The organism is Saccharopolyspora sp. NPDC002376 (assembly GCF_053593195.1).
In genome coordinates this window covers 1-57,671 of sequence record NZ_JBSFBZ010000032.1, presented here as the reverse complement: position 1 = coordinate 57,671, position 57,671 = coordinate 1, and the positions used below count along the sequence as shown (strand labels likewise).

General features: G+C 68.6%; 49 protein-coding genes, 2 tRNA genes, 1 other RNA gene and 3 pseudogenes (1 of these 55 running past the window's edge). 16 read left to right on the top strand and 39 right to left on the bottom strand.

Features of this window, described 5'->3' with window-relative positions:
- Positions 1–85, bottom strand: partial view of a hypothetical protein gene (locus ACWCO2_RS21590; protein ID WP_450129575.1) — the 5' portion only. It extends 158 nt beyond the left edge of the window; 85 of the gene's 243 nt are visible here — the first part of the coding sequence; its start codon is at positions 83–85; its stop codon lies beyond the left edge, outside the window.
- 332 nt (positions 86–417) lie between these two features.
- On the opposite strand from ACWCO2_RS21590, the gene ACWCO2_RS21585 reads away from it, so the two are divergent.
- Positions 418–993, top strand: a complete 576-nt coding sequence (locus ACWCO2_RS21585) for a GNAT family N-acetyltransferase (RefSeq protein WP_450129543.1) — start codon at positions 418–420, stop codon at positions 991–993.
- A gap of 82 nt (positions 994–1,075) precedes the next feature.
- Here the strand turns inward: ACWCO2_RS21585 and ACWCO2_RS21580 are convergent, their stop codons facing one another.
- From ACWCO2_RS21580 to ACWCO2_RS21570, 3 genes are all read right to left on the bottom strand, one after another.
- A complete protein-coding gene (locus ACWCO2_RS21580) occupies positions 1,076–2,047 on the bottom strand; it encodes a PAS domain-containing sensor histidine kinase (RefSeq protein WP_450129542.1) in 972 nt (323 codons plus the stop codon).
- Positions 2,048–2,159: 112 nt separating this feature from the next.
- Positions 2,160–3,662, bottom strand: a complete 1,503-nt coding sequence (kaiC, locus tag ACWCO2_RS21575; protein ID WP_450129541.1) for a circadian clock protein KaiC — start codon at positions 3,660–3,662, stop codon at positions 2,160–2,162.
- Entirely contained in the window at positions 3,659–3,931 is a 273-nt protein-coding gene (locus tag ACWCO2_RS21570) for a circadian clock KaiB family protein (RefSeq protein ID WP_450129540.1), read from the bottom strand. The genes kaiC and ACWCO2_RS21570 overlap by 4 nt, the downstream gene beginning before the upstream one ends.
- Positions 3,932–4,212: 281 nt before the next feature.
- Here ACWCO2_RS21570 and ACWCO2_RS21565 point away from each other — a divergent pair, with 281 nt between their 5' ends.
- From ACWCO2_RS21565 to ACWCO2_RS21550, 4 genes and pseudogenes are all read left to right on the top strand, one after another.
- Positions 4,213–5,334, top strand: a complete 1,122-nt coding sequence (locus ACWCO2_RS21565) for a ferredoxin reductase (RefSeq protein WP_450129539.1) — start codon at positions 4,213–4,215, stop codon at positions 5,332–5,334.
- A gap of 81 nt (positions 5,335–5,415) precedes the next feature.
- Positions 5,416–6,471: a fatty acid desaturase family protein gene (locus tag ACWCO2_RS21560; RefSeq protein WP_450129573.1), complete on the top strand. Its 1,056-nt coding sequence runs from the start codon at positions 5,416–5,418 to the stop codon at positions 6,469–6,471.
- A 274-nt stretch (positions 6,472–6,745) separates the two neighbouring features.
- Positions 6,746–7,088, top strand: a pseudogene (locus ACWCO2_RS21555) (alpha/beta fold hydrolase); the annotation flags it as partial.
- A gap of 38 nt (positions 7,089–7,126) precedes the next feature.
- Positions 7,127–7,750: pseudogene (locus ACWCO2_RS21550) on the top strand (recombinase family protein); the annotation flags it as partial.
- Between the two features lie 153 nt (positions 7,751–7,903).
- On the opposite strand, the gene ACWCO2_RS21545 reads toward ACWCO2_RS21550, so the two are convergent.
- The 9 genes from ACWCO2_RS21545 to ACWCO2_RS21505 form a co-directional block, all read right to left on the bottom strand.
- Positions 7,904–8,032: a hypothetical protein gene (locus ACWCO2_RS21545; RefSeq protein ID WP_450129538.1), complete on the bottom strand. Its 129-nt coding sequence runs from the start codon at positions 8,030–8,032 to the stop codon at positions 7,904–7,906.
- 135 nt (positions 8,033–8,167) lie between these two features.
- Positions 8,168–8,296, bottom strand: coding sequence for a hypothetical protein (locus ACWCO2_RS21540; RefSeq protein ID WP_450129537.1), 129 nt, complete (start codon positions 8,294–8,296; stop codon positions 8,168–8,170).
- 133 nt (positions 8,297–8,429) lie between these two features.
- Positions 8,430–8,800: a transfer-messenger RNA gene (gene ssrA / locus ACWCO2_RS21535) on the bottom strand.
- 82 nt (positions 8,801–8,882) lie between these two features.
- A complete protein-coding gene (locus ACWCO2_RS21530) occupies positions 8,883–9,776 on the bottom strand; it encodes an amidohydrolase family protein (RefSeq protein WP_450129536.1) in 894 nt (297 codons plus the stop codon).
- On the bottom strand, positions 9,776–10,252 hold the full coding sequence (gene smpB, locus ACWCO2_RS21525) for an SsrA-binding protein SmpB (protein ID WP_450129535.1): 477 nt from the start codon (positions 10,250–10,252) through the stop codon (positions 9,776–9,778). Before smpB ends, ACWCO2_RS21530 begins: the two co-directional genes overlap by 1 nt.
- A gap of 123 nt (positions 10,253–10,375) precedes the next feature.
- Positions 10,376–11,272, bottom strand: a complete 897-nt coding sequence (gene ftsX, locus ACWCO2_RS21520; RefSeq protein WP_450129534.1) for a permease-like cell division protein FtsX — start codon at positions 11,270–11,272, stop codon at positions 10,376–10,378.
- 58 nt (positions 11,273–11,330) lie between these two features.
- On the bottom strand, positions 11,331–12,020 hold the full coding sequence (gene ftsE / locus ACWCO2_RS21515) for a cell division ATP-binding protein FtsE (protein ID WP_450129533.1): 690 nt from the start codon (positions 12,018–12,020) through the stop codon (positions 11,331–11,333).
- 104 nt (positions 12,021–12,124) lie between these two features.
- A complete protein-coding gene (gene prfB, locus ACWCO2_RS21510; RefSeq protein WP_450129532.1) occupies positions 12,125–13,231 on the bottom strand; it encodes a peptide chain release factor 2 in 1,107 nt (368 codons plus the stop codon).
- Between the two features lie 106 nt (positions 13,232–13,337).
- Complete coding sequence (locus ACWCO2_RS21505; RefSeq protein WP_450129531.1) at positions 13,338–13,835, bottom strand: PadR family transcriptional regulator; 498 nt, start codon at positions 13,833–13,835, stop codon at positions 13,338–13,340.
- 341 nt (positions 13,836–14,176) lie between these two features.
- Between ACWCO2_RS21505 and ACWCO2_RS21500 the strand changes: the two genes are divergently transcribed.
- Entirely contained in the window at positions 14,177–14,395 is a 219-nt protein-coding gene (locus ACWCO2_RS21500) for a hypothetical protein (protein ID WP_450129530.1), read from the top strand.
- A gap of 196 nt (positions 14,396–14,591) precedes the next feature.
- On the opposite strand, the gene ACWCO2_RS21495 is transcribed toward ACWCO2_RS21500, so the two are convergent.
- The 3 genes from ACWCO2_RS21495 to ACWCO2_RS21485 form a co-directional block, all read right to left on the bottom strand.
- Positions 14,592–14,665 (bottom strand) — tRNA-Met (locus tag ACWCO2_RS21495).
- 362 nt (positions 14,666–15,027) lie between these two features.
- A tRNA-Met gene (locus tag ACWCO2_RS21490) sits at positions 15,028–15,104 on the bottom strand.
- A gap of 153 nt (positions 15,105–15,257) precedes the next feature.
- On the bottom strand, positions 15,258–18,155 hold the full coding sequence (locus tag ACWCO2_RS21485) for a UPF0182 family protein (protein WP_450129572.1): 2,898 nt from the start codon (positions 18,153–18,155) through the stop codon (positions 15,258–15,260).
- Positions 18,156–18,361: 206 nt separating this feature from the next.
- On the opposite strand from ACWCO2_RS21485, the gene ACWCO2_RS21480 reads away from it, so the two are divergent.
- Complete coding sequence (locus tag ACWCO2_RS21480; protein ID WP_450129529.1) at positions 18,362–18,889, top strand: PPA1309 family protein; 528 nt, start codon at positions 18,362–18,364, stop codon at positions 18,887–18,889.
- Between the two features lie 321 nt (positions 18,890–19,210).
- Here the strand turns inward: ACWCO2_RS21480 and ACWCO2_RS21475 are convergent, their stop codons facing one another.
- Complete coding sequence (locus ACWCO2_RS21475; protein ID WP_450129528.1) at positions 19,211–20,236, bottom strand: YlbL family protein; 1,026 nt, start codon at positions 20,234–20,236, stop codon at positions 19,211–19,213.
- Between the two features lie 105 nt (positions 20,237–20,341).
- Between ACWCO2_RS21475 and ACWCO2_RS21470 the strand changes: the two genes are divergently transcribed.
- Positions 20,342–21,784, top strand: coding sequence for a zinc-dependent metalloprotease (locus ACWCO2_RS21470; RefSeq protein WP_450129527.1), 1,443 nt, complete (start codon positions 20,342–20,344; stop codon positions 21,782–21,784).
- Between the two features lie 45 nt (positions 21,785–21,829).
- Here ACWCO2_RS21470 and ACWCO2_RS21465 read toward each other — a convergent pair whose 3' ends face one another.
- Positions 21,830–22,387, bottom strand: a complete 558-nt coding sequence (locus ACWCO2_RS21465) for a M48 metallopeptidase family protein (RefSeq protein ID WP_450129526.1) — start codon at positions 22,385–22,387, stop codon at positions 21,830–21,832.
- A 225-nt stretch (positions 22,388–22,612) separates the two neighbouring features.
- Between ACWCO2_RS21465 and ACWCO2_RS21460 the strand changes: the two genes are divergently transcribed.
- Positions 22,613–22,762 (top strand): DUF5679 domain-containing protein, encoded by a 150-nt coding sequence (locus ACWCO2_RS21460; protein WP_010693945.1) that lies wholly within the window; start codon positions 22,613–22,615, stop codon positions 22,760–22,762.
- A gap of 404 nt (positions 22,763–23,166) precedes the next feature.
- Complete coding sequence (locus tag ACWCO2_RS21455; protein WP_450129525.1) at positions 23,167–24,477, top strand: ABC1 kinase family protein; 1,311 nt, start codon at positions 23,167–23,169, stop codon at positions 24,475–24,477.
- A 9-nt stretch (positions 24,478–24,486) separates the two neighbouring features.
- Here ACWCO2_RS21455 and ACWCO2_RS21450 read toward each other — a convergent pair whose 3' ends face one another.
- From ACWCO2_RS21450 to ACWCO2_RS21440, 3 genes are all read right to left on the bottom strand, one after another.
- Entirely contained in the window at positions 24,487–25,356 is an 870-nt protein-coding gene (locus ACWCO2_RS21450) for a class I SAM-dependent methyltransferase (RefSeq protein WP_450129571.1), read from the bottom strand.
- Positions 25,357–25,742: 386 nt separating this feature from the next.
- A complete protein-coding gene (locus tag ACWCO2_RS21445; protein WP_450129524.1) occupies positions 25,743–26,120 on the bottom strand; it encodes a WhiB family transcriptional regulator in 378 nt (125 codons plus the stop codon).
- 477 nt (positions 26,121–26,597) lie between these two features.
- A complete protein-coding gene (locus ACWCO2_RS21440; RefSeq protein ID WP_450129523.1) occupies positions 26,598–28,685 on the bottom strand; it encodes an ATP-dependent DNA helicase UvrD2 in 2,088 nt (695 codons plus the stop codon).
- Positions 28,686–29,109: 424 nt separating this feature from the next.
- Between ACWCO2_RS21440 and ACWCO2_RS21435 the strand changes: the two are divergent.
- Positions 29,110–29,391, top strand: a pseudogene (locus ACWCO2_RS21435) (helix-turn-helix domain-containing protein); the annotation flags it as partial.
- Between the two features lie 106 nt (positions 29,392–29,497).
- Here ACWCO2_RS21435 and nudC read toward each other — a convergent pair.
- From nudC to ACWCO2_RS21395, 8 genes are all read right to left on the bottom strand, one after another.
- Entirely contained in the window at positions 29,498–30,424 is a 927-nt protein-coding gene (gene nudC / locus ACWCO2_RS21430; RefSeq protein WP_450129522.1) for an NAD(+) diphosphatase, read from the bottom strand.
- A gap of 25 nt (positions 30,425–30,449) precedes the next feature.
- Entirely contained in the window at positions 30,450–31,817 is a 1,368-nt protein-coding gene (locus ACWCO2_RS21425) for a M16 family metallopeptidase (protein WP_450129521.1), read from the bottom strand.
- Entirely contained in the window at positions 31,814–33,139 is a 1,326-nt protein-coding gene (locus ACWCO2_RS21420; RefSeq protein ID WP_450129520.1) for a M16 family metallopeptidase, read from the bottom strand. Before ACWCO2_RS21420 ends, ACWCO2_RS21425 begins: the two co-directional genes overlap by 4 nt.
- 80 nt (positions 33,140–33,219) lie before the next feature.
- A complete protein-coding gene (locus ACWCO2_RS21415; RefSeq protein WP_450129519.1) occupies positions 33,220–34,038 on the bottom strand; it encodes an ESX secretion-associated protein EspG in 819 nt (272 codons plus the stop codon).
- 77 nt (positions 34,039–34,115) lie between these two features.
- Positions 34,116–35,600, bottom strand: a complete 1,485-nt coding sequence (locus ACWCO2_RS21410; protein ID WP_450129518.1) for a PPE domain-containing protein — start codon at positions 35,598–35,600, stop codon at positions 34,116–34,118.
- Between the two features lie 18 nt (positions 35,601–35,618).
- Positions 35,619–36,110, bottom strand: coding sequence for a DUF3558 family protein (locus tag ACWCO2_RS21405; protein ID WP_450129517.1), 492 nt, complete (start codon positions 36,108–36,110; stop codon positions 35,619–35,621).
- A gap of 41 nt (positions 36,111–36,151) precedes the next feature.
- Positions 36,152–36,562 (bottom strand): hypothetical protein, encoded by a 411-nt coding sequence (locus ACWCO2_RS21400; protein ID WP_450129516.1) that lies wholly within the window; start codon positions 36,560–36,562, stop codon positions 36,152–36,154.
- 287 nt (positions 36,563–36,849) lie between these two features.
- Complete coding sequence (locus tag ACWCO2_RS21395; RefSeq protein ID WP_450129515.1) at positions 36,850–38,469, bottom strand: DUF2207 domain-containing protein; 1,620 nt, start codon at positions 38,467–38,469, stop codon at positions 36,850–36,852.
- Positions 38,470–38,612: 143 nt separating this feature from the next.
- On the opposite strand from ACWCO2_RS21395, the gene ACWCO2_RS21390 reads away from it, so the two are divergent.
- Complete coding sequence (locus tag ACWCO2_RS21390) at positions 38,613–39,842, top strand: neutral zinc metallopeptidase (RefSeq protein ID WP_450129514.1); 1,230 nt, start codon at positions 38,613–38,615, stop codon at positions 39,840–39,842.
- A gap of 42 nt (positions 39,843–39,884) precedes the next feature.
- Here ACWCO2_RS21390 and ACWCO2_RS21385 read toward each other — a convergent pair whose 3' ends face one another.
- Entirely contained in the window at positions 39,885–40,313 is a 429-nt protein-coding gene (locus ACWCO2_RS21385) for a hypothetical protein (protein ID WP_450129513.1), read from the bottom strand.
- A gap of 50 nt (positions 40,314–40,363) precedes the next feature.
- Positions 40,364–41,359, bottom strand: a complete 996-nt coding sequence (locus ACWCO2_RS21380) for a potassium channel family protein (protein ID WP_450129570.1) — start codon at positions 41,357–41,359, stop codon at positions 40,364–40,366.
- Between the two features lie 265 nt (positions 41,360–41,624).
- On the opposite strand from ACWCO2_RS21380, the gene ACWCO2_RS21375 reads away from it, so the two are divergent.
- Positions 41,625–42,152, top strand: coding sequence for a hypothetical protein (locus ACWCO2_RS21375; RefSeq protein WP_450129512.1), 528 nt, complete (start codon positions 41,625–41,627; stop codon positions 42,150–42,152).
- 162 nt (positions 42,153–42,314) lie between these two features.
- Here ACWCO2_RS21375 and ACWCO2_RS21370 read toward each other — a convergent pair whose 3' ends face one another.
- The 3 genes from ACWCO2_RS21370 to ACWCO2_RS21360 all read right to left on the bottom strand — a co-directional run bounded on the left by ACWCO2_RS21370 (position 42,315) and on the right by ACWCO2_RS21360 (position 49,548).
- Positions 42,315–42,923 carry a hypothetical protein gene (locus ACWCO2_RS21370; RefSeq protein WP_450129511.1) on the bottom strand — a complete coding sequence of 203 codons (609 nt, stop codon included), beginning with the start codon at positions 42,921–42,923 and terminating at the stop codon, positions 42,315–42,317.
- 119 nt (positions 42,924–43,042) lie between these two features.
- Positions 43,043–46,309, bottom strand: a complete 3,267-nt coding sequence (locus ACWCO2_RS21365; RefSeq protein WP_450129510.1) for an ATP-dependent helicase — start codon at positions 46,307–46,309, stop codon at positions 43,043–43,045.
- A 68-nt stretch (positions 46,310–46,377) separates the two neighbouring features.
- The gene (locus ACWCO2_RS21360) at positions 46,378–49,548 is read right to left on the bottom strand and encodes an ATP-dependent helicase (protein WP_450129509.1); all 3,171 of its coding nucleotides are present in this window, start codon (positions 49,546–49,548) and stop codon (positions 46,378–46,380) included.
- A gap of 355 nt (positions 49,549–49,903) precedes the next feature.
- Between ACWCO2_RS21360 and ACWCO2_RS21355 the strand changes: the two genes are divergently transcribed.
- Positions 49,904–50,890, top strand: a complete 987-nt coding sequence (locus ACWCO2_RS21355; protein ID WP_450129508.1) for a chitinase — start codon at positions 49,904–49,906, stop codon at positions 50,888–50,890.
- A gap of 127 nt (positions 50,891–51,017) precedes the next feature.
- Complete coding sequence (locus tag ACWCO2_RS21350; RefSeq protein WP_450129507.1) at positions 51,018–51,305, top strand: MGMT family protein; 288 nt, start codon at positions 51,018–51,020, stop codon at positions 51,303–51,305.
- 116 nt (positions 51,306–51,421) lie between these two features.
- On the opposite strand, the gene ACWCO2_RS21345 is transcribed toward ACWCO2_RS21350, so the two are convergent.
- The 5 genes from ACWCO2_RS21345 to ACWCO2_RS21325 all read right to left on the bottom strand — a co-directional run bounded on the left by ACWCO2_RS21345 (position 51,422) and on the right by ACWCO2_RS21325 (position 56,847).
- Complete coding sequence (locus ACWCO2_RS21345) at positions 51,422–52,243, bottom strand: uroporphyrinogen-III synthase (RefSeq protein ID WP_450129506.1); 822 nt, start codon at positions 52,241–52,243, stop codon at positions 51,422–51,424.
- A gap of 42 nt (positions 52,244–52,285) precedes the next feature.
- Positions 52,286–53,083 (bottom strand): TIGR02569 family protein, encoded by a 798-nt coding sequence (locus ACWCO2_RS21340; RefSeq protein ID WP_450129505.1) that lies wholly within the window; start codon positions 53,081–53,083, stop codon positions 52,286–52,288.
- A gap of 221 nt (positions 53,084–53,304) precedes the next feature.
- Complete coding sequence (gene moeZ / locus ACWCO2_RS21335) at positions 53,305–54,477, bottom strand: adenylyltransferase/sulfurtransferase MoeZ (protein WP_450129504.1); 1,173 nt, start codon at positions 54,475–54,477, stop codon at positions 53,305–53,307.
- A gap of 185 nt (positions 54,478–54,662) precedes the next feature.
- Positions 54,663–55,658, bottom strand: a complete 996-nt coding sequence (locus ACWCO2_RS21330; protein WP_450129503.1) for a DUF3152 domain-containing protein — start codon at positions 55,656–55,658, stop codon at positions 54,663–54,665.
- A gap of 172 nt (positions 55,659–55,830) precedes the next feature.
- Complete coding sequence (locus ACWCO2_RS21325) at positions 55,831–56,847, bottom strand: alpha/beta fold hydrolase (protein WP_450129502.1); 1,017 nt, start codon at positions 56,845–56,847, stop codon at positions 55,831–55,833.
- A gap of 129 nt (positions 56,848–56,976) precedes the next feature.
- On the opposite strand from ACWCO2_RS21325, the gene ACWCO2_RS21320 reads away from it, so the two are divergent.
- Entirely contained in the window at positions 56,977–57,597 is a 621-nt protein-coding gene (locus ACWCO2_RS21320) for a TetR/AcrR family transcriptional regulator (RefSeq protein ID WP_450129501.1), read from the top strand.
- Positions 57,598–57,671 lie beyond the last annotated feature (74 nt).

Genomic DNA, 57,671 nt, shown 5'->3' with positions numbered 1-57,671 from the left:
CAGCGTGCTCCAAAACGATCTCGAAGCAGCCGTCCTCATGCCAGTGACCGCGCCCTGCGCACCATCGGCCAACGACCTTGCTCATTGACTGCTCATCTCCCCATGCGGCCACGTTGCCAGCAGCGCCGAACCCTGGGGAGCGCTACAACCGCACTCAACCACAAGCATGCCTCTGTTCGAACCTCCGAACAGAGGCTTCTGGCTCAGAGCTTGCGGTGTCGGCCCGTGGCTGGCTCTGGGTCCGTGACGTCCCCGTCGAGCCAGGTTCGTCCGATAGCCGACAGGTAGACGCCTCACCCATGTCCCTGTTCAAGGTGGCGCGGAAGTACGGCATGTCGGCGCTCGGGTTGGGTCCCTTCACCGGGATGCCAGCACTCCTCCTATCTCACCAGGGCTGCTCTTGGCTAGGCTGGGTGAATGGCCGAGCAGCTGGTCACGGAACGACTCGTGCTGCGGTCGTGGCACATCGGCGACGCCCGAGCGGCACTGGATGTCTTCGGGCACACCGACGTGGCAAGGTGGCTCAGCCCGATCATGGAGCAGGTTCCCGACCTACCGGCTATGCGTCTGCTGCTGCGGCAGTGGATCGCTGAGGACGCCAGGTCGATCCCACCCGCCGGACGATGGGCCATCCAACAGCGCAAGGACGAGCGCGTGATCGGCGGCGCGACGCTGCTGCCCCTGCCACCCGGCAACCAGGACCTCGAGATCGGTTGGCAACTGCATCCGGACGTGTGGGGACAGGGCTATTCCGTCGAGACGACGTACGCGCTGGCGCAATGGGCATTTCAGCACGAGGTCGACGAGATCTTCGCGGTCGTTCGGCCCGACAACACACGCGCCGCGGCTGCGGTACGTCGCAACGGCATGGAATGGGTGGGGGAAACGAGCAAGTACTTCGGACTGACCATGGAGGTGTTCCGACTCCGCGTAGCCGACCTCGACCTGGCGGCCAAACAGCAGCGGCTGCCCCCCGGCTTCGAAGCGGAATGACTCAGTCCGCCAGCCTTCGCCAGGCCCGTACACGCGATGCATTGCCAGCCGGGGAACTCCTGTGTGGATTGGCGAGTCGCCGTCACGTGTCTGGCGTTCCTTGCAAGCGGAGGCAGAAGCAGGCGCCTTCGTCGTCGTTGGGCTCGTACCAGACCTCGCCGCCGGTGGCACGGGCGAGGCTGCGGACGATCCACAGCCCGAGGCCGGTTCCCTCCATCTGTCGCCGCGCGCGAAGCTCGCGGCTGAAACGTTCGAACAAGTGAGGCACGAATGAGTCCGGCACGCCCGGCCCCCGGTCGCACACCCGGATCTCGACCCACCCCGACTGCTCGGTGGCCCGCACCTCGACGGGTGGGCGTCCATAGGTGAAGGCGTTCTCCAGGTAGTTGGTGAGCATCTCAGAGAGCTCGTAGCGGTCGACGACGGCCACCAGGTCAGGGCTGCACGACAAGCTCACGTCCTGAGCTTTCTCCTCGAAATCGGCCAGCCGTTCCAGGAGGGCCTCGAGCACGCGCACGGGTTCCGGGCTGGCACGGGTGTCCTCCGCGTCGATTCTGGAAGCAGTGAGGAGTTTGTGCATGAGTGCCTGAAGACGGTCTATGCCAGCGGCGATCTCATCGATGAGCTCGACCGTCTGTTCCTCGCTGAGCGTGGCACGCCCTTCCCGCAGCAGATGTACAAGCAGTTTGATCGCGGCGACCGGGGTGCGGAGCTCGTGGGCGGCCACGGCGACCACGGTCGTCTGCCGTTCCAGGGCGACTTCCAGGTCTTGTTCGGCTTGCTTTCGCCGCGTGACATCGCGGAGCGCGGCGACGTAGACGTGCTCGCCGTGCAAAGTCGTGGCAGTGACCCGCATTTCGACCACCCGGGCGGATCCGTCCGGCTGTATCAGGTCGATCTCGCTGGTTTGGTGGACGACCGTCGGGGCACCGAACACGCTGCCGACGAGATCTCCCGTCGAGCGGGCGAAGAGCATCTCGGCGGCCGGATTGGCAAGGCGGATGATCCCCCGCTCGTCGACGGCGACGATCCCGTCCGCCGACGCCTCCACCATGGCCTGGTTCGCACCGTCGCGGAACCGCGAGCCGACGGTCCGCTCCGGTTCGGCGCCTGCCGCAGCACGTTGGTCGGGGTGAGGGTTACTCATCGGTTCTGGGCCCCTGTGTTCAACCGGGCCTGGTCGGCCGCTGCGGATCCTCGACGAGGGAATTCGCGGCGAGGATGTGGGCGACGCCGCGCAAGGGTTCGCCGATGTGCAGGCCGGTTCCGTCGATCGTGACCTGGCGGATGCTGTGGTCGTGCGCGGTGCCCCGAGCCTGCACGACGGCGATGGCCCGCTGGATCTCGCCGGCGTGTTCAAAGTCGCGGAGCAGGATCGTGACGTCGGCGAGACTGGCGATCTCCACTGCGACCGAGGGCTCCAATGCAGGAGCAAGATGGACACCGGCCGCCGACGTGAGCAGTGCTGTGATCTCGCGGGGCCGCAGCACCGCACCCAGCGAGACGAGAAAGTCCAGCAACGCTCGCGGTGTGGCGACACGCTCGAGTGCGGACAGCGTGTCGATGACCATCCGGTCCGGGGCGAACTCCGCCACGCTGCGCCTGAGCCGGATGAAGTGGTCCTCCAACGACGCCACCTCCGGGTACTCCGCCACGATCCGGAGCCTTCCGGTCGCTTCCATGGCGTCGAGATCGAGTCCCCAGCCGGCGGCGTTGCGGCCAAGCTGCTCGCGGGTCTCGTCGAAGGTGTAGAACAGGCAGCGCTCCCCCGCGACGTACGCGGCGGCGGCGAAACGCAGGCTCGTCAACGTCTTGCCCGCGCCGGTAGACCCGCTGAGCAGAACGATTGCGTCCCGGTAGAGACCACCACCGCACATCTCGTCCAGCTCGGCGATGCCGGTGGAGACGCGGCCCTGAGATGCGCGCTCGCGCGAGGCGAGGAAGGCGAGGGGCATGACGACGATCCCCTCGAACGGGGCGATGGCGAACAGCCATTCCCCGGTGCGGTGCGAGGCACCTCGGAACTTGACGATCTCGATGGTCCGGCGTCGCCGCTCCTGCTGGAGGACGTTGCGCAGGATGATCACGTTGTTGAGCACGAATTCCTCGATGCCGTACCAGGACACGCCGTCGTGCTCGGCGGCCCGCTCCGCGGTGAGCACCGACGTGACTCCGAGCGCTTCGAGCGAGGAGGCGATCCGGAACAGCTCGCTGCGCACGTTGCCGATGTCGCTGAAGCGGGTGAAGAGCGCGCCGAGGGAGTCCAGCGAGACGCGCCTGGCGCCGACCTGGCCGACCGCGTGCTCGATGCGGGCCACCAGCGCGCTGAAGTCGTAGCTTCCGACGGTCGAAGTTTCCTCGAACTCGGCCGACGCGTCGACGAATGCCCACCGCCCCTCGGCCTCCCACCGTTCGATGGGAAACCCCAGCGAAGCGGCGTTGCGGCGAATGTCGGTCGGCGTCTCCTCGAAGGTGACGAACACCCCGGCCTCGTCGAAACCGCGGATGCCGCGGGCGAGGAACTCAACGGCGAACAGCGTCTTGCCGCTGCCGGTCGTGCCGGTCACGAGCGTGGACCGCCCAGCGGGAAGCCCGCCCAGCGCGACCTGGTCGAAGCCGCTGATACCGGTGGGGATCCGCTCGATCTCGTTGCGACCGGCCACGGTCACCGCCTCTCCGAAGGCAATGCGTCCGGGGCCGGGAGGCCGAGGGCCGCGGCGGCACGGCCGTGATCGGACAGATCCCCGATGACCCGCCGTTGCGGCAGCGGCGCGAGCCTGACCACCGTGGGCGTGGCCAGGATTCGTTCCTCTGCCGCCACGTCCGGGCGTTCGGCGGCGTCGATTACCTCGAGTTCGTAGCGACCGGGAACCATGGACTCACACAGCAACCGCAGGTTCGTCACCGCAGCCTGGGACCGCTCCGTCTGCCCCGCCACGTACAACCTGAATGAGTACATAGTCACCCGAACAAGCACGTCCGCCCCATACCGAACCCCCAACCGGGCTGCACACCCGTTTGTACCCCCGGGCTGTCCACCCTGCCCGTCCACAATGCGGCCCGGTTACAGGTCTGCAGGCCTTCGCCCGCGTCCTCGCACAGACCAGGTAACACCGCAGCGAACGGATGCAAATGCCTGGCGCGCTGAGCTGCGCGGGAACCTCAACGTCCCTAGCCTGAATCCCTTGGGATACGCCAAGCCCCAGGAGAAGATCAGTGATGGGAGCGTCTGTGACCGCACTCGGCCGAGCATCGTTGCACCGGGTCGCGGTCCCACTGCTTGAGGCGGTCACGGCGCCGCACGGCCCGGACCGCTATCTCGAGATGCTCAACCCGATGTGGTCGCTGCGCGAGGTGCGGGCCAAGATCATCGATGTGCGGCGTCCCGCTGTCGGCAGCGCCACGCTGTTGTTGCGGCCCAACGGAAACTGGCGGGGCTTCCGCGCCGGACAGCATGTCGCATTCACCATCGAGATCGACGGGGTGCGTCGAACTCGCTGTTACTCACTGGCCTGTTCCGCGCACTGCCCGGACGGCCTGCTGGAACTCACCGTCGCCGCGGAGCCAGAAGGCATGGTTTCCGGCCATCTGCACTCCGACGCCGGTCCGGGCACCGTGGTTCGACTGTCGCAGGCGCAGGGCCGTTTCACGCTGCCTGACTACCGCCCTGAGCACATTCTGCTGATCAGCGGTGGCAGTGGGATCACACCGGTGATGTCGATGCTGCGCACGCTGTGCGAGGACGGTTTCTGCGCGGTGGACCGTGCCGGACAAGTCACCTTCCTGCATTACGCCCGCAGCGCGGCCCACGTCGCCTACCTCGACGAACTGGCGGTACTGGCCACCGCGAACCCCGGGCTGCGCCTGCTGCGCGCCTACACGCGCGGCAGCGGCGGCGAGCTCGCCGGCCGGTTCGATGCAAAGCACCTGCCCAGCCTCGGCTCCGACGCCGCGGCGTGGGTGTGCGGGCCCGCCGGACTGGTCGACGCGGTCCGCGCACACTGGCAGCGCACCGGGATCAGCGTGCCGCTACAGACCGAGCAGTTCACCGCACCCACGCCGGCGCTGCCCGCCGACGACGGCAAGCCGTACGGCGAGGTGTGCTTCACCCGGAGCCGCCACCGGGTGGCCAACACCGGCGAGACCCTGCTCGAGCAGGCCGAGGCCACTGGCTTGAACCCCGAGTTCGGCTGCCGGATGGGCATCTGCCTCACCTGCACCAGCCGCAAGACCACCGGCAGCGTCCGTCACCTACACACCGGTGAGTTGTGCACCGAGCCGGACTCCGAGATTCAGATCTGTTCCACCGTGCCCGTGGGTGACGTTGCCGTCGACCTGTAGCCGCCTGCCCTGAAAGGAGTCGTCGTGCCGCACAACACGCCTACCCTCACACCCGAGCAATGCGACGCCTTCGGCGCCGAGATGGACGCACTGCGCCAGCGCATCGTCTCCGATCTCGGCACCAAGGACGCCGCGTATATCCGCAAGGTCCTCCGCGCGCAGCGCGCGCTGGAGGTCACCGGCCGCAGCCTGCTCTTCGCCGGTTTCCTACCACCCGCATGGCTCGGCGGCGTCACGGCACTGTCCTTGTCCAAGATCCTCGACAACATGGAGATCGGCCACAACGTCCTGCACGGCCAATACGACTGGCTGCGCGACGAAGCACTCAACTCCCGAAACTTCGAATGGGACATCGTCGCACCTGCCGAGCTGTGGAAACGCTCGCACAACTTCGGTCACCACGCCTACACCAACATCGTCGGCAAGGACCGCGACATCGGCTACTGGATCCTGCGGATCACCCCCGAGCAGCGCTGGACCCCCTACTACCTGGGCAACCCGATCTACGCGGCGCTGCTGTCGGTGATCTTCCAGTGGGGCGTGATGCTGCACGACCTCGAAGCCGAACGGGTCATCTCCGGGGAGAAGGGCTGGGACGAGGTCTCGGCCGACGCCAAGAAAATGGCCGCCAAGGCGCTGCGCCAAGTGGCCAAGGACTACCTGCTGTTCCCCGCACTGACCGGCCCGCTGGCCCCACTCACCTTCGCCGGCAACGCCACGGCGAACCTGGTCCGCAACCTGTGGGGCTTCTCGATCATCTTCTGCGGGCACTTCCCGGACGACGTCGCCACCTTCACCGAGGAAGAGGCCGCGAACGAAACCCGCGGGCAGTGGTACGTACGCCAGGTGCTCGGCTCGGCGAACATCACCGGCAGCAGACTGTTCCACCTGCTCTCCGGCAACCTCAGCCACCAGATCGAGCACCACCTGTTCCCCGACATCCCCGCCCGGCGCTACCCGCAGATCGCCGAAGACGTGCGCGACGCGTGCCGCCGCTACGGACTGCCGTACAACACCGGACCACTGCACCGACAGCTCGGCTCCGTCGCCCGCAAACTCATCAGACTCGCACTACCCGGAGGCAGACCGGACGAGAAGCACCCGGAAGAGCCAGCCACGAAAACCCCGGCGGCCTAACGATCTCCGGTCGCAGCGGCGTCGATCAGTCGCATGCGGTTGGTGTTGGCCTGCCCGTCCGTCCTATTGCGACAGAAGTACGCCACTGGCCCCGGCGATGACCGCTTTCGCGGACGCACCATTGTGCTGGAGTGCCGCTGGCCGTCCCGGTCATCTCAACGTGCTGCAACGCGGGTTGAACCAACGCTGAAACGTCCAACTCGCGCAACGGGTTCATGGCCGACGACGTGCGAGCCGTTGCGTTCCACCGTCGGGACCTCACGAGGCGGACGACATTGGCGTGCAGTACCTGACGGTCCACGGGTATCGCCGGGCTTTCCGGCGTGCGGGGTCCGGGCCGACGCTGCTGTTCATCCACGGCATCGGGGACAGCTCGCGGACCTGGCGCAAGGTCCTCGCGTCGCTCGCGGCGCACTTCACCGTGCTCGCACCCGATCTGCTCGGGCACGGTGATTCAGACAAACAGCCCGCCGACTACTCCGCAGCCGCCTACGCCTGCGGGGTGCCTCGAACTTCTCGACATCGATCGCGCGACCATCGTCGGCCACTCGTTGGGCGGCGGCGCGGCGATGCAGTTCGCATACCAGTTTCCGGAACGCTGTGAACGGCTCGTGCTGGCCCGACGCCACCCGGTGGTCACCCCGTCGGGCAACTCATGCACGGCATCCTGGCCACATTCAACGAGTACCAATCACTCCAGTCCGGTGCCGACATCGCCAAGAAGATGAGGCATAAGGCCCGCAACGGAGGCACCATCGGACGCGCATTCCTCGGCTACCTCAACCACATCGATCATTCCGAAGGTCGTGTCATCCGCACCATCGTCGTTGACGAGGAACGCGCACCGCTGGTGCAACTCGGCTTCGAGCTGTATGACACCGGGGACTACACGCTCGACGAGCTGGCAGACGAACTCTTCGACCGCGGCCTGCGCACACGCCCCACCGCCAAGCACCCGGCAAAGAAGGTCTCGATCAACAAACTCTCGCAGATGCTGCGCGACCGCTACTACCTCGGCTACGTGACTTACAAGGGCGAAGAGATCCGGGGCCGACACAAACGGCTGATCGACGAAGACCTCTTCGACCGCGTTCAAGACCGGCTCAACTCTCGAACTGCGGCCAAGGAGCGGCGCCGGGTGCACCACCACTACCTCAAAGGCTCGGTGTTCTGCACACGTTGCCGTCGTGCCGGCATCACCCAGCGAATGATCATCCAACTCACTGTGAACCGGCACGGGACCGAGTACCGGTACTTTTTCTGCCGCAACAAGCGCAACGGCACCTGTCAAGCGCCCCACGTCCCCGTTGACTTGGTCAAAGACGCAGTCGAACGCCACTACGAGAGCATCCGCTTCACTCCGGCGTTCATCGCAGACGTCCGAGTTCAGATCGACACCGTCATCAGCGAACAGGAGAAATCCGCACGGCTCCTACACCAGCAGCTCAAGAACCAGCTCCAAGAACTCGATGCCCAGGAGGAGAACCTGATCGACTTGGCAGCCGACGGCACCCTGCCGCAAACCAAGGTCAAAGCGAAGCTGCGCGACATCGAACGCCAACGCAAACACCTGGCGGGACGCCTAGACAGCGCCAGCGCCGACCTCACCGACAGCGCCCGCCTCATCGAGGCCAGCCTCCAGCTCCTCGAAGACCCCGCGAGCTGTATCGGCGCTGCAACGACCATTCAGCGGCGCCTACTCAACCAGGCGATCTTCCACGGGCTCTACAGCGACGACGAGGAGATCACCCACGGCGATCTTCGTGAGCCCTTCGGGAAACTCCACGCCCTCAAGCACGCGCAAGCGAGCAGCCGAGACGGCCACGACTCCTCCTCCATCTCGGAGCCCCGAAACAGCAAAGGGGCCACCCGCCAAGCGGGTGGCCCCTCATCGCTGTCCAACGTTGAGATCCTGCTTCAGGACCTAAACTCAGGCCCGGGCTGTAATAACAACCCCAAGGTGGAGGTGCCGGGAATCGAACCCGGGTCCTCCGCCGCTTCACCAAGTCTTCTCCGTGCGCAGTCCGCTATGTCTCTGCTTGGCTCCACCGGTCACGCGAACTAGCCGATGTGACGAGCCCAGTCGCTGTTTGGTGTCCCACCAGGTTCCGCGACCGAACCTGGCGGTGAGAGCCTCCTAGCTGATGCCGGATTCCGGGACGGAGGCGCTCCCGGTCCGACAGAGTCGCTCCTCGCTCAGGCGGCGAGGGCGAACTCGCGCTGACTCTTGTCGGCGCTTATTAGGTTGCAGCGACGCTCACGGTGGTCTCCTGCCTGCACCGGCACGCTTCCCTTGGATCAACGTACGGAGTCGAAACCGTTCACCCCCTCGTCTCCGGCTCGGCTTTCGAACCGGTGTACCCCAGCATAACGCGTGGCGTCCCAGCGATCATTCCCATATCCGGAAACGATCAGATGGCCAGCAGTCGGGCCGGGGTGTCGTGCAGCACTGCGCGCAGGAACTCCGCGCCGAGCCGCCCGTCTTCCTCCGCCCATCCCGCGATCGTCGCCAGCTGTTCGGCGTACGGGTACGGGATGTTCGGGAAGTCAGTGCCGAGCACCACGCGGTCGGCGTGCTCGGCCAGTCGCGCCGACCAGTCCACTGGCAGCGACGCGAACTGCTCGCTGAAGGCGACGCCGACCATGGTGGTGTCGATGTGCACCTTCGAGTACTTGCCCACCAGGTCCAGCGCGGTGCCGTGCTCGGGCATTCCGGCGTGCGCCAGGACCGCTACCAGCTCGGGGTGGCTGCGCAGCACCTGCTCGAACACGTCGAGCCCGGTGTGGACGCCGGGACGCGGGCCGTTGCCGCAGTGCACGACGACCGGGATCCCGGCCTCCGCGAGCAGCCCCCACGCCGGCTGGAGCAGGTCGTCACGCGGGTCAAAAGCACCGACCTCGACGTGCACCTTCACGCACTTCGCACCGGCATCCAGCGCCTTGGCGAGGTAGGTGCCGACCTCGGGCTCCGGGAAGATCGTCGCCGTCGGCACCGCGCCCGGGGTGCGGTGGCCGAAGTCCACCGCCCAGTCGGTCAGCCATTCCGCCATGCCCGGCTTGTGCGCGTAGACCAGCGGGGCGAACGTCGTCACCCCGAGATCGCGCAGCACCTGCAGGCGGGCTTCCTCGGAGTGGCGGTAGAAGATCGGCCACTCGACGCCGTAGTGCTCACCGGCCTGGTCGAAGTACGACCAGACCTTGTGCAGCACGCGCTCCGGCAGGAAGTGCGTGTGGATGTCGATCAGCCCGGGAACGCCGAGTCCGGCCACCCAGCCAGGGACCTCGGCGTCGCTGCGCGGCCCCATCAACGCATTCCCTTGCGGGCGCGGCCGATGGCTCGCTGCATCTCGCGCTGGGCATCACGCTTGGCCAGGTCCTGCCGCTTGTCGTGGTCCTTCTTGCCGCGCGCGAGCGCGAGCTCGACCTTGGCCCGGCCGTCGCTGAAGTACAGCGACATCGGAATGAGGCTCAACCCGCTCTCCTTGATCTTGCCGACCAGTCGGAGGATCTCGTGCTTGTGCAGCAGCAGCTTGCGGGAACGGCGCGGCTCGTGGTTGGTCCACGTCCCCTCGGTGTACTCGGGGATGTGCACGTTGCGCAGCCAGACCTCGCCGTCGTCGACGGTGGCGAAGCCGTCGACCAGCTGGGCCTTGCCCTGCCGGAGGCTCTTCACCTCGGTGCCGGTCAGCGCGACGCCGGCCTCGTAGGTGTCCAGCACCGCCCAGTCGTGCCGCGCCTTGCGGTTCTGCGCGATGACCTTGCGGCCGCGTTCCTTCACCATGCCGACAACTCTAACCGCCGTGTCACCCGAGTTTCTGACACCACAGGGCGTTCCCGGCGATCGGCGTTCTGATGACGGAGAGCCACGGTTTCCGCGGAAACCGTGGCTCTCCTGGAGATCGTCTTACAGCCGGACGTAGAGGCGGAGGGTGACGTAGCCCGTACCAGCCGAGATGGCCGCCGCCACCAGCAGCAGGACCGGCGAGATCACGGCGACGTCACTCCATTCGATGCTGGGGACGATGCCGCCGAACGACGACAGGACCTTGTCGAGGAACAGCGCCTTGATCGCCGACAGGCCGATGATGCCCAGGATCGCACCGATCAGACCGGAGACCACCGCCTCCAGCAAGAACGGCAGCTGGGTGTACCAGCGGGTGGCACCGACCAGGCGCATGATGCCGGTCTCGTTGCGCCGGGTGAACGCCGAGAGCTGGATGGTGTTGGAGATCAGCAGCAGCGCCGCGAGCGCCTGCACCAACGCAATGAAGAAGGCGACGTTGCGGACCGTGTTCAGCATGCTGAACACCTGGTCGAGGTAGTCGGCCTGGTTGACCACGTTGTCCACGCCGGGACGACCGTCGAACTCCTGCTGGATCGCAGCGAAGCGCTCCGGGTCGCTCAGCTTGACGCGCAGCGAGGCAGGCATCGCCTCGGCGCGGGCGACGTCGCGCAGCTCCGGCTGCGATTCGAAGACCTTGTTGAAGCTCTCGAACGCCTGCTGGCGGTTCTCGTACTTCACCGCCTCAACGCCGGGAACGTTCTTGAGGTCGGACATGATGTTCGCGCACGGCTGCTGGGTGCAGTCGTTGTCGTTCGCGCTGACGTCGTCAGTCATGAACACCACGACCTCGACGCGGTCCTGGTAGGTCTCCTGCATCTTGTCGATCATCCGGACCACGAGGAGACCGCCGCCGAGCAGACCGACCGAAATGGCGGTCGTCAGCATCATCGCGATGGTCATCGTCACGTTGCGCCGAAGGCCGTTGACGACCTCGCTGAATACGAAGCTCACGCGCATCTTGTGTCAGCTTTCCTAGCCGGTCGGGGGTGTGTCAGGGCCGCAGGTTCGGGGGGCTCTAGCGGCCGACGCCGTAGACACCGCGGGCGTCGTCGCGAATGACGCGGCCGAGGCTCAGCTCGACCACGCGACGTCGCATCGAGTCGACGATCGAGTGGTCGTGGGTGGCCATCACGACGGTGGTGCCGGTGCGGTTGATCCGCTCCAGCAGCAGCATGATGTCCTGGCTGGTGTCGGGGTCGAGGTTTCCGGTCGGCTCGTCGCAGAGCAGCACCAGGGGGCGGTTGACGAAGGCCCGCGCGATCGCGACGCGCTGCTGCTCACCACCGGAGAGCTCGTGCGGCATCCGGTCGGCCTTGCCGTCCAGACCGACGAGCTGCAGCACCTGCGGCACCACCCGGCGGATGTCGTTGCGCGGCTTGCCGATGACTTCCAGCGCGAATGCCACGTTCTCCGCGACGGTCTTGTTGTTCAGCAGCCGGAAGTCCTGGAAGACGCAGCCGATGCGCTGGCGCAGCCGCGGGACGCGGCGACGCGGCAGCTTCGCCACGTTCCAGTCGGCGACGAAGACCCGACCGCGGCTGGGCACGTCCTCGCGCAGCAGCAGACGCATGAACGTCGACTTGCCGGACCCGGACGGGCCGATGAGGAAGACGAACTCGCCCTTCTCGATGCTCACCGAGACATCGTCGAGAGCGGGCCTGGTCGACGTCTTGTACGTCTTGGACACGTGCTCAAGGCGGATCACGGGGCGTGAGTTTACCTGCGTCCATAAGGGGGACTGAGACTCACCCGGTTCGGCGGTGCATCCTTGATCATCTTCGCGTTCCGCCTGGTAGCGGCACGTGCCCGTCAGGCCACGCTCTGCTGCTGGCGGCGCCAGCGGATGCCGGCCTCGAGGAACCCGTCGATGTCGCCGTCGAGGACCGCGTCGGGGTTGCCGACCTCGTGCTCGGTGCGCAGGTCCTTGACCATCTGGTACGGGTGCAGGACGTAGGAGCGCATCTGGTTGCCCCAGCTGGACCCGCTGTCCTTGAGCGCGTCGAGCTCGGCGCGCTCCTCCTCCTTCTTGCGGGCGAGCAGCTTGGCCTGCAGGACGCGCATCGCGGCGGCCTTGTTCTGCAGCTGCGACTTCTCGTTCTGGCAGGACACCACGATGCCGGTCGGGATGTGCGTCATGCGCACCGCCGAGTCGGTGGTGTTCACGCTCTGGCCGCCGGGACCGGAGGACCGGAACACGTCGACCCGGAGGTCCTTCTCCGGGATCTCGACGCTGTCGGTCTCCTCCACGACCGGCAGGACCTCGACGCCGACGAAGGAGGTCTGGCGGCGGCCCTGGTTGTCGAACGGCGAGATGCGCACCAGCCGGTGCGTGCCCTGCTCGACGGAGAGGGTGCCGTAGGCGTAGGGGGCGTTGATCCGGAAGGTGGCGGACTTCAGCCCGGCCTCTTCGGCGTAGGAGGTGTCGTAGACCTCGGTCGGGTAGGAGTGCCGCTCCGCCCACCGCAGGTACATCCGCATCATCATCTCGGCGAAGTCGGCGGCGTCGACGCCACCTGCCTCGGCGCGGATGGTGACCATCGCCTCGCGCTGGTCGTACTCGCCGGACAGCAGGGTGCGGACCTCGAGCGTTTCCAGGTCCTTCTTGAGGGACTCGCACTCCTTGTCGGCCTCGGCCAGCCCGGAGGTGTCGCCCTCGTCCTCGCTGAGCTCGTAGAGGACCTCCAGGTCCTCGATGCGCTGCCGCAGTTCGGTGACCCGGCGCAGCTCGGCCTGCCGGTGCACGAGCTGGCTGCTGACCCGCTGCGCGTGATCGACGTCGTCCCAGAGGTCGGGCTTGGCCGCCTCGGCTTCCAGCTCCGCGATATTCGCGCGCAGAGCGTCCAGATCCATCACGCTCTCGATGCCTTCGAGGGTGTTGGTCAGTTCTTTGAGCGAAGCTGCGACGTCGGGATTCACAGTGCTCAGCGTACTTCACCGAGCACGGGCCGCCCACGAGGACGGCCCGTTCTCCGTTTGTCCTTGACTGCCCGCACCGCAGCGCGAAGCGAGCAGCTGCACCGGATCAGTCCGGGATGGTGTCGAGGAGCTTGATGATCGCCCGGTTGTAGGCCACCGTGAAGTCCGCAGCCGCCTTCTCGTACGGGTCGCCCGCGGTCTTGGCCGCGTTCTTCGCCTCGTCCATCTTCACCGCGTACTGGCCGCGGGCCGCCTCGACCAAGCCCGCGCGCTGCTTGGGCGTCAACGAACCGGAGTGGACCAGGCGCAGGATCAGCGGGCTGCGGACGTTGTCCGGGCCCGGCTCGGTGTTCAGCCACGACTTGAAGGCCCGCTTACCGGCCGCGGTGATCGCGTACTGCTGGCTGGAGCGCGGTCCCTGCTTGCCGAGGCGCAGCAGGCCGGCGTCGGTCAGCGCGGGCAGCTCCCGGTAAACCTGGCTGCGGGTCACGCTGAAGAACCCTCCGAAGCGCTCGGTGGCAGCAGCAACCAGCTGGCCACCGGTCTTCGGACCTTCGTGCAGTAGTCCCAACAGGGCAGCGGATGTCGCATTCAGCTCGGTCACACTGCCACGGTGCCACGCTCGCGCCGAGCTGTCCACAGTGGTCGCCAGTTCTGTCCACTGTGGTTGCAGCGGACTGGGCCGAGTGGACGAACGGTTGCGCCATCGGCGCAGAGGCCGGACGACTGCCACCCCGGCGGACCGGACGCATTGCGCAGCCGGTTCCCGGCCAGGGCCTGCACGCATTGCTACGAGCATGAGCGTCGTTCGCCTGGATGGGCGTTATTGGCTGCGCAATGAGGTGCTATCGGGTTTTGGAACTGCCCAACGGCGCCCGGTCGCACGCACTGTGGCTCTGGGCCGGCCAGTCGACGGCCGGGCGACCGAGCAGGAGGTGCGGGAAAGTGCATCGCAGTTGGTTGCGTACCAAGGTCAACGAGAGCAAGTCCAGGGTGACCAGCAAGGTCGCGGAGCGCGCGAAGTCGCTGGTGCCCAAACCGCGCGAAGGCGAAACCGACTCCTGCATGGTCTGCGGCAGGTCGATGCGCCAGATCGGCACGGTGCGAGGCGACGGCAGAGTCTGCTCCCCGGGCTGCGCCCGCCAGTGGGCCCAAGGCCTCTAGAACCAGAAAGGCCATTTCCGGCACCGCGTCGACATGCTGGTCGACTGCCAGGCCGGAGAAGCGCCACCACACACGGAGCCGACGAAACCCGGCCACCGCACCGTGGGGGCCTACGGGGACTCGGCCCCCGTAAAGAAATCAAGAAGGACGGAAAGAACCCCCCGACAAAGTCGGGGGGTTCTGAACATCCGAATAGTAGCGGGGACAGGATTCGAACCTGCGACCTCTGGGTTATGAGCCCAGCGAGCTACCGAACTGCTCCACCCCGCGCCAGCAACCTTTTCGGTTGCGCTCTTCTGTTGTGCCGCTAACTTTACACACCCCCAAAACCCCACTTTCAGGGGGGTCACTTAACCCCCCAAGACCGCCCCCACCAGCAAAAACATCCCGCCAAGAGGTCGAACCAACTTCTGAGCTCAGCGCGACCACTCCCCGGGCCTCCGAACACCACCCCCACCAACGGCAACGACAAGAAGCGGGTCTATGCCCAGGCCGGGAACGCCACCCCGCGCAGGGAGCCGACGAGAAGCGACCACCGCACCGTGGGGGCCTACGGGAGTTCGGCCCCGTATTGAAATGAAGGACAACGAAAAAAGACCCCCGGCAAAGCCGGGGGTCTTTGAACATTCGAATGGTAGCGGGGACAGGATTCGAACCTGCGACCTCTGGGTTATGAGCCCAGCGAGCTACCGAACTGCTCCACCCCGCGTCGTGTGTCCTTAACCTTACGGGCCGCCGAAGCGTAGTGCAAATCCGGGGGGTCGAAAAGTGATGCAGAGCATTCTGCACCCGATCGGACGCCCCGGAAACGCCGAGGGGCGAGGACCGTCGTGGCCCTCGCCCCTCATTGCGAATCGGCTGGTCAGCCGCCGGTGCCCTGCGACTTCTCGAAGCGCTTGATCGCGTCGTCGAGCTGCTGGTAGGCCGAGCCCAGGTCACTGAAGTTGCCGGACTGCTGCGCCTTCCGGACGTGCTCCAGGGCGGCCCGGATGTCGCTGACGGACTTGTCCAGCTCCGGGTTGCCCTGGGTTTGCCCCGGCGGCGGGGTCTGTCCCGACGCCGGCGGCCGCGGGTTCTCCTGGCCGCCGGGCTGGGTGCCCTGCCCGGCGCCGGAGCCGAACACCTGGTCCAGCGCGCCCTGCAATGTCTCAGAGAAGCCGACCTTGCCGCCGAAGGACACCAGGACTCGGGCCAGCTGCGGGTAGGACTCCTGCTCGTTGCGCTGGATGTAGATCGGCTCGACGTAGAGCAGACCACCCGCCACCGGCAGCGTCAGCAGGTTGCCGAAGATCGCGTTGACGTTCGGGTTGTTGAACAGGGTGCGGTTCTCGGTGACCTCCGGAGTTGACTCCATCTGGTTCTGCACCTGGTTCGGACCCGGTGTGAGGGTGTTGGTCGGCAACCTCAGCACTCTGAGTTTGCCGTAGTCCTCCGGATCCGAGGAGGCCGAAACCCACGCCGACATGTTCTGCCGCTTCAGCGCGGTGAGCGCGCTGGTCAGTTGGAAGGTCGGCTCCTTCTGGTCACCGATCTGCGCCAGCACGTAGTACGGCGGCTGCTGCCCCTCGGCGCTGGCCGTGTTGCCGCGAGCGGTCGGGTCGGACGGCACCTCCCAGAACGTCTGGGTGGAGAAGAAGTCGCCGGGGTTGTCGACGTGGTACTCGGTGAGCAGCTTGCGCTGCACCTTGAAGATGTCCTCCGGGTACCGGAAGTGTTCGCGCAGCTCGGGGCTGATCTCGCTGGACGGCTTGACCACGCCCGGGAACACGCCCTCCCAGGCCTTGAGCACCGGGTCCTTGTCGTCCACCGAGTAGAGCTCGACGTTGCCGTCGTAGGCGTCGACGGTGGCCTTGACCGAGTTGCGGATGTAGTTGATCTGCTGGTTCGGCTGCCGCTCGACGCCGGTGAGGGTGTCGTTGGTGGCCTCGCCCAGCTCGGTCAGCTGCGAGTACGGGTAGTTGTTCAGCGTGGTGTAGCCGTCGACGATCCACTTGATGCGGCCGTCGACCACCGCCGGGTACGGGTCGCCGTCGAGCTTGAGCCAGGGCGCGACCTTCTGCACGCGGTCTCGCGGGTTGCGCTCGTACATGATCTTCGATTCGCTACCGATCGCACCGCTGAACAGGAAGTTCCGCTCGCCGTAGTAGGTGGCGAAGACCATCCGCTGGAACAGGTTGCCGACCGGGACACCGCCGAGGCCGGTGTAGGTGTACTGCTGCTGGTCGGTGTCGTACTCGCGCGGCGCCTCGCCCGGGTTGCCCCCGACGATCACGTAGTCGTTGCGGCCCACCAGCTCGCCGTAGTAGACGCGCGGCTGCTCGACCGGGATGGCGCCCTTGCCGTCGTTGGCCACGTCGCTGATCTGGAAGACCGGGTAGCCGCCTTGGGTGGCGCCTTCGCGGTAGGTCGAGTCGACCCGGTCGGCCGGCGCGGCGACGAAACCGTTGCCGTGCGTGTAGACGGTGTGCCGGTTGATCCAGTTCTGCTGGTTGACCGCCAGGCCGTCGGTGTTGAGCTCGCGCAGCGCCACCAGGTAGTCCTGGGGGTTGCCGTCGGCGTCGGGGTAGCGGTCGACGTCCAGCTTGTCGGTGAAGCCGTAGAAGTTGTACTGCTGGGTCAGCTGGGTGAATGTCGGGGCCAGCACGTTCGGGTCCAGCAACCGGATGTTCGGGATGGTGCCCTTGTCCGCGGCGACCTCGCTGGGCTGCAGCTGGGTGCGGCCCGGGTAGTCGGTGATCTCGACCTTGTCCGGGCCGATGCCGAACGCCGACTTGGTCGCCGCCAGGTTGCGCTCGATGGACTCGGCCTCGCGCTGGTTGGCGTTCGGCCGCACCGAGAACTGCTCGAGCAGGGCCGGCCACACCGAGCCGACCACCACGCTGGACAGCACCAGCAGCACCGTGGCCAGCGCCGGGATCTGCAGGTTCTTCAGGAAGATCGCCGCGAAGAACGCCAGGGCGCAGAACCCCGCGATGCACATCAGGATCAGCTTGGCGGACATCACCGCGTTCAGATCGGTGTAGCTGGCACCGGTGAACAGCGAGTTGCGCTGGGACAGCAGCAGGTCGTAGCGGTCCAGGAAGTAGCTGACCGCCTTGAGCAGCACGAACAGCCCGGCCAGCACCGCGAGCTGGACGCGGGCCGGCATGGACAGCTGTCCGGAGCGACCCGCCAGCCGGATGCCGCCGAAGATGTAGTGGGTGATCAGCGCACCGATGAACGACACGGTGACCGCGATGAACGCCCACGACAGCAGGAGCCGCCAGAACGGCAGCTCGAACGTGTAGAAGCTGATGTCGTTGCCGAACTCCGGGTCGGTCTGCCCGAACGGCACGCTGTGCAGCCACAGCTGCAGGGTCTGCCAGTCGGCCTGCGCGGCCAGCCCGCCGATCACGCCGATCACGATCGGGATGCCCAGTCCGAACAGCCGCGACCGCTCGGTGACCACCGTGCGGTACCGCGCCAGCGGGTCGTCCGGTCCGCTGACCGGCACGAACACCGGCCGGTTGCGGTAGGCCAACCACAGGTTCAGGGCCAGCACGACGCCGAGGAAGACCGCGGCGGCCACCCCGAGCCCGGCGCGGGAGAACAGCTGGGTGGTGAAGACCCCCCGATAGCCGACCTCTCCGTACCAGAGCCAGTCCACGTAGGTGCCCAGCAGACGCGATCCGGCGATCAGGGCGACCAGCACGATGCCGCCCAGGATCAGCAGTATCCGACTTCGCCGGGACAGTTTCGGCATTCCGACCGGGGGCCGCATGGCCACAGCGCACGCTCCTGGTGACGATCAGCAGGCAGGTGGGGGCGGTGCCGGTGTCCAACTTCCACCAACCGCCCTCGTGATGTTCAACTCTACGGCCCCGGTGTGAAGTTCCTGGAAGGGCCTTCGCGAATTGGATTAATCCGACATCTCGTCCCGTCGGGGTGCACCGTTCGGGCTACCGCGGCGGTGCGACCATGAACGACATGTCGCAGACCCCCGAACACGACCTGACCGCGGCGCTGCCGACGGCCACCCGCGAGGTCGAGGAGTTCGTCGCCGCCGCTGGGTGGGACCAGCCCACCCAGGTGTTCGCCCTGGTGTCCACGCAGAGCCTGCTGGCCGCCGAGCCGGGGCTGGCCGACCAGCTCGACCCGGCATCGCCGCTCACCCCGATCGCCCAGGAGTCCCTGCCCGCCGAGGACCTAGCCGAAGCGCTGGGCCACATCGAATGGCCGGAGCAGGTGGCCGGGTGCGCACTGGTGCAGGAGATCGTGGTGCTGCCGCCGGAGGCGGAGGCCGGGCTCCCGAGCGACGCGGAAGAGGCAAGCAAGGTCGCCGCCGAGCACCCGGAGCGCCGCGAGGCGCGACTGGTCGCGTCGGTGCTGCGCGACGGTGCCGAGTTCTGCGTGATGCGACTGCGCGTCGAGGACGGCGAGGAGAGCGAGCTCCTCGCAGACACCTCGCTCGCGCCGAACCTGCTCGCCGCGCTGCACGCGACCTTCGCGGAGTGACCCCGCTCCCCTGAAGCACGAACTGCTCCCCGGGAGTCGGAACTGGATTTCCAGTCCAACTTCCGGGGCCCACTTCAGTTCTCAGGGGGCTTCTTTGATCCTGGTCTTTGGCTTTGAAACGCCGGAGGCGATTTAGCCCACCCTCGCAGCCTGCACCGCTGTGGGTTCTCAGCGTTCGCCTGGCGAGGACGGCCCAGCCGCCGTGTATTGGCGCATACATAAGGATGGCACCCGCGGACCAGTCGGACGCTGAGGTTCCGCCACCCACACCGCCACGCAAAACGAGTTCGTCAGACAGGCTCTAAGGGGCTTCCTGCGAGATCAGCAGCTGGTCGGGACCTTGCCCTCGCGGATGTCGTCGAGCGCCTTGGTCGCGTCCTGGAGGTTGGCCACCCGCGCCAGCTGGAGGCCGTCCGGGGCCTGCGCCTTCGCCTCCGCGCAGTTGCCGTCGGGGACCAGGAAGGTCGTCGCACCGGCTTCCCGCGCCTTGATCATCTTGAACGGGATTCCGCCGATCGGGTTCACCTGGCCATCCGAGGTGATCTCCCCGGTCCCGGCCACGAACTGGCCGCCGGTGAGCTCGCCTGGGGTGAGCTTGTCGATGATCGCCAACGTGAACATCAGGCCCGCCGAGGGTCCGCCGACGTCCGCCAGGCTGATCTTGATGTCGAAGTCGACGTCCGGGCGCTCGGTCGCCGCCACCCCGAGGAAGCCCTGGTCGTGCCCCTCGGGACCCTGCGCGAGCTGCACGCTGGCGACCTGCTCCGGCTGGTCGGCGTGGCGGAACCGGATCTCCACCCGGTCACCGGGCTTGGTACCCGTCAGGGCCGACTTCAGCGCCTGCGGGTCGGTCACCGGACGGCCGTTGGCCTCCAGCAGGCGGTCCCCTGGCGCCAGCACGCCGTCCGCCGGGCTGCCCTTGACGATCTGCCCGGCCAGCACCTTCTTCGGGTAGCCGAGGTAGTTCAGGGCCGCGGTCTCCGCGGTGGTCTGCGAGTCGTTGAACGCCTCGGTGTTCTCCTGCTCGATCTGCTGCTCGCTCTTGTCCGGCGGGAAGTACAGATCGCGCGGCGCCAGCGCGTAGCGCCCGCTGGCCCACAGGCCGAGCGCGCCGAACACCGACAGCTGGTCGGTCACCGACACCGTGGTCATGTTCAGGTGACCGCCGGTCGGGAAGGTCTGCTGGCCGTCGATGCTGATGACGGGCGTGTCGCCGTCGAGTCCGAGGGTGTCGTAGGTCGGCCCCGGACCGAGCGCCACGTACGGCACCCGGACGAACGCACCGAGCAAGCCGAAAGCGACAACCAGCACGACGCTCATCAGCAGCGTCCAGGTACGGCGGTTCACGAGGCGACAGCGTACGTGTTCGCTGTTGGCGATGTGTGCGGTGTTCGCGCCCCGCGAGCACCAGACGGCTTCTACCTGGCGGCTCAGGCCGCGTACCGTGGAAGTATGACCAACTTGCCGTTCGGGTTCGGCTCGCAGGACCCAGACGACCCCGACAAGGGCGACTCGTCGAAAGGCCGCTCTGAGGGTGGCGCCGGAAACTTCGGGGACACGCCCTTCGGTTTCGTCGGCATGCCCGGCCCGGGCGGCATGCCCAACTTCGACATGAGCCAGCTCGGCCAGATGCTGACCCAGCTCGGCCAGGCGCTCAGCGCCGGCAGCGCCGGCCCAGGCGGCTCCGGCAGCGGGCCGGTGAACTACGACCTCGCCAAGCAGCTCGCGGTGCAGCAGCTGCACAACAACCAGCGCACCGAACGCCCCAGCCAGGAGCAGGTCAAGGCGATCGACGACGCGGTGCGGCTGGCCGAGCTCTGGCTCGACGCCGCCACCTCGCTGCCCGCCGGGGTGCGTTCCGTGCAGACCTGGTCGTCCGTCGACTGGGTCGAGAAGACGCTGCCCACCTGGCAGCGGCTGTGCGACCCGGTGGCCCAGCGGATGTCCAGCGCCTGGCTGGAGGCGCTGCCGGAGGAGGCCAAGCAGGCCGCCGGCCCGCTGCTGTCCATGCTCGGCCAGATGGGCGGCATGACCTTCGGCTCCCAGCTCGGCAACGGCCTGGCCCAGCTCGGCAGCGAGGTGCTGACCTCCACCGACGTCGGCCTGCCGCTCGGCCCGACCGGCACCGCCGCGCTGCTGCCGGCCAACATCCAGGCCTTCATGGAGGGCCTGGACCGGCCGATCGGCGAGGCGACGGTGTTCCTGGCCGCCCGCGAAGCCGCGCACCACCGCCTGTTCAGCCACGTGCCGTGGCTGGCGCAGCGACTGCTCGCCACCGTCGAGGAGTACGCACGCGGCATCAGCATCGACACCTCGGCGCTGGAAGACCTGGCCGGGAAGATCGATCCGTCCAACCCGAGCTCGATGCAGGAGCTGATGGGCTCCGGGATGCTCGAGCCCAAGACCACCCCGGAGCAGGAGGCCGCGCTGAAGCGGCTGGAGACGCTGCTCGCGCTGGTCGAGGGCTGGGTCGACGTGGTCGTCTCCGATGCCGTCGGCGAACGGCTGCCGGGTGCCGACGCGCTGGGCGAGATGGTGCGGCGACGCCGGGCGACCGGTGGCCCCGCCGAGCAGACCTTCGCCACGCTGATCGGCCTGGAGCTGCGCCCGCGCCGGATGCGGGACGCGGCGAACCTGTGGCGGTTGATGACCGAGCGGCACGGCGCCGAGAGCCGGGACCAGATCTGGGACCACCCGGACCTGCTGCCGGACAGCTCGGACCTGGACGAGCCGCTCGACTTCGCCGACCGCTGGGGCAGCACACCCGCCGACCTGGACGACCCGATCGCCGCGATCCGCCGCGCCGAGGCCGCCGAGGCCGCGAAGTCCGGCGAGAACGGCACCGGTGAAGACAGCACCGGCGAGGACCAGCCGAAGCGGGACGACCAGTCCTGATCTACCGCACAACGGGCTGAGCGATGTTCCCCTCGGGGACGTTCCTCAGCCCGTCGTGTCGTCTTGGGGCTCGTCACCGTCCGCGCCGATGCCGAGCTGCGCGGCCGCCGAGAGCCCTTCCAGGTAGCCGATGGCCCGCTCGGCCTTCGGGTAGCGGCGCACCCACTTCCAGAAGTCCGGGCCGTGACCGGGCACCAGCAGGTGCGCCAGCTCGTGCACGAGCACGTAATCGAGCACCCATCCGGGTACATCTCGGAGGCGTCGGCTCACCCGAATGGTGGCCTCGCTCGGGGTGCAAGAGGCCCAGCGAGTGCGCATCGGTGCCACCCATCGCACACCGTTCGGTTCAGCCCGGCCGTCCAGGTACTTCGCGGACAGCTCGTGGCAGCGCTCGACGAGCGCCTCGTCGGACTCGCGCGCAGGCGAACGGCGACGCGTTTCACTTCGCTGGAGACGGCTGAGCATGTCCGCCACCCAGCGCTTTTCTTCCGCACGGGTCATCCGCGCCGGAAGCAGCACCACGATCTTGTCACCGTCGCGATAGGCGCTCACCGTCTGGCGGCGACGCTTGCTGCGGCGCACCTCGACCTCGGGTTCAGCCACGAAAATGGACCTTAGCGAGTGCGGCCGACAATCGGATCCTCCGGTGAGCCGCACCACATCGCTTACGCACCGTGACCCCTCGAGGGATTACCCGATTAAGTCGAACATGCGATGCTCTTAATGCATGCATGTCGAATGGCCCACATGTACCGTTCCCCCAGCCGCCCGGAGGAGGGCGCAGCCGATCCAGCAGCGAGCTGGGTCACGACATTAAGGAGGGGAGCCGTGGCCGAGACGTACAACGGCTACTGCGTCAAGTGCCGCGAGAAGCGCGACTTCTCCGGCGAGGTCTCCGAAACCAACGGTCGCCGGATGGCCAAGGGCACCTGCCCGGTCTGCGGCACCAAGATGACCCGCATCCTCGGTAAGGCGTGACCCGGGCCCGGGTGGGCCGCCGCAGGCCCACCCGCCTGTCCGACCACCCGCCAGTCTGACCGCGCGCCGGACGCCGCAGCGGCGGCTGTTTGCCGGTGCGCCAGGGGACATACGTGCCTTTCCGCCCGAAATGGTTCACACCAGGCGAAATGCGCAATCCGTACTCGATCGCTTCGCGCCCGTGATTTCGGTGACTTCACCCGGAAAGACGGCTCGCGCCGTTCTCCGCTGATCGGCGGAGTAGTCGAATCCGCCTGGCGTCGCAAAGTCCGCGCCAACCTGGCCATCACACCCCAAGGCGCGCCCGGAAACCTCTAGCATGTGACTGGGTTCCTCGATTTCGAACGCGCCTTCGGACGCCTCGAAGCTCGGGAGGGTTTTCCTGCGCGAACCAAGGAGAATTCGTGGCCGACATCCCGCGCCGGGCAGCGCACCGCACCGCCAAGCTCGCCAGTCTGCCGCTGGGTGTCGCCGGTCGATTGGCGGCCGGGTGGGGCAAGCGGCTCACCGGTCAGGACGCGACCCAGATCAACGCCGAGGTGTCGGCCAAGACCGCGGAGCAGCTGTTCTCCGTGCTCGGCCAGCTCAAGGGCGGCGCGATGAAGTTCGGCCAGGCGCTGAGCGTCTTCGAGGCAGCCGTCCCCGACGAGATGGCCGGCCCGTACCGCGACGCACTCACCAAGCTGCAGGCCGCGGCTCCGCCCATGGAGGCCAGCAGCGTGCACCGGATGCTGACCGAGCAGCTCGGCAGCGGGTGGCGCAAGCGGTTCAGCGAGTTCGACGACACCCCTGCCGCCGCGGCCAGCATCGGCCAGGTCCACCGGGCGATCTGGCACGACGGCCGCGAGGTCGCGGTGAAGGTGCAGTACCCCGGCGCGGACGAGGCGCTGCGCTCCGACCTGCGCCAGCTGACGCGGTTCTCCCGGCTGTTCCAGTCGCTGGCGCCCGGCGCCGAGGTCAAGCCCCTGCTGACGGAGCTGCAGGACCGGATGGTCGAGGAGCTGGACTACCGCACCGAGGCCGACAACCAGCGGGCCTTCGCCAAGGTGTTCAAGGACGACGAGCGCGTCCGGGTGCCCGCCGTGGTGGCGAGCGCCCCCAAGGTGGTCGTCACGGAGTGGGTGACCGGCACCCCGTACTCGCGGATCATCGCCGACGGCGACCGCGAGCAGCGCAACACCGCCGGGCAGTTGCTCGCCGAGTTCCACTACTCCGCACCCTCGCGGGTCGGCCTGCTGCACGCCGACCCGCATCCCGGCAACTTCATGCTGCTGCCGGACGGCCAGCTCTGCGTGATCGACTTCGGCGCGGTGTCCCGGCTGCCCGACGGCCTGCCCACCACCTTCGGCCGGATGGTCCGCCTGGCCATGGAGGACAAGCCCGCCGAGCTGCTCGCCCTGCTGCGCGCCGAGCGGTTCGTGCAGTCCGACCGCGAGCTGCAGGGCGAGGACGTGCTGGCCTACCTGGCGCCGTTCGTCGACCCCGTCCGCACCTCGACGTTCCACTTCACCCGGCGTTGGCTGCAGCGGCAGGCCGAGCGAGTCGGCGACCTGCGCAGCACCGACTTCCGCACCGGCCGCTCGCTGAACCTGCCCCCGGACTACCTGCTCATCCACCGCGTGACGCTGGGTGCGACCGGGATCCTGTGCCAGCTCGACGCGGAGGTCGGCGCCCGCGACATCATCGCCCGGTGGCAGCCCGGTTTCACCGACTGACCGGTCCCGTCACCGGGTTCCGACGTGGACCGTGTTGGCGGTGAGGTAGTAGACGTCGTCGCGGTTCCCGGCGCAGCGCTCGCCGGTCTCGTCCAGCAGCTGGTCGAGCGCCTCGAGATCGGCCGGTGCCAGGCTGTCCTCCGCGTGCCTGCGCAGCAGTTGCAGACGGCGGAGCACCGCGCTGCGGCCGATCTCGTCCAATGGAGCCGGGCGGTCGACCAGGTAGCTCCACGAGCGCACGTCGGACAGGCCCGCCTGGCTCAGCGCCTTGCCCCAGCCCACCGGCAGCCGAGCCGAACCGGCCATCTCCGCGCGCATCTGCTGGAACGACAGCTCGCGCCCAGCGATCAGTCTCGCTTCGAGTCCGGGCTCGCCCAGCCCGACGTCATCGGGCAGCACCTTGGTCTGCAGTCCGAACTCGACGATCGCCAGCCGACCGCCCGGTCGCACCAGCTCCGCGAGCCGGCGCAGCCCGGCCAGCTGGTCCGGCAGGTGGTGCACGACGAACGCGGCGAACACCAGGTCCGCCTGCTCAGGCGCGCCCGCCTGCACGACCGCCTCGGCCAACCCGTCCTCTGCCGCGTCGGCCTGGACCGCGTGCACGGTCACTCGATCCGACACCGCCCCGGCCCGCTCCCCGGCTGCCGCGAGCAGTTCCGGCGCGGTGTCCACCACGGTCACCTCGCCGCCGGATTTCGCCAGCGCCGCGGCGAGCGCAGCCGCCGTGCCGCCAGCGCCAGCGCCGATCTCCAGCACAGTGCGGTCTCCCGGCCGCACCAGCTTGGCGACCACCTCGGCGATCTCAGGCGCGTGCAGCTCGTCGGCTTCCCGCAAGCGCTCCAGGTGCGCGTCCCAGTCGATGTTGTCGTGCGAATGCATACCCACGAACGACAACCTTACGACGCACGTTTTCCACTCTGCAGTTCTCAAGGTGCACGGCCTCCGGCCGCCGTCGCGCAAAACGCGACGGCGACCGAAAACCCGTTGTGCCACAACGCGATTGGTCTGAGGTTCTGCTGCTCGCACCGCCACGCAGAACGAGCCTGGAAATTCTCAAGAACATCTCTGGGCGGAGTCGGCCCGCCGGTGCGCGTAGGCGGCTAGCCACCGCCACCAGCGCCCGGCGGACATGCTTCGTGCAAGGCGTTGTCGATGCGCTTCCTCACGCAGTTCGATCATGCGCAACTGGGTCATTTCTTCGGGTGCCATCGCTCTTTCCTCGTTCATCGAAGTGCCGAAGCACGGGGTTGTTGATCGGATCGGCGTTACGCCGCCTGCTCCTGGCGGCGGCTCGGGACTGCGGCCGGCCGGTCGGCGGGCAGCGGGTGCTTGCGCGGGCGGCCGCGCGGGCGCTTGCGGGCGACCACCGCACCGCGCTCGAAGATCTCGCCGCCCCAGACGCCCCAGGGCTCGCCGCGGGACACCGCACCGGCCAGGCACTGCGCCCGGATCGGGCAGTCGGTGCACCGCGCCTTGGCCTGGTCCAGTTCCCGTGGGTTCTCGGCGAACCACAGGTCCGGGTCCTGTCGGCAGGGCAGCTCGTCGTCCAGGCCAGGTGAGCTGTTGAGCAGCCCGGCGACGCTGTCAGCAGCTGGCTGCAAGTCCGTGCCCGAGTTCGATATCGGCACACTCGCGGTCAACATGCGACTTCCTCCTGTAGTCGATTGGAAGCAGGTCGTGGTTGTGGATGTGGAAATTTCGGCAACACAAGAAGGCCGCGGACCCAATCGCTGGTCCGCGGCCTTCGAGAAGCCTGAGAGGCGCCCCTAGATCAGTGGATCAGGGATTCGCCAACGAACGGACCTACGCGGGGCCACCGCGCTCACCGGGAGCGCGCGGAACCAACGCGGCTGGAACTTTCGGCCATAACCGCCGTGAGAATCAGCTGGGAACGGCACAAAAGTGATACGGAACAGCGCGATGGCCCCGGCCATGAGGCGGCAGGGGGTGCTGTTGATCAGATTCGTGAACACCAGAGCCACCTCCCATCCAGGACTTCAGATCGCGGTCCGGTCGACCGCAACTCGCGCTCTTGCAGGTTATTGGCACGGCGGTGCCGGTCGCAACGTATTTTTCAAAGATTCCGCCCGATGGCCTGAAAAACGCCACCACCAGGCGTTTTAACTCACGCCGGGACGATCGCCCGCGATCAGCGCGAGAACGTCGGTGCCGAACTTCTGCACCTTCGACGCCCCGATCCCGGAGATGCTCACCAACGCGCTCTCGTCGACCGGGCGCTGTTCGGCGATCGCGGTCAGCGTGGCGTCGGTGAACACCACGTAGGCGGGCACCTTCAACTGCCGGGCCCGCTCGCTGCGCCACGCCCTCAGCTGGGACAGCAGATCTTCATCCACATCGGACGGACAGTCCGCGCAGCGCCCCAGCTTGATGTCCATCGTGCCCACCAGCGTGGCATCGCAGATCCGGCAACGCGGTTTGACCGGCTTGGCCAGCCGCGGCAGCTGTTCGCGCTGCTTGACCCGCCCCGGCAACGCAGCCGGGTGCTCGTCCGGAACCAGGCTGTACAGGAACCGGCTGCGGCGGCGGTAGCGCCGACCACCGGCACGCGCCAACGCCCACGACAAGCACAGGTGCTCGCGAGCCCGGGTCACCCCGACGTAGAGCAGCCGACGCTCCTCCTCGACTGCCGCATCGGTGTCGGCGTGCTGGATCGGCAGCGTCCCCTCGACCAGCCCGGCGAGGAACACCGCGTCCCACTCCAAGCCCTTCGCCGCGTGCAGCGAGGCCAACGTGACGCCCTCGACCGTCGGAGGGTGCTGCGACTCAGCGCGCGCGTCCAGCTCCGCGACGTAGCGGGCCAGGTCCGCGTCAGGCACCGTCGCCGCGAGCTCCTCGGCGAGTTCCACGAGCGCTATCAACGACTCCCAGCGCTCACGGGCAGCGCCACCGGCCGGCGGCTCGTCGGTCAGCCCGACCTCGAGCAGCACGTCGCGGACGGTCGCGGGCAGGTCCTGCGCACCATCGTCGCGTGCGACGGCGGTGCGCAACGTGACCATCGCCTGCCGCACCTCGGCTCGCGAGAAGAAGCGCTCCCCGCCGCGCACCTGGTACGGGATCTCGGCGTCGGACAGCGCTTTCTCGTATACCTCGGACTGCGCGTTGACCCGGAACAGCACCGCCATCTCCGACAGCGCCACACCGCGCTTGGCCAGCTGGGCGATCTTGCGCGCAATCGCCTCCGCCTCTTCGGTCTCGTCGTCGTACTCGGCGAAGTCCGGACGCGGCCCGTCCGGGCGCTGGCCGATCAGCTTCAGCCTGGTGCCGGCCGGGCGCTCCCTGGCCGCGCCGATGACCTGGTTCGCCAGCGAAACCACCTGCGGCGTGCTGCGGTAGTCCCGTTCCAGCCGGACCACGGTGGCCTCCGGAAACCGGCGCGGGAACGCGATCAGCCACTTCGGCGAAGCGCCCGCGAAGGAGTAGATCGTCTGGTTCGCGTCGCCCACCACCGTGAGGTCGTCGCGATTGCCGAGCCAGGCGTCGAGCACGCGCTGCTGCAGCGGGTTGACGTCCTGGTACTCGTCCACCACGAACGAGCGGTAGCGGCTGCGGAACTCCTCGGCGATGTCGGAGCGGTCCTCCAGGATCGCCGCGATGTGCAGCAGCAGGTCGTCGAAGTCGAGGACCTGCGCGCGGTTCTTGAGCTGCTCGTAGGCCGCGAAGGCCTTGCTCAGCTGCTCGGGCAGCACCGGAACGTCGCGCCCGGCGGCGGCAGCGGCGGCCGGGTACTGCTCCGGGCCGATCAGCGAGGACTTGGCCCACTCGATCTCGCTGGCCAGGTCCCGGACGTCCTCCTTCTCGGTGGACAGCCCGATCTTGTTCGCAGCCTGCATCATCAGCCGGAACTTGTTGTCCGTCAGCTGCCACATGTGCGTCTCGTGCACCCGCGGCCAGAAGTACCGCAGCTGCCGGAACGCCGCGGCGTGGAAGGTCTGGGCCTGCACTCCCGCCGCGTCTAGGCCGCGCAACCGGGTGCGCATCTCCCCCGCCGCGCGGGCGGTGAAGGTCACTGCGAGCACTTGCTGCGGCGCGACGAGACCGCGCTGCACGAGGTAGGCGATGCGGTGGGTGATGGTCCGGGTCTTGCCGGTGCCCGCGCCGGCGAGGACGCACACAGGTCCGCGTGGAGCGATGACCGCCTGCCGCTGCTCCGGATCGAGACCTTCCAGGAGTCGCGGTTGTTCGGCCATGCCCGGCATCTTCGCAGACCTGCTCACCCCACAGGGGCCACACCCCGAACCCCACCCCGCGTGTCGATCACACCGAAGACGTAAATCGCACGCACGTTCGAGCGATGTTCGAGCCGACCAGCAGGCAACCAAGCCCCGAGAAGCTATCAAGATGTACGTGCCGCACTAGTCGCGCTGGAACACCGAGGTCCCGGACTTGGGCGCCCGTTGGTGGATACGTTAAACGGGAGCACCATCCGGAACTTGAAGGAGCTCCGGCCAGGCTCCAGGGGCGATCCAAGATCCGGATCCTCTTCCTCTTCGATCCCCATCGCCAGGCGGTTCTACTTGTCACAGGTGACAAGGCCGGCGAGTGGAACAAGTGCATCGCTCTTGCCGAAGAGCGCTATCTCGAATACCTGCGCACGGCTGAAGGAGACAAGAAATGACGTGGCGCACCTGGGACGAACTCCGGGAAGAACTAAATGCCAGGATCGGCCTGACGCCGGAGCAAGCCGAGCACGACGTGCGCGAGCTGGAGGCGTACTACAACGGATACCGGCTCGCCGAGCTGCGGAAGAAGGTCGGCCTCACGCAGACGGAGCTGGCGGAGCGAATGGGTATCGGCCAGCCACGGGTGAGTGCCATCGAGCGGGGTGATATCGAGTCACACACGGTGGCGACCTTGCGCTCCTATGTGGAAGCACTCGGCGGCACTATCCAACTCGTCGCTCACCTCGACTGCGATGAGAACGATCTGGACGTCGGACTCTTGTTCCCCAAAGAACGCAGCCTGACGGGCCGGTCGGGAGACGTCCCGACCGGCCCCGGGGTCAGCTCTGCCAGGTGGCCCAGCCGCGGATCATGCGGTGGGCGATGGAGACGCTGGGCGGCAGGCGGAGACCGTCGACCGCTCCTCCTTCGGCCTGCAGCGCCGCCAGCACCGTGTCCCGGTGCATCCAGCGGGCTTCCTCGATCTCGCCGTCGGCCGGGACCAGCGGCGCCGACGGGTCGGCGATCGCGGCGAAGCCGAGCATCAACGACCGCGGGAACGGCCACGGCTGGCTGCCCAGGTAGCGGACCTCGTCGACGGCCACGCCGACTTCCTCGGCGATCTCGCGCGCGACGCATGCCTCCAGCGACTCGCCGACCTCGACGAACCCGGCAAGCACCGAGTACCGCTCCGCCGGCCAGTTCGGCTGGCGGGCCAGCAGCACGCGGTCCTCGCCGTCGTGCACCAGGCAGATCACCGCGGGGTCGGTTCGCGGGTATTCCTCGCGCTCGCACCCCGTGCATCGGCGCGCCCAGCCAGCACTCACGCGCGTCGTGGCCGCGCCGCACACTGCGCAGTAGCGCGCGTTGTCGTGCCAGCTGAGCAGTCCGACCGCGGTGGTGAACAGACCCGCGTCGGTGTCGTTGAGCAGCGCACCGCCGGTGCGCAGATCACGCCAGCCGTCCTGCGCGCCGTCGTGATCGCTGCGCAGCGCCCAGTAGCTGACCTCACCCTCGACTCCGAGCAGCACCGCGCCGGGGGCGGGGCGCTCGCCGAAGTCACCGGTCGGGTGGGCCACCAGCCGCGAACTGGCGTCGATCTGGGTGCGGCCCTTGGCGTCGACCAGCACCACATTCCCGGTCGCCCACAGCTCGGCGCCGCCGTCGGCGACTTCCCGCAGCTGCTCCCGTCGGTCCACAGTGGACCTGGACAGCAACGGTGCGGAATCCAGCTGGAAACCCGTTCCCGCGAACACGTTGGAGGTCATTCGCCCGCCTCACCGAACAACTCGATCACGGCAGCACCACACCGCCGAGCAGCCGCAACTGGTCGGCCAGCTTGTCCGCGTCGCCGACGACAACACCGGTGAACGAGGTCGGGGCGAACCGCTTCGCCGCCTCGGCCACCTGCTCGACGGTCACCGCACGCAGCCGTTCCGGGTGCTCGACCAGCCAGTCCTGCGTCAACCCGGCCACCGCCAGCGCGAGCAGCGTGGAGGCCATCCCGGACTGCGACGCGGTGGAGGTGAGCAGGCCGCCGATGGCGTACTGCCGGGCGGACTCGACCTCGGACTCGGTCGGCGGCACCAGCGACAACCGCGCCAGCTCGTAGCGGGTTTCCAGCAGCGCAGCCGCGGTCACCTCGCTGGCCGTGTCGGCGTCCACCAGGAGCGTGCCGTTGCCGGGGGTGAACTCGAACGAGGAGTGCGCGCCGTAGGTGTAGCCCTTGTCCTCGCGGATGTTTTCCACCAGCCGCGACGAGAAGTACCCGCCGAAGGTCAGGTTCGCGATCTGCAGCTCCGGGTACTGCGGGTCGGTGCGGGGCAGCGCCTGCGCGGAGAACCGCAGCTGCGACTGCACCGCGCCGGGCCGGTGCACCAGCTTCACGTCGCCGCCCTGCACGACCGGCAGCGACGGCAGCTCGTGGGCGCTGTGCTCGGACTGCCAGGCGCCCAGGATCCGCTCGACAGCGGCCACGGCCTGCTCCGGGTCGATGTCACCGACGAGCACCAGCACCGAACCGCGCGGCAGCACCGCCGCCGCGTGCAGCGTTCGGACCTCGTCCGCGGTGACTACGGCGACATCCTCGGCCTCCGGCACCTCGCGGACGAACGGGTGGTCGCCGTAGCGGTGGCGCTGCAACTCCTCCCGCGCGATCACCCGCGGCTGCGAACGCGCGACGGCGATCCGCTCGACCAGCCGGGCGCGTTCCCCGGTGATCTCCTCGTCGCGGTATGCCGCGCTGGTCAGCGCGTCGGCGAGCACGTCGAGCAACGTGTCGAGGCCGGTGGCCAGGGCGTTGCCGTAGAGGCTGAGCCGCTCCGGGTCGACGACCGCGTTCAGGTCGCCGCCGACTGCGGCCAGGTCGGTGTCCATCTGCACGCGGCTGCGGCGCTCGGTGCCGGTCAGCAGCGTCTCGGCCAGCACCTCGGCGCGCGCCGCGTGCTTCGGGTCCTCACCGGCGAACGGGATGCGCAGACGCATCTCGACCATCGGCACCACGCCGTGGCGGGCGGCGATCACGCGCAACCCGTTGCCCAGCACGGTGTCCACAGTGACCGGTGACTGACCGGTGCGGGGTTCGCCGAGCGGCGGCAGCGGCCGCGGACCCAGCTCGGTGCGGCCGATCTCCTCTGCGCTGCGGTGCGTTGCGCGGGTCATGCCGCACCTCCGTTCGCGTTCTCGTCACCAGCGGGTTCGATCTCCAGCACGGCGCGGGCGTCGGAGCCCAGCGCCTTCGCCGCCGCCGCGACGTCCTCGGCGGTGACCTCGCCGATCCGCTTCGGCAGCTCGGAGATCAGCTCGGCCCGACCGTGCAGCAACTCGGCGCTGCCCAGGTCGAGGGTCCGGGAGATCACCCGGTCGTGCTCCCGGTGCAGGCTGGCGGCCCAGCGCGCCGTGACGCAGGCCAGCTCGTCGCCGCTCGGGCCGTCGGTGGCCAGCTTCTCGAGCTCGTCGTCGATCGCACCGACCACCCGGTCCAGCTCGACCTCCGGGGTGTGGATCGCGGTGATGGTGAAGGTGTCCGGGTCGCGGGCGTCCAGCGGAGCGCCCATCAGACCGCAACCGGCGTGCACGTCGACCACCAGCGAGTCCTGGTGCAGCATGCGCTGCTGCAGGCGCGAGGCGTCGCCGTCGGTCAGGATCGCGGCCAGCACCACGTCGGCCAGGTAGGCGTCCAGCTCGCCGACCGGGTCGGGCAGCCGGTAGCCGAGGGCGACCGCGGGCAGCGGCGCGTGCGGGTCCACGTGCTTGCCGCGCAGCTCACCTGCCGGGAACGGCTCGCCGAACGACGGCCGCTGCGGGACATCGCGGGCCGGGACGTCGCCGAAGTGCTTGTTGACCAGGTCGATGGTGAGCTCGACGTCGATGTCACCGGCGACGGTGAGCACCGCGTTGCCGGGCGCGTAGAAGGTGTCGAAGAAGGCGGCGCAGTCGTCGACCGTCGCCTGCTCCAGGTCGGTGAAGTCGCCGTAGCCGTTGTGCGCGTTGGCGAAGGTCGAGTACAGCACCGGGGGCAGCAGGATCCACGGGAACCCGCCGTAGGGGCGGTTGAGGACGTTGAGCCGGATCTCCTCCTTGACCACGTCCACCTGGTTGCGCAGGTTCTCCTCGGTGATCTTCGGCGCCCGCATCCGGTCCGCCTCGAGGAACAGCGCCCGCTCCAGCGCCGCCGACGGCAGCACCTGGTAGTAGTCGGTGTAGTCCTGGTGCGTCGAACCGTTGAAGGTGCCACCGGAGCCCTGCACGTGGCGGAAGTGTGCGAGCTTCTCCAAGCTCTCGCTGCCCTGGAACATCAGGTGCTCGAAGAGGTGCGCGAAGCCGGTGCGCCCTTCCGGTTCGGAACGGAAGCCCACGTCGTAGTGCACGCTGACACCGACCACAGGAGCCCGCCCTGACGCTTGGCCCGCTGCCGAGTCCGGTGCCAACACCACGCGCAGCCCGTTGGGCAACGTAACGCGATGCAGCTGGGGTTCGACCATGTCATGCAGCCTACGTGCGACGTCCGCAGCTGCGCGTGCCCCCTTCACCACGCTTCGAAATCACGCGCACGCGGAGCGCTTCAACGCACTTGAGCGATCAACCGCTCGATCTCAGCCCCGATCGCCCGAGCATCGGCGGGGGTGAGCATGTAGATCTGCTCGCCGGTGTTGCCGCGCACATTGTGGTCGAGGTAACGGCCGTCGGGTTCGACGTTGTCGAACCACTTGACCACCGCAGAGCGGTTCGTGCGGCCGTACTGGTCGCGAAGGTTCGCTGCGAGCTGACCGAACCGGAGGTGCTGGGTCTTGCCGATCTCCTGGTACAGCTCGTACTCGCGATCGCCGCTGCTGCCCCGCTCCCGCGTCGCGGTCTGCATGAAGCTGCCCTGCACGTCCTCGTCCGGCTGGGCCGGGCGGAACGAACTGGCAGGCACCCGCGCCGAGCCGCGGTTGCCCGGCGGCGCGGGCGGCAAGGTCGGCAGCAGCACCTGCGGCAGCGGAACGTTCTCGTGCACCTCGACGGTCAGCATTCCGCCGTAGGAGGGGTCTTCGCTCGGGGTCTGCACTCCGAGCACCACCCGGTTGCCCTCGGTCACCGCCGCGACCGTCCGCCAGCAGTGGTCTTCGCCTGCCTGCGGGAACCAGATCGAATCCACCCACAGGTAGGGGTGGGCGAGCAGCTTCAGCGCCTCGGCGAGGTTCGGCTGGATCTCGTCGTTGACGAGGATCCCGGCCGCAGCCATGCGCTCCATCTCGGCCTGGGCGATCCGGCCCAGCTGTTCGGTGGTGTATCCGAAGGAGCGGGAATTGAGCGGGAGCGTCAGGCCATCGATCTCCAAGTACTTGAGAACGACGTCAAGATGAACCGGCAGCACCTGCCAGCGACCCAACACGCTCACCGTTTCTTTCCTCCCCAATCACCGTGGTCCGGTGGTGGCACGGGCGAGCCATCACCGGACCACGACCTGAACTGCTGCTACTCGCCCAGAACCGGAGGCGCGGTCTTGGGCATGTCGTTCATCCAGACGTCGTCCTGCTCTTCGAGCCACGACGGACGCTCGTGCTCTTCGTCCTCGCCGCCCTTGCCGCCGCCCCGGCCGGCGCCCATGCCACCCATGCCGCCTCGACCAGCGGCGCCGCGGCCACCTGCCGCACCAGCACCGGCGCCAGCCACACCTGCACCACCGCCCGCGCCGAGCCCGCCAGCACCGGCCTTACCGCCAGCAGCCATGCCAGCACCCGCGCCACCAGCACCGCGCCCCATGCCACCGGCGCCCATGCCGCCAGCACCGGCGCCGCCGGCACCCATGCCGCCGATCATCCCGGCGCCACCCATGCCGCCACCGGCACCACCAGCGCCGATACCACCAGTGCCCGGACCGATGCCGCCCGATCCACCGATCCCGCTGGGATCGCTGCCGGCCCACTGGCTACCGGTCCCGGGCGGCGGAATGTAGCCGCCGCCACCTGGGCCGCCGATGCTGCCGTGACCGCCACCAGTGCCGCCGGGGCCGATTCCACCGCTGCCGATGCCACCGCCACCGCTGCCGATGCCGGTGCCGGTGCCGGTGCCGGTGCCGGTGCCGGTGCCGGTGCCGGTGTGACCGGTACCGCCGGGGCCAACGCCACCAGGACCGGGTCCAGGACCACCTCCACCGGGGCGACGGCCCCAGTCGGTGGGCTCCTGCGGGGGCGGCGGCGGTGGAGTGACGATCTGCCCGTCAGGCTTCCGGAAGGCGGGCATCTGGCCGTCGACGTTGGTGAACGTGGGGCTGTAGACGCGCCCCATCGTTTCCTGCGCGGCCTTCTCGGCCTCCTCGCGCTCCTTCATCTGCGCGAGCGCGTCGCCACCACCGCCGATCGGCCCACCAGCGAGAGTCGAGAGAGCAGTCCGCCCCCAGCTGTGCCCTTCCGGCTCCGGCACGGTCGCCTTGACCTGCCCGGCCGCCGAACCAGCGGACTTCAGGTTGTTGCCGGTCATCTCGAAGGCGTTGCCACTGCCTTCCATCCAGGTCTTGACCGGATCGCCGAGGCTCTTGGCCTGATCAGCAGCCTCACCCTGCCAACCGCTGCTGATGATCTCCTGAAGCTTGGAGTCGAACTGAGGACCGCGGTCGCGGAGAGACTTGCCCAGTTTCACCCAGGCATCAGCAGACTCGTTAACGCTGTCTTCCTTGATGCTGTCCTGGTTCGTCCGGTAGATGTCCGCGTGGCTGAAGCCGGACCAGTTCACGCACTGTGAGATCCCGGGCGGGTCATACCCGGTAACACCGTCCTGCAGCGATTGGTTGCGCTGCTCCAGCGCGTTCCGTTCCTTCTGACCGGCATCCGTCGCTTGCTGGGCACGTTCCTTGGCCTCCTTCTGGGCCACGGTGTCGTACCCGAAGACATCAGCACCAGTGTCGTGGATGGTGTTCCCGACGTCCTTGATCCGGTCTCCGACCCAATCCCCAAATCCCATGACTCCCCCTAGCTCCTATCACTCAGGAAGTCTCGAAGCGGTCTGATTGGCAACCTTCTCGGCCTCGGCACAAGCATCGACGGAGTCGCGCCGCGCGCCATCGACCATGTAGATCGCTACCCCGCCACCAGCATCGACGAGCACCGTGCAGCCGCCCTGACCGGTAGCTCCAGATTCAACAGCCTTGGCACCGTTACGGCCGCCGAACTTCTGCTCGTCGTAGGAGTCCCAGCTTCCGCTCTCCCGGTACGACGACACCGTCTCCTTGACGTTCTTCTGCAACGACACAGTCATCTTCTCGCCAACCCACTCGCAACCGGGCTCGGACTCCACCGGCGTGAAGTCAGCGCTCTGCGTCGACACTCCCCACGACGTCAACTCGTCGGGCTTGAAAAACGTGCACGGGTCGAAGCTCTCCAGCCCAGAACCAGAAGTCGCCGAAGTCGGAGACTCCTCCGAACCGCTGGAGCTCCCACCGCCCGAACAAGCGGAAAGCCCGAGCAGCGACAAGCCGGCAACGACCGCGACCACAGACCGGGAAAGTGAACTCACTACATACCTCGCTGAATGTCCTGGGCGTGCTGTTCGTCGATGGCACGGTAGTCCTTCGCCGCAGCGCGGTAGGCATCCGCCATCTTCTGTAGTTCGTCCTGCATCTGACGGATCAAAGCCATAGCGCCAGCTTCCCCATCATTGGCTTTCGTCTCGAACCGATGGGTCAAGTCCTTGCCATCCGGGTAGTTGCCAAGCCCAGCAACACGAGTAATCGCACGTGCCTCGCGGAACAGTCGACGCAAGGCTTCGGCTTCTTCCTCGCAGTGCTTGGCAGCCTTCTCCGCAGCATCCGGATCCAGGGCGAGCTTGCCTGCACCGACCTGCTGGTTCACCCAATTCGTCTGTGCGGCAACGGCCTGGATCCCCGCGGCCGCCCCAGCGAAGCCTGCACTCTCGGCGCCTGCCATCCCAGATCCCTCCGGACTCTGCGATCTCCCCCACGAAACGTGGGCACCCCAGCTTGACGCAGGCCGGACCGGAATGGTTCCCACCAGCATCGATCCCGTCGGATATCACCTGTTTGGCCCAGGTCATAGAGCCGCCGCATCCCGCGGAACCGGCCCGCAGACTCGAAACCCGAGCACGCAGCTCTACCCGGCCCCGATCACTCAGGAAAGCGGATCACTCTCGCGCAGGCATTGCCTTCTGCATGCGGATGATCACGGCATGTCGTCAGGTTGGCTGTTCGATGTGGTCAGGACTTCAGGGTTGTGTTCAGGGTGTTCACCAGGGTTGGGAAGGTTTGGCGGAAGTTCTGGAGGTTGGGCGCCGTTTCGGGGGTTGCGTACCAGCAGAGGCCCGGGGTTCCGTCTGCTGCTGGGTCGAGTTCGGCGAATTCCGCCAGCCAGCGGTCTGTTTCGCCCAGGACCACCGCGTACGGGAGCGAGCGGGAGAACACCGTTTCCCGGTCCGCCGGGGGCAGGGAGTTCGCCGCGGCGTCGTGGAGGTAGCCGCGCAGGCCTCGGACCTGCATGACCAGGGCACTGCCGCGGCGGGTTCGGGCCGGCATCAGGCGTGCGCTGGCCACCATCGCGATGCCGCCGAGCACCACGCCGAGGCCGAGGAGGGCGACCGAGGTCGTCAGCGCCAGGGCCGCGGTGAGCACTGCGCCGCCGATCGCGACGCCGATTCCGCTCCACCAGAACAGGTTTCGGTCCGCGTCCGGGCGGCGGGCGAACCACTCCTTGTCCACGACCTCCGCGTACAGCGCGTCGCGCACCCGGTTGAGGTTCGGGCCGCGCAGCTGGGACAGGCGGACTTCCGGCGCTTGGCCGACCAGCAGGTCGTAGACCGCGCGCTCGTAGGGCCGCAGCGACTCGTCCGCCGGGTTGATGCGCACGAAACGCCAGTCCTGGCCGGGCAATTCCTCGATCCACAGGTAGTTGCGGACCGCGAGGTCGATGATCGTCGCCGTCACGTCGACCGGGTCGACCCGTTCGTCGACGACCGTGCCGATCTCGCCGGGCAGCACGCCGTCCGGCGAGGCGAAGGTGACGCCGCCGCGCTCGTCGGTCATCAGCACCTCGACGCGCCCCACGTCGTCGCCGAACGCGTGCGCATCCCGACCTCGGACGTACCAGACCAGGCCGAGTCCGCCGATGAGCACCAGACCGATCGCGGCCAGCCCGACGCCGGTGCCCGGGGTCAGCGAGAACGCCTTCGCCAGGCTGAAGTACTGCTCGGTCACCGCCGTCGCCGGGACGGTGCCGGCCGGGAGCTTGAAGGTGACGTCCATGCGGTCTCCGGGTTCCAGCCCGGAGGTCATCGCCCGCATCTCCTGGGTGTGGGAGATCTCGAACTGGTCGCAGCGGTGCTCGCTGCCCAGCGGACCAGCGAGGCACACGATCGCCTGCGGCACCCGAGGCGACAGCAGCGCCACCTCGATGCGCTGCACCGGCACGTTCCAGCCGCCGGACACCTGCCAGCGCACGTCCTGCAGGTCACCGGCGTCCGCCACGGCACCGCGCACCGCGTACTTCAGCGTCGCCACACCGGGTTTCAGCGTCACGCGCATCTCGTCGGCGTCGACCTGCACGTCGCCACCGCCGTCGACCGAGGCGTCGGAGACGGTGAACACCCGCTCCTCGCCCGGACCTGTCGCCTGCCGCAACGGCGTGCTCCGAATCACGGGCGAGCCTTGGGGGACGGTGATCTGCTCGGTGACCGACAACAGTCCGTCGCGCTCCAGCTTGAGATGAACGTCGCTGGACACGGCGTCGGGTCGTGGGTCAGCCGGTTGCGCTTGAGCCACTGCGCCCGGGGCGCCAAACAGCGTCCCGGCCAGTGCGATCGCCAGCCCCCATTTGGTCAACACGGCCCGGACGATATCCGCCCGAAGTTAAGCTCTGGTCCGCAACCGGCGAGATCAATTCGAGGAAGTTGGGAAGACGACGGCCCGGTGGCGGACCGCTGAGCTCGACTGACCGTCCACTTCAGATACACCGCGAGGAAGACCGCATGACCCAGCCGCCTCGGCCGCCGCAAGGACCGCAACCACCACAGCAGCCGTGGCCACCCCAACACCCTCGCGGCGCGCAGCAGCCGCCGATGCAGCCTCAGCAGCGACCGCACGGCCTACCGCCCCAGGGTCCGCAGTCGCAGCGTCCGCCGTTACCCCCGCCCGGAATCCGCCCTGTTTCCGGGCCGCCGCCGACCGCCCGCCCGTTCCCACCGCAGGGCGCCGCTCCGGGCCCGCAGATGCCACCGATGCGGCCGCCGCAGCGCAAGAGCAACACCGGGGTCATCGTCGCGCTGGTGCTGGTCGGCGTGACGTTGTTCAGCATCACCATGATCGGCGCGGTCGCCGCCGCTATCACTTCCGATCGCGCTTCGGACTACGACAGCACGAGCAGCAGCGAGACCACGACATCCGACGAGAGCACGTCCAGCACGACCTCGAGCACCTCCAGCAGCAGCGAGACGACGACCTCGGGCAGCAGCTCGGAGACCAGCACCTACGAGCCGGAGGACCAGATCCGACCGGTGTCGAGGCTGGGCGACCACCCGATCAACATCCCGAACAACGGCGCGGTGAACACCTCCTGCAACCTGCCCTCCTTCGACACCGACGTCGAGTCGCAGGACCGCTTCTTCCAGGCCGCGCTTCCCTGCCTGATGGAGGCGTGGACACCGCTGCTGGAGGACGCGAACCTGCCGGTCCGGATGCCGCAGGTGATCACCAGCGGTGATGACTTCGAAACCCCTTGCGGCACGCGGAAATGGGATCAGACCGCGATGTACTGCCCTGGCAGCCACACGATCTACATGACCGCGCGGTACTACTCCGAGAAGGAGCAGCGCACCGATGCAGGCGCGTACCTCGGCCAGTTCGCGCACGAATTCGGGCACGCGGTGCAGGGCATGGCCGGGATCAACGCCGCCTACGGCGAGGCCTCCTACGACGCGGGCGGCGGCGACACCGCAGCCGGCCTGGAACTGACTCGCCGCTCTGAGCTGCAGGCGACCTGCTTCGAGGGCATGTCGCTGGCCGCGCTGCAGAACGGCGGGGTCAGCAACGACTACATCTTCCCGGCGCTGCAGGACTCCCGCGAACGCGGCGACGAGTACAACGCGCAGCGCGACCACGGCACCATGAAGACCAACCAGGCGTGGATCGACCAGGGCTTCTACAAGAACGAGGTCACCGAGTGCAACACCTGGCTGGCCGACCCGTCCGACGTGAACTGAGTACCTGTCTTTGAGCCTGGTTTTCAAAAACAGGTTTTCGGGTCAGCGGCGGCCGAGCATCAGGGCGTACCCGCCGCCGGCGACACCGGCGAGGGTGAGCAGGATCCACTGGGCCCGCTTGGCGAGCTCGTCGAGCGGTGAATCGTTCGCCGTGACCGGGCGCACCACGACGTCTCCGGTCGCATCGGCCGGAACCAGCACCGGGAACTGCTGGCCGCGACTGTGCCCGCAGCCGTCGAACGGCACGCGGCGGACTTCGCCGCCGATCTCGACCTCGACCAGATCGCCCGCCGTCCGCGCACCGCACGGACGTGACTCGACGACGGTCGCCGTCGCCGGGCGCAGCTGCGCGCGCTCGCGATCAGCTGCCACCACCAGCGGCCACACGGCCGCTCCCGCCAGGGCTGCGCAGAGCAGCCCCAGGACAAGCAGGGTCGACGCGACCGACGCCGAACCTCGTTGCCTACTCACGACTTCGATATTGCCAGGATTTCGAGCGGTGACCGCGGGTTGTCGCGGAATCACGGCTCCGCCGGGGTCACCCTCTTCACGTACAGCAGGCGGTCGCCGGACTCGATGGCGTCGGCCTCCGGCGCGTCCACCCGGTACAGGTGCCCGTCGCGGACCACGCCGAGCACGATGTCGGACAGGTGCCGCGGCGAGCCGCCGACCTCCTGGTCCTCCACCTCGCGCTCGGCGATCGCCAGCCCGGCGTCCGGGGTGAGCAGGTCCTCGAACATCTCCACCACGGACGGCGTGGAGGTCGCCATGCCGAGCAGGCGTCCGGCCGTTTCGCTGGAGACCACCACGGAGTCCGCACCCGACTGCCGCAGCAGGTGGACGTTCTCGGCCTCCCGCACCGCCGCGACGATCTGGGCCTTCGGCGCCAGCTGCCGCGTGGTCAGGGTGACCAGCACCGCGGTGTCGTCGCGGGCCGGGGCCACCACGATGGCCTGCGCGCGGGTCACGCCGGCCACCCGAAGCACGTCCGAGCGCGTGCCGGAACCGTTGACCGTGACCAGCCCCTGCGCGGAGGCCGCCTCCAGCGCGGTGTGGTTGGTGTCGACCACCACGATGCGGCTGGGGTCGGCGCCTTCGCCGAGCAGCGCGGTGACCGCGGACCGGCCCTTGGTTCCGTATCCGATGACGACCACGTGGTCGCGCACCTTGGACCTCCAGCGTTGGATCTTGAACGCCTGTCGCGAGCGCTCGGTGAGCACTTCCAGTGTGGTACCGACCAGCACGATCAGGAACAGCACCCGCAGCGGTGTGATGACCAGCACGTTCACCAGCCGCGCCGAATCGCTGACCGGGGTGATGTCGCCGTAGCCGGTGGTGGACAGCGTCACCGTCGCGTAGTAGATGGCGTCGAGCAGGCTTAGCCCGTCGCCCGCGTTGCCGTCCTGGTAGCCATCGCGGTCGACGTAGACCAGCAGCACCGTGGCCACCAGTGCGAGGACGGCGCCGATGATACGGCGGGTTATCGAGCGGACCGGGCTGATCGCGCTGCCGGGCATCCGGATCACGCCGACCAGGGCGTGATCCGGCCGACTGGTCAGCTCTTCCTTGTCGGCTGACCCGCCCAGGAACGGGTGCGCCAGCGCCCTGGCTCCGCGCCGCATCATGAACAGTGCTCCCCGACTTCGCGACCACTCACGGCGGAGAACAGTAACTCCGCGCGCGATCCCGGTGCGGAGCGGCACCCCGGCGCGGATAACGACTTCTGATCCAGAGCGGAAGACCAGCCCCCGTTTCCGGGGTTCGGCGTTCTACGATGCAGAAGTGCAGCAGCTCCAGCACGCGGCCCGCGCCCTGGGTTGGGACGGCCAGCTGATCCCGGACGTGGAGGTCCTCGGCGCGAAGTTCGCCGCCGTGGTGCGCATCCGCCAGGACGTCCACCAGTGGCGCAGTCGCAACGGCTGGGCGCCCGAGCTCAATCCGGCCTGGTTCCGCTCCTGGTCCGAGCCGACCACGCACGATCACGTGCCGGTCCCCGCAGTGGACCTGCTCGGCGCTCTGGTCCCGGTGGCCCACCCGCGCTTCGCGCTGCGCGCGTGCGGAACGCTCTTGACGTTGGCGCCGTGCGCGGTGGTGCTCTCGTCGAACCAGCCGTACCGCCCGCTGCGCATGCTCGAGCTCGACTACTACGGGGTGGGCGTGGTCAACGCTGCGCCCGGCAGCCCGGCCGAGCTGGTGATCCCTCCGGAGGACCGGACCGCGGAGTTCGGTTCGTCCCTCTTCGGCCGCTGGCTCCTGGAAGTCCTCTACTCCCGACTCCTCGAACTACCCCAGCTGACCGAAAACGCCTGATGAACGATCGTGAGCACTCCGCGGTGCCATAGCGCCGCGAAGTGCTCACGAACCCCAATACCAGCGAAAACGCTTGCTTTCTGCGGTAAGTAGCAGCTACGGCATGGCTGGCACCGCGCGACGAACGTCGCTAAGCAAAACGAGGCTGGAACTGCATGAAGATCAGGCCAGCACGTATTCGTGCCAGTTGAGCCCCTCGGGATTCCATCGCATGCCGTGGCCCTCCTTCAGCATGCGGAGTGCCTGCATGGTGTGGGGCCAGCGGCGGATTGCGTTGGCCAGGGCGACCGGGGTCATCAGGTCTGCCGTGCGGCGGTGCTGACCCGGTCCGAGGAGAGCGACTCCGCCGGGCGTGGAGATGATGTCGGTCAGCGCCGTCTGACCGGACAAGGCGGTCTGCTCGACGCTGAGGATGGTGTGCGGCTGCAGTTCCTCCGGCCAAGCTCGGCGGTCGATGTCCATGGCCACCGGCTGGTCGCAGGAGCCGCACTCGCACGGGAACTCGCTGGCCCAGCCGTGCCGCTTCCACGACCACACGGCGGCGGCACCGGTGCCCAGGTCGGACAGCGCGGCGACGTGCGGCCAGGCGCCGACGACGGCGCTGAGCAGGGTCTTCTTCGACGGGCGCGGGGATTCGCCCGGGCCGTCGAAGGACCAGGTGCCGGTGTCGTCGCGGTGCACCCGCACCAGCGGGGCGCGCATCGCGAGCACCTCGGCGTCCACGTGCACTTCGGATTCCGGTGGGGCGCTGAGCTTCCAGTGCGTGTTCATCGCGGGCATACTGTTCCGCCGCGCGGCAGCATCTCAAGCTCCGCCACCCGAACGTGTTACCGCCGCTTGCATCACAGCTCGTTCGGTGATCCCGGAACCCTGCGGAAATCCGGGAACGTTCACTCCGCCTTGGGAACAGCGGTGATGAGGTTCCGGATGCCGTCGGCGTCGAGGAGGTCGGCCGGGCGCAGGGTGTGGTCGTGGCGGACGTAGTGGAACGCCGCGCGGACCTTCTCCAGCGGCGTGCGGGACAGCTCCGCCCACGCCAGCCGGTAGGCCGCCAGCTGCACCGACAGCGCGGGCACCTGGTCGCCGCCGGGCACCGCGCCGGTCTTCCAGTCCACCACCGTCCAGCCGCCGTCGGGGTCGCGGAACACCGCGTCCATCCGGCCGCGCAGGACGATTCCCTCGACCTGGGTCTCGAACGGCACCTCGACGCGGTGCGGGGTGCGATCGGCCCACGTCCCGTCCAGGAACGCCTGCTGCAGTTCGGCCAGATCCTCCTGCATCGGCGCGGATTCATCGGCCGCGCCGGGCAGTTCGTCGATGTCCAGCAGCGCGGACGAGGTGAACCGGTGCTCGAGCCAGGCGTGGAAAGCGGTGCCGCGCCGGGTCATCGGGTTCGGCGGGAACGGCAGCGGACGACGCAGCCGCCGCGCCAGGCCGTCGGTGTCCCCGGCCAGCTCGACGAGTTGGCTCACCGAAAGGTGTTCCGGCAGCCGGACCTGCTCCCGGCGCTGCGCTGCCGCCGCTCGCTCAGCGAGCAGCACCTCGACATCCCGGGCCCAGCCCTCCTCGTCGTCGTCCTCCGACCCTGCGGTGTCTACATAGGACAGCGCAGCGCGCACCAGCTCCGCGCCTTCGGCGACCGCTTCGCGGCGCGGGCCCAGCGGATCGATCGGCCATTCCACGCTGCGCACCGACTCGGCCAGCGGGTTCGGCGCGTCCTCCGCCGGCTGCGGCGCCAACTGGTCGAGCACCCCGACGTTGGAGCCGTTCAGCACTGCTGCCAGCTCTTGCAGGAAGATCGACGGCCCCTTCGGCCGGTCGCCGTTCTCACCCCACCAGTGCCCGGAGAGCAGCAGCGTCCGCTCCGAGCGCGTGACCGCGACGTAGAGCAGTCGGCGCTCCTCAGCGATCCGCCGCTCCTCGAACTCCTCGTCGTGGATGCCCAGCGCTTCGGTGATCTCCTTGCGGTCCATTCCGGACAGTCGGTCGACGTCCAGCACCGGGAGGTCCTGCGCGTCACCACGCAGCTCGGCGGGCAGCGAGGTAACCGAGCGGAGCCAGGACGACGACTTGCGCTTGCCGGGGAAGACGTCGTTGACCAGGTGCGGAACGGCAACCACCTGCCATTCCAGGCCTTTCGCCGCATGCACGGTCAGCACCTGGACGCGGTCCTCGGCGACTTCGACCTCACCCGGCTCCAGCCCGTCCTCGGCGCGCTCGGCGGCGGACAGGTAGTCCAGCAGCGAGGACAGGGTGGCCGACGGACTGGTCATGGCGAAAGAGGTGACCACGTCGGCGAAAGCGTCCAGATGGATCCGGCCCGGGCCCACCGATCGCGCGAGGCTCTCGATGTCCAGCAGCAGGGTCCGCTCGACGTCGGCGACCAGCTCGGGCAGCGGCTGGTCGAGACGTCGCCGCAGGTTGGCGAGTTCGCCGCCGAGCCTGCGGATCCGCTGGTAGCCGGCCGCGGAGTAGCGCGCGGCGTCGCCGGGGTCGTCGAGGGCGTCGACCAGCCCGGCCTGCTCGGCGTTCTCCCCAGGCAGCGCCGCGGTGACCACTGCGGATGGATCGTCGGATTCCGGTTCCTTGAACGCCTGCGCGCCGAGTTCACGCGCCCGCTCCCACAACGCGGCGATGTCGGCGGCACCGATGCGCCAGCGCGAGCCAGTCAGCAGCCGCATCGCGGCCGTTCCGGCCAACGGGTCGACCAGCGTGCGCAGCGCGCTGACCAGGTCCCGCACCTCGGCTTCGTCGAGCAGCCCGCCGAGACCGACGACTTCCACGGGCAGTCCGCGTTCGCGCAGCACAGCGGCGATGTCGGCCATGTCCGCGCGCCGCCGCACCAGCACCGCAGCGGTCGGGGGCGAGCCGCCTTCGTCCAGCGCGGCGTGCCACTGCGCGGCGATCTGGTCGGCTACCCAGTCGAGCTCTTCGCGGACGTGCTCGGTCAGGGCCAGGCGGATGTCACCGGGCTCGGCGCCTTCCCGGGGGCGCAGCTCGTCCACTTCGAGGCCGATCCGGCGCAGCGGCTCGGACACCGCGTTGGCGACTTCCAGGATTTCCGAGGGGTTGCGGAAGCTGGTCAGCAGTCCGTAGCGGCTGGCCGGCTCCGGGCGCCCGTTCTCGGCGCGCGGGAAGTCGGTGGTGAAGCGCGGGAGGTTCGCCGCGCTCGCGCCGCGCCAGCCGTAGATCGCCTGCGCCGGGTCCCCCACCGACGTGACCGGCAGCTGGTCGCCCTGCCCGAACAGCGACCGCAGCAGCACCCGCTGCGCGTGCCCGGTGTCCTGGTACTCGTCGAGCAGCACGGCGCCGTAGCGGGCCCGTTCGCCCTCGACCACCTCGGGATGTTCGGCGGCCAGCAGCGCGGCGAGCGACATCTGGTCGGCGAAGTCCATCGCCCCTTCCCGCCGCTTGCTCTGCGCGTACTCCTCGACCAGTGGCAGCAGCGCGATCCGCAACTGCTGTGCGGCGACGACCTTCATCAGGTCCTGCGGCAGGTTCGCGCGCTGCCCCTTCGTCCGCGGCGCGTTTTCGACGACCTCGCACAGCTTTTCGGCGTGGTCGCGCAGATCGCGCGGACTCACCAGGTGCTCGGCGAGTTCCCCGGCCAGCGACAGAACGTAACCGGTCACAGTGGACGGAACCTTGTCGGTGTCCAGGTCTTCGGTCCAGGTCGCGACCACGCGGTGCGCGAGCTGCCACGACGCCGTCTCGCTCAGCAGTCGCGCGCCCGGCTCGACCGGAACCCGCAGCCCGTGCTCGCCGACGATCCGACCGGCGTAAGCGTGATAGGTCAGCACCGTCGGGTCTTCGGTGAGCACCGTGGACCGCAGCTGCCCGCTCGGGTCGACCTCGTCCAGCAGCCCCGATCCGGCGAGCCTTCGCAGCCGCGCGCGCACCCGGTCGGCGAGCTGTCGCGCGGCTTTCCGGGTGAAGGTCAGGCCGAGGATGCGTTCCGGCGTGACCAGCTGATTCGCCACCAGCCAGACCACCCGCGCGGCCATGGTCTCAGTCTTACCCGCGCCCGCACCTGCGACGACCAGCGCCGGTTCGGCGGGCGCGGCGATGACAGCGGCCTGCTCCGGTGTCGGCGGGTGCAGTCCGAGCGCCTGCGCGATCCGATGTGGACTGACGATCGGCCGCTCGCTCACCTGCACACCCCCCTCACCCACCCCACGGCCCCGGAGCCGCGTCGGGTCCTTGCTGGGGGGACGGAACTGGGCGGTCATTGGGCGACCTGTCTTCCGGCTGGGTGGACCGGGCAGCAGGTTCGGGCCGGGCAGCGGGAGCAGTCGGAGTTCTCCGTGGCCACGTAGGCCGGGCCGAGGCTGTCAGCCGCCGCCGTGTGCACCACGTCGAGCCACACCTTGATCCGCTCGTCGTCCAGCGCCTGCTGCGTTCGCTCGGTGGCGGCGCCCTTCCGGTCGGACTTCGCCACGTAGAGCAGCCGAGCCCCGCCCGGAGCGTCGTGCTCGCCGAAGGCGCCCAGCGCGGCGGCGAGCTGGTAGACCGCCAGCTGCGGGTGTTCCTCTGCATCGCCCTTGCTGACCGGGCTCTTCCCGGTCTTGACGTCCACCACCACGGGACGGCCTTCGCCGTCGACCTCGAGCCGGTCGACCCGACCGCGCAGCCGCAGCCACGGACCACCGGGGCGGGCCGGGACCGTGACGTCGAGGTCCTTCTCCACCCCGAGCTGGGTGAGTTCGGCCCGCGACTGCACCAGCCAGTTCACGAAGGCGTCGAGCATGTTCTCCACGCGCTTGCGCTCCTTGCGGGAGAACCACGGCGCACCTGCGTCCACCGAGTCCCACGCGTCGTCGAGCGCCTTGTGCAGCTGCTTGGTGTCCGCGCCTTCCGCGGCGGCCTGGACCAGCGCGTGCACCAGGGTTCCGGTGAGCGCGGCGAGTTCAGCGGTGTCCTGGCCGCCGTGCCGCTCCACCATCCAGCGCAGCGGGCACTTGGCTAGAATCTCCACAGTGGACGGAGACACGCGAACCGGCTCGTCGTCGGTCACCAGCGGTTCAGCCGTGGAGTTCTCCGGCAGCCCGTACCAGCTCTCCGGGCTGGCGCCCGGCACGTCCTCCGCCGCCAGTCGCGCCAGCTGCTTCGCCGCGCGCTCCCGCCGCTGCGGCACCGCCTCCGGGTCGCACACCACCCGCCGCAGCTCGCCGACCAGATCGGCCAGTGCCAAGCCGCGTTCCGGCCGGGCGATCGGCCGCTCCACCGCGTCCGGATCGCTGTCCACGCCCTCCAGCTCGTCCAGGAACCGCGAAGGCTGGTCGTCCTCTCCACGCACCGCGCTGACCAGCAGGTTCCGCCGCGCCCGGCTGGCGGCGACCCGCAACAGCCGACGCTCCTCGGCCAGCAGCGGAGCGGTGGCCGACACCCGTTCTGCGTCCATCCCGGCCAGCACGTCGACCAACCGCTCCACCCCGAGCAGCGATCCGCGCAGCCGGAGGTCCGGCCAGATGCCCTCCTGGATGCCGGGAATCGCCACGACTTCCCACTCCTGGCCGCTCGCAGCATGCGCGGTGAGCACTTGGACGGCGTTGTCGCGGGGCGCGGTCGGCGCGAGCGAGCTGCCCGCGATCTGCTGGCTGGTCAGGTAATCGGCGAAACCGGCCGCGTCAGCACCGGGCAACCGGTCGACGTACTGAGCTGCCGCGTCGAACAGCGACACGATGGCATCCAGGTCTCGGTCGGCCTGAGCGCCGACGACACCGTGCCGTTCGGACTGCGCCACCCAGCGCTTCTCCAGACCGCTGGCCTTCCAGACCCGCCAGAGGGTTTCTTCAACGCTGTGCCCGGCAGACACCGATTCGGCAGCCTTGCGCAGCAGGCCCGCGACCTTCCGAGCCGGCTCCGCCGCGGAAGCCTCGAGCGCGGCGAGCTGGTCGTCGTCCTGCAGGACTTCCACCAGCAGTTCACCGCTGGCCCGGCCACCACCCGCGGCCAGCTCCAGGCGCCGGAGTCCACGACGCAACCGCCGCAGCGCCAACGGATCGGCACCACCGAGCGGCGAAGCCAACAGCTCAGCCGCGGAGTCCGGATCGAGCGCCTGCGGACGCGCCGCGCAGCGCAGCAGTGTCAACAGTGGACGGACAGCATTCCGCTGCGCCAACGGGATGTCGTCCACCGGAAGCGCAATCGGCACACTCGCCGCGAGCAAGGCGCGGCGCAACACCGGCAACGACAGACCGGTCGAGCGGACCACGACCGCCATCTGCGACCAGGGAATCTCATCGATCAGATGCGCCCGGCGCAACTGGTCAGCGATCCAGGACGCCTCCTGCGCCTCGGTGGCCAGCAGCCGCACCTGCACCGACCCGTCGCGCTCGTCTTCGGGCTCGACCAGCTTGCGCTGCGGCCCCGATCCCGGCAGCCGCTCCGCCAACCGCTGCACCGCTTCGCGGACCGCTTTGGACATCCGGTGGTCGATGGTCAGCACCTCGGTGCTGTTGCCGTCCTGATCGGAGTCCAACAGGCAGCGCGGGTCGGCGCCGCGGAACGAGTACACGGCCTGGTCGGGGTCGCCGGCCAGCACGAACTCGGTGGCGGTGTCGCCGAGCCGCCTGATCAACCAGTACTGCTGCGGGTCCAGGTGCTGGGCGTCGTCGACGAACACATAACGCACGCGGTCCTGCTCCGCGGCGAGCAGCTTCGGATCGGTGTCGAAGGCCAGCAGCGCCGAACCGACCAGCTCGGCGGCGTCCAACGCGGGGGCCTGCGAACCACCAGCGCCGCGCAGCAACGTGACCCGCTCGTACTGCCGCGCGAACTTGCCAGCGGCGATCCATTCGGGACGGCCGTGCTGACGCCCGAGCGCCGCCAGCTTCTCCGGCCCGACACCGCGCTCCGCGGCGCGCAGCAGGAGGTCGCGCAGCTCCTCGGCGAAGCCGGGGACGGTCAGCGCGGGGCGCAGCGGTTCCGGCCAGTCCGCCGCGCCGATCTCCACGTCACCGGCCAGCAGGTCGCGGATCAACGCATCCTGGTCCGGGCCGTTCAGCAGCTGCGGCGGCGGCAGTTCGTCGCGCGCTGCCTGCAATCGCAGCACCGCGAAGGCGTAGGAGTGGACGGTGCGGACCAGCGGTTCAGGCGCAGTGCGCAGCGCGGTCGACGATCCGGTGAGCAGCCGGGTGATCTCGGTGCGCATCCAGGACGCGGCGCGGCGACTCCCGGTCAGGACCAGGACGTTCTCCGGCGACACCTCGCGGTTGCGGATCCGGTCGGCGGCCAGCTCGGCGATGAGCGTGCTCTTGCCGGTCCCGGGGCCGCCGAGCACGCGCAGGAAGCCGAAGGAGTGCGCCAGCGCACGCTGCCCGGCCGCGTCCCAAGTGGTGCGCCGCCGAGCGGGTTCGGCACGGCGCACGAGCACTGGCGCGGTCGGGGAAGGCACCCGTCGATGGAACCACGCGTCAACGACAAGGTCGCGAAGGGCTCGCGGTTCGCCGACATGATCTCCCCCGCAGGTGGAGCGGTCGGTCTTCCGTTCTCGGCGTACCCGATTCCGGGACGGTGCTGAACCGCCGCGCCCCTCCCCCACGTGTATTCGTGCGAACACGGTTCACCTGCTTTTTCCACGGAAACCATCGCGCGCGATTAACGCCAATTCAATGTGAATTCAAGACCACCTTTTGGTGGTACAAACCAATTTTTCCCTCTGGCATGGTTTCGGATCATCACGGGGTCCCCGCCCGTGACCTGCGAAATCTCTCCCCCGAGCCCCATTCGCTCCCCCGAAGGAGGAAATCGTGAGCAAGGTCCGCAAGAGCCTGCTTACCTGTGCGGCGGCGGCAGCAGCGCTGACCCTCGGCGCCGTTCCCGGGCTCAGCGCTGAAGCCACCGACGCCCGCCCCGAGGCCACCTCTCCGGCCGCTGCCTCGCCCTACCTCTACAACGGCTGGGGCAACCGGCCCGCGGTCGGCGAGGTGATGAGCGCCACCGGCATCAAGGACTTCACACTGGCGTTCATCCTCTCCGACGGCACCTGCAACCCCACCTGGGACGGCAACCGCCCGCTCGACGGGCCGGAGAAGGCCATCATCGACGAGGTCCGCGCTGGTGGCGGCGACGTCATCCCGTCCATCGGCGGCTGGGCCGGCAACAAGCTCGGCGAGGCCTGCCAGGACGCGCAGTCGCTGGCCGGCGCCTACCAGAAGCTGATCGACGCCTACGAGCTGAAGGCCATCGACATCGACATCGAGTCCACCGAGTTCGACACCCCGGAGGCGCAGGACCGGGTCCTGGAGGCGCTGAAGACCGTCAAGGAGGCCAATCCCGGCCTGCAGACGGTGATCACCTTCCCAACGCGGATCGACGGCCCGAACGACTCGGGCAAGCGGCTGATCGGCAAGGCCGCGGAGATCGGCGCGAACGTCGACGTGTGGACTCAGATGCCGTTCAACTTCGGCGGCACCGACATGGCGGCCGACACCATCACCTCCACCGAAGCGCTGAAGGAGCAGCTCAAGACCGCCTTCGGCTACACCGACGAGGAGGCGTACTCGCACGCCGGGATCTCGTCGATGAACGGCAACACCGACACCGGCGAGGTCGTCACCCCGGCCGACTTCCAGAAGATGGCCGACTACGCCAAGGAGAAGAACCTCGGCCGGTTCACCTTCTGGTCGCTCAACCGGGACCGCTCCTGCGAGGGAGGCGGCGGCGCCGACGCCTGCAGCGGCATCGACCAGCAGCCGTGGGAGTTCACCAAGATCGTCGCCGGATTCCAGGGCTGAGCACCGAACGGCCCGTTCGCCGCTCCCATCGGGACGAACGGGCCGTTCACCACACTGGACGCTCCCGCCCCAGCCGTCCCGCGCGACGGAACGCAATTGGACGGTGCTGTGCGGTAGCTTCGGGTTCGTGAACGAGGAGACCGTGGAGCAGGTGCGGGCGATCGTGGCGTCGATCCCGCCCGGATGGGTGCTCTCCTACGGAGACGTCGCCGAGATCGCGGGACTGCGCTCAGCACGCATCGTGGGCCGCATCCTCGCCGAGGACAGCGCCGATCTGCCGTGGCACCGAGTCCTGCGCTCCAACGGCACGGTCGCCGACCACCTCCAGCACCGCCAGCTGGAGCTCCTCCGAGCCGAAGGCGTCCTCGCCGACGGAGCCCGCATCAACATGCGCCGCTACCGCTGGGGCGCCTGAATCCCAACTTCAGGGAAATTCGGGAACCTCCCGACGTCCCGCGCTGCGCCAGGGGTTCCCAACTTTAGGGAAATTCAGAATCACTCGATCGCCGAATTACAGTCCACTTCGGACTGTCAGTGTCGCTTCGGGAGTTCTTCGGTCACCAGGCGGACCAAGGCGGCTGTTCGGGAGCGCTCCGGCATCGCGTGCGGCAGCCCCGCCGCTGCGATCGGCGCCGCTGTCACCGGCCCGACGCAGGCGATGAAAACCCCGTCCCGCAAGGCTTTCCGCAACTGCTCGCCTCGGCCGGTGTGATCCGCGCGAGCCAGGAAGTTGGTCGCCGCCGGCGCGCTGGTGAACGGCAGAGCGTCCACCTCGCCGCGCAGGACCGCGTCGATCAGGGCGTCCAACGCGCCCAGATCCACCGGGTCCGTCCAGCGGTAGACGGTCACCGGCACCACCTCGGCGCCCGCGTCGCGCAACGCAGCGCGGAACGAAAGCATCGGATCACCGTGCACCTGCAGCACGATCCGCTTGCCCGCGAGGTCGCGTTCGAGCAGGTGCGACAGCACCTCGGCGGACTCCTCCGACGGCGAGGTGAAGGACTCCACCAGACCGGCACCCCGCACCGCACCACGGGCTTTCGCGCCCCGCGCCAGCACTTCGGCCGAACGCAGGTGCTCCAACAACCGCTCACCGACACCGGCGTGCTCAGCCGCCTCGAACCAACCCCGGAACCCGACCCCGGTGATCGCCACGACGTAGTCGACCGGCCCGGCCAGCACCGCCTCGGTCGCCGCGGCGAGTTCGCCGTCCTCGGGCAGCGGCACCGTGTGCATCGCCGCGCCGAACAGCACCCGAGCTCCTCGCCGGGTGAACAGCGCCCCGATCTCGTCGGCCTTGCGCTCGGCCGTCACTCCCACCGTGAAACCGCGCAGCGGCTGATCCTCGCTCACAGCCCCATCCTCACACCTGAACGGCCCAGCGGTGAAGGGCGACTAGAGCACTTCGAGGACCATCTGGGAAGCGCGCTCCAGACCGGTCAGCGTCTGCGCGGACGACCGCGGGTGCAGCGCGTGCACCGCCAAGCGGAACAGCAAAGCGCGCAGCAGCGCCTGCGGCCAGTCGGTCAGGTGCGACCAACGCTCCACGATCGCCGCGTCCGCACCGCCCCAGGCCAGCGCGTCGATCACCACGACCGCCGCCGCCCACTCCGCGGGCCGCCAGTACGGGTTGAAGTCGATGATGCCGGGCGCCGCGTCGTCGGTGAACAGCACGTTGCCGAACAGGTCGCCGTGCACCACCTGCGGTCCCAGCTGCACCTCGCGCCGCGAACCGGCGAGCACGTCGTAGAGCCGTCCGCCCTTCTCCTCGGGCAGCGAGTACTCCACCTCGCCCCAGGCCATCCGGTCGGCGAGCGCGTAGATGTCCTGGCGTGCCGCCAGGAATCGCGGCCGGGCCAGGAAGCGGCTGGCCGCGTGCAGGCGCAGCGACATGGCCACCACGTCGTCGTGCCGCGGCTCGGCCCGTCCGTCGATGTTCCGGCTGGCCGACCACCCGGACACCACCCAGCGGCCGTCGGTGGACCGCACCGGGCGGGACACCCGGACCTCGTCCGGATCGAGCAGGTCGAGGGTCTGCGCGACCCAAGCGGCCTCGGCGGTGTTCGCGGCGGGCTTCAGCACGATCTCCCCGCACCGCCAGGCGACCGCGCCCTCCAGCGACTCGGGATCTTCGACGCGCGCACCGAATGCCGCGCGCACGTGCGGCGGTGGCGGCTCCGGCGTAGGACTCACAAGCCAGACGCTACAACGATGATCGCCAAATCCGCAGCAGGCACTCCGAACACCACGAATACATCACGTAAGAATCTGTCTCCGCACTCGTTTTGCGTGGCGGTGCCGGTGGCGAGAGTGGGCTATGCGCCTGGCGGCGCATCAAAGACGAAGACCAGGACCAAAACGACAGCGGGCCGACGAGCACCGAAGCACCCGTCGACCCGCTGGTATTCAGCGGATCAGTAGGTCGGGAGGCTGGGGTCGACCTCGTTGGCCCAGCCCAGCACACCGCCGCCGACGTGCACCGCGTCCGCGAAGCCCGCCTTGTGCAGCGCGGCCAGGGCTTCCGCCGAGCGGGCGCCGGACTTGCAGTGCAGGACGATCTTGCGGTCCTGCGGCAGTTCCGCGAGCGCCTCGCCGGAGAGGATCCGGTCCTTCGGGATCAGCTTCGAGCCCTCGATCTTGACGATCTCGTACTCGTGCGGCTCCCGGACGTCGATCAGCTCGAACTTCTCGCCGTTGTCGAACATCGACTTGAGCTCGCCGGGCGTGATCGTGCTGTTCGCGGCGGCTTCCTGCGCGTCGGCGGAGACCACGCCGCAGAACGCCTCGTAGTCGATCAGCTCGGTGATCGGCGTGGCGTTCGGGTCCTTGCGGATCTTGACGGTCCGGTAGCTCATCTCCAGCGCGTCGTAGATCATCAGGCGCCCGAGCAGCGTCTCGCCGATGCCGGTGATCAGCTTGATCGCCTCGTTGACCATGATCGAGCCGATGGAGGCGCACAGCACGCCGAGCACACCGCCCTCGGCGCAGGACGGCACCATGCCGGGCGGCGGCGGCTCGGGGTACAGGTCGCGGTAGTTCGGACCGTGCTGGTCCCAGAACACGCTGGCCTGGCCCTCGAAGCGGAAGATCGAGCCCCACACGTACGGCTTGCCCGCCAGCACCGCGGCATCGTTGACCAGGTACCGGGTGGCGAAGTTGTCCGTGCCGTCCAGGATCAGGTCGTAGTCGCGGAAGATGTCGAGCGCGTTGTCCGAGCTCAGGTGCGTCTGGTGCAGGTTCACCTTGACGAACGGGTTGACCTCGGCGATCGAGTCGCGGGCCGACTCGGCCTTCGGCCGGCCGAGGTCGGACTGCCCGTGGATGACCTGGCGGTGCAGGTTGGACTCGTCGACCTCGTCGAACTCGACGATGCCGAGCGTGCCCACCCCGGCCGCGGCCAGGTACAGCAGCGCCGGGCTGCCCAGGCCGCCGGCGCCGACCACCAGCACCTTGGCGTTCTTCAGCCGCTTCTGCCCGTCCATCCCGACGTCCGGGATGATCAGGTGTCGGCTGTAGCGCGCGACCTCTTCCTTGGTCAGCTCAGCCGCCGGTTCGACCAGCGGCGGCAGCGACGTTGCGCCGGACATTCCCAGCTCCTCCTCAATGGTCGGCGCCACCAGCGCACGAGCACGTCGGCAGCACCTCAAGCGTCCCCGGAAGCGCCCGAACGGGGCCTCACGAAATCTGCAACGCAAGACTCCCCGATGCCCTTCCGCAACCCAAACTACTCCCACACTCCGAGACCCAACCCGTCCGAAAACGCCGGCTGGTATCAGCCAGTCGGGAAGGGCCAGGCGTTCGGCTTGCAGACGAATCCGTCCGACGGGATCTGAGTGCCTTGGTCGGCGATCTTGTTCAGCTCGTGCAGCTCGTTGTTCGAGACGCTGAAGCTCTGCTGCATCATCACCGGCGCCAAGCCACCCTGCGTCGGGCAGCCGACGTGCTTGTTGCCGAAGACGTGGCCGACCTCGTGGTTGATCGCGTAGCGGCGGTAGTCGCCGATGTCGCCTTGGAACGACACCGCGCCGCGCACCCAGCGGGCCGCGTTGAGGTAGACCATCTCGCCCTTGCGGCACGAGCTGTCGTAGGGCACGCCGTCGCTGTAGTCGCAGGCCTCGCGCGCGGTCTGCTGGCTGACCAGGATCACCCGGAAGTCCGGGCTCGGGCCGCCCGCGTCGACCCGCTGCAGCGAGATCGGCCCGGTCCCGGTGGCGCCCTGCGGGTTGGTCCAGCTGCGCGGGTCGGACAGCGTCGTCTGCACCAGGTTGCCGAAGTCGGCGTTGGGGTCGGCGAGCTCCACCCCGACCTCGACCTCGACGGTGTAGCGGTACAGCTGTCCGTGGCCGATCACCGGCGAGTTGCCGGGCAGCACCTGGAACGTGCGCGCGCCGGTCTCCGGGATCTTGCCGCCCGGGGGCAGATCGGCGGAGAACAGATTCGGGTCGAACTTCTGGCCCGGGGCGGCTTCGGTGACGACCGGTTGCTCCGGGGTGTCCGAGCTGGCTCCGGCCTGATCGGTGGTGGCGCCGCCGTCGGTGGGGCGCACGGTCTGGAACACCGCGAGCGCGCTGATCACGACCAGCAGCGGCACGGCGTAGATCCGCCAGCCGTACCGGGACACCACTCCAGCGCGCTTCTTCCGGCGCGGTCGCGGGCGCGGCTCGTCCTCGAATTCCTCAGCGTCATCGACGATCTCGAGTTCGGACGGCTCGGTGGTCGGGTTCCAGGACGCCGCCAGCGGCTCCCCCCGGCTTTCCCCCGCGTTCACTCTCGCACGAGTACGACTCGCCGGTCGGCGGTCGTTCGCTGATTTACGAGGTCGCTGCGGCGGGCGGGTCACGCGCACTAGCGTGCCACAGCCAATCCGGCACCCCAGGTCACACCGGCCACTGCACGTGACCAATCCGGCGAAGCCCGCCCGGACCGGCGCAATCCGATCATCACCAGTTCTCCGACTCCACCAGGCCGAGCACCGCCCGCGCGACGATCCGTGGCCGCTCCATCTGCGCGACGTGACCCGTACGTGGCAGCACGAGCAGCTTTCCGCGTGAAATCAGCAGGGCGGTGCGCGGCGCCTTCCGGGCCGAGACGACCCGATCTTCAGCACCCCACACGACGAGAGTCCGCGCGCTGATCTCCGGCAGCAGCCGCCACAACGAGCGCGCTGGCGGCACCAGCCAGGACCGCACCAGTTCTACCGTGGTCCGCCCCAGCGCCGGTCCAGCCCATGGCAGTCCGTCGCGCTCCTCGAACTCCGCGACCGCCTCGGCGAAGCGGTGCGGTGGCACGACATCCGGATCGGCGAAGCACAGCCGCATCAGCTGCTCGGCCCGCTCAGCCGGAGTCACGGCGGCCAGCTGCCGACGCGTCCGCGCCCCGACCACCGGCACCATGGCCAGCGCGATCCTCGGATCGGAGACCCGCCGGGGATCCAGCCGCAGGTCGGGCATGGCCGGGGAGATCAAGGTCAGCGTGGCGATCAGGTCGGGGCGCTGCACCGCCACCTCGACCGCCACCGCCGCGCCGAAGGAGTTGCCGGACAGGTGCACCGGCCCGGAGAGCTGCTCGAGCAGGCCGATCACCGCTTCGGCGTTGGCCTGTCGGGTGCACGGGAAGCCGGGCGGTGGTTCGGTGTGGCCGAATCCGGGTAGGTCGACCGCGATGCTGCGCAGCTTCACCGAAAGCACCGAGGCGAGGTCGGTCCAGTTCGTAGAGGAACCGGCCAGACCGTGCAGGTGCACTGCCGTCTCAGCGGTCGCCGCTGGTCCGGACGTTTCCCGCATGTGCAGGCGCACCGGTCCCCAGCTGGTGGCGAGGTCGACGCGCTGGCCGGGCGGCGGTTTGGCCGCGAGGTCGACCGGCGGAACGCCATCGACCACCAGCGGCACCCGCGTCAGCTCCCGTCGGCTGAACTGGTGTCGTCCGGGGGTCGTAGCGGTCGGTGTAGTCGTGGTCACAGCTACAGCATTATGGCCCCTCGACCACCGGATTTCGCCACCTGTGGCTACCGACGAGTAGAGTCAGTGCGCACCGGAGGCCGGAACGGCCACCGAGCGCGTTTTGGAAGGAATCGGGTGGAGGCGAGGATGACCGAGACCGCGCAACCTGGCCGAGGTGTCCGGTTGCCCCGCGACGCACGCCGCGCACAGCTGCTCGAAGCTGCCCAGCACGTGTTCGTGCACAACGGCTACCACGCGGCGGCGATGGACGACATCGCCGAACGCGCGGGCGTCAGCAAACCCGTCCTCTACCAGCACTTCCCCGGCAAGCTGGAGCTCTACCTGGCGCTGCTGGACGTACACGGCAAGGAGCTGGTGCGCCGCGTCCGCGAGGCCATCGCGTCCACCTCGGACAACAAGCTCCGGGTGCGGGCGGCGATCGGCGCGCTGTACGAGTTCGTGGCGGGCGAGGACCAGGCGTTCCGGCTGGTGTTCGAGTCCGACCTGCGCGGTGAGCCGGCGGTGGAGAAGTCCGTCGAAAGCGCGCTGCACGGCTGCATCGATGCGATCACCGAGGCGGTGACGGCGGATGCCGGGCTGGACGCCGAGCGCGCCCGCCTGCTGGCGGTGGGTCTGGTCGGCCTGGCCCAGGTGACCGCGCGCGACTGGCTGGACGCGCGCGGAACGATCTCCCGCGACGAGGCGGTCGGCCTGATGTCCACCCTCGCCTGGAAAGGCCTCGCTGGCTTCCCCCTCCAGAACACCTGACCCCCGACTTGTAGCCGATCGTAGACGTCCTCGATGTAGCGGCCGTCGGCAACCAGCGAGTCGAGCCAAGCGGT

Excerpts from the sequence above, each read along its gene's own strand:
- ACWCO2_RS21585 (WP_450129543.1), top strand. The coding sequence starts at position 418 with ATGGCCGAGCAGCTGGTCACGGAACGACTCGTGCTGCGGTCGTGGCAC.
- ACWCO2_RS21580 (WP_450129542.1), bottom strand. The coding sequence starts at position 2,047 with ATGGTGGAGGCGTCGGCGGACGGGATCGTCGCCGTCGACGAGCGGGGG.
- ACWCO2_RS21565 (WP_450129539.1), top strand. The coding sequence starts at position 4,213 with ATGGGAGCGTCTGTGACCGCACTCGGCCGAGCATCGTTGCACCGGGTC.
- ACWCO2_RS21560 (WP_450129573.1), top strand. The coding sequence starts at position 5,416 with ATGGACGCACTGCGCCAGCGCATCGTCTCCGATCTCGGCACCAAGGAC.
- ACWCO2_RS21530 (WP_450129536.1), bottom strand. The coding sequence starts at position 9,776 with ATGGGGCCGCGCAGCGACGCCGAGGTCCCTGGCTGGGTGGCCGGACTC.
- smpB (WP_450129535.1), bottom strand. The coding sequence starts at position 10,252 with ATGGTGAAGGAACGCGGCCGCAAGGTCATCGCGCAGAACCGCAAGGCG.
- ftsX (WP_450129534.1), bottom strand. The coding sequence starts at position 11,272 with ATGCGCGTGAGCTTCGTATTCAGCGAGGTCGTCAACGGCCTTCGGCGC.
- ACWCO2_RS21485 (WP_450129572.1), bottom strand. The coding sequence starts at position 18,155 with ATGCGGCCCCCGGTCGGAATGCCGAAACTGTCCCGGCGAAGTCGGATA.
- ACWCO2_RS21480 (WP_450129529.1), top strand. The coding sequence starts at position 18,362 with ATGTCGCAGACCCCCGAACACGACCTGACCGCGGCGCTGCCGACGGCC.
- ACWCO2_RS21470 (WP_450129527.1), top strand. The coding sequence starts at position 20,342 with ATGACCAACTTGCCGTTCGGGTTCGGCTCGCAGGACCCAGACGACCCC.
- ACWCO2_RS21450 (WP_450129571.1), bottom strand. The coding sequence starts at position 25,356 with ATGCATTCGCACGACAACATCGACTGGGACGCGCACCTGGAGCGCTTG.
- ACWCO2_RS21445 (WP_450129524.1), bottom strand. The coding sequence starts at position 26,120 with ATGTTGACCGCGAGTGTGCCGATATCGAACTCGGGCACGGACTTGCAG.
- ACWCO2_RS21440 (WP_450129523.1), bottom strand. The coding sequence starts at position 28,685 with ATGGCCGAACAACCGCGACTCCTGGAAGGTCTCGATCCGGAGCAGCGG.
- nudC (WP_450129522.1), bottom strand. The coding sequence starts at position 30,424 with ATGACCTCCAACGTGTTCGCGGGAACGGGTTTCCAGCTGGATTCCGCA.
- ACWCO2_RS21425 (WP_450129521.1), bottom strand. The coding sequence starts at position 31,817 with ATGACCCGCGCAACGCACCGCAGCGCAGAGGAGATCGGCCGCACCGAG.
- ACWCO2_RS21420 (WP_450129520.1), bottom strand. The coding sequence starts at position 33,139 with ATGGTCGAACCCCAGCTGCATCGCGTTACGTTGCCCAACGGGCTGCGC.
- ACWCO2_RS21410 (WP_450129518.1), bottom strand. The coding sequence starts at position 35,600 with ATGGGATTTGGGGATTGGGTCGGAGACCGGATCAAGGACGTCGGGAAC.
- ACWCO2_RS21400 (WP_450129516.1), bottom strand. The coding sequence starts at position 36,562 with ATGGCAGGCGCCGAGAGTGCAGGCTTCGCTGGGGCGGCCGCGGGGATC.
- ACWCO2_RS21390 (WP_450129514.1), top strand. The coding sequence starts at position 38,613 with ATGACCCAGCCGCCTCGGCCGCCGCAAGGACCGCAACCACCACAGCAG.
- ACWCO2_RS21380 (WP_450129570.1), bottom strand. The coding sequence starts at position 41,359 with ATGCCCGGCAGCGCGATCAGCCCGGTCCGCTCGATAACCCGCCGTATC.
- ACWCO2_RS21370 (WP_450129511.1), bottom strand. The coding sequence starts at position 42,923 with ATGAACACGCACTGGAAGCTCAGCGCCCCACCGGAATCCGAAGTGCAC.
- moeZ (WP_450129504.1), bottom strand. The coding sequence starts at position 54,477 with ATGTCCGGCGCAACGTCGCTGCCGCCGCTGGTCGAACCGGCGGCTGAG.
- ACWCO2_RS21320 (WP_450129501.1), top strand. The coding sequence starts at position 56,977 with ATGACCGAGACCGCGCAACCTGGCCGAGGTGTCCGGTTGCCCCGCGAC.